This is a genomic window from Maridesulfovibrio pacificus (SeqCode), assembly GCF_048612815.1.
Taxonomy (GTDB): Bacteria; Desulfobacterota; Desulfovibrionia; order Desulfovibrionales; family Desulfovibrionaceae; genus Maridesulfovibrio; species Maridesulfovibrio pacificus.
Genome location: NZ_JBLZNE010000001.1, coordinates 1,697,396 through 1,755,066 on the forward strand (window position 1 = coordinate 1,697,396; position 57,671 = coordinate 1,755,066).

At 46.4% G+C, this 57,671-nt stretch carries 53 protein-coding genes and 5 tRNA genes (2 of these 58 running past the window's edge); 21 read left to right on the forward strand and 37 right to left on the reverse strand.

Going from position 1 to position 57,671, the window contains the following annotated elements:
- On the reverse strand, positions 1-123 hold the 5' portion of the coding sequence (gpmI, locus tag ACNI23_RS07960) for a 2,3-bisphosphoglycerate-independent phosphoglycerate mutase (protein WP_420247761.1). Its footprint begins 1,410 nt before the window's first position; only the first 123 of its 1,533 coding nucleotides appear in the window; the start codon lies at positions 121-123; its stop codon lies beyond the left edge, outside the window.
- A 20-nt stretch (positions 124-143) separates the two neighbouring features.
- Positions 144-530: a ribosome silencing factor gene (gene rsfS, locus ACNI23_RS07965; protein ID WP_420247764.1), complete on the reverse strand. Its 387-nt coding sequence runs from the start codon at positions 528-530 to the stop codon at positions 144-146.
- A gap of 929 nt (positions 531-1,459) precedes the next feature.
- Between rsfS and ACNI23_RS07970 the strand changes: the two genes are divergently transcribed.
- The 5 genes from ACNI23_RS07970 (at position 1,460) to ACNI23_RS07990 (ending at position 7,245) form a co-directional block, all read left to right on the forward strand.
- Positions 1,460-3,196, forward strand: a complete 1,737-nt coding sequence (locus ACNI23_RS07970) for a beta-alanine-activating enzyme beta-propeller domain-containing protein (RefSeq protein ID WP_420247766.1) — start codon at positions 1,460-1,462, stop codon at positions 3,194-3,196.
- 300 nt (positions 3,197-3,496) lie between these two features.
- Positions 3,497-4,807, forward strand: coding sequence for a phenylacetate--CoA ligase family protein (locus ACNI23_RS07975; RefSeq protein ID WP_015852365.1), 1,311 nt, complete (start codon positions 3,497-3,499; stop codon positions 4,805-4,807).
- Positions 4,808-4,834: 27 nt separating this feature from the next.
- Positions 4,835-5,266: an ACT domain-containing protein gene (locus ACNI23_RS07980; RefSeq protein WP_420247768.1), complete on the forward strand. Its 432-nt coding sequence runs from the start codon at positions 4,835-4,837 to the stop codon at positions 5,264-5,266.
- Positions 5,267-5,431: 165 nt separating this feature from the next.
- On the forward strand, positions 5,432-6,859 hold the full coding sequence (locus tag ACNI23_RS07985) for an RtcB family protein (RefSeq protein WP_420247770.1): 1,428 nt from the start codon (positions 5,432-5,434) through the stop codon (positions 6,857-6,859).
- Positions 6,860-6,900: 41 nt separating this feature from the next.
- Positions 6,901-7,245 carry an Hpt domain-containing protein gene (locus ACNI23_RS07990; RefSeq protein WP_420247771.1) on the forward strand — a complete coding sequence of 115 codons (345 nt, stop codon included), beginning with the start codon at positions 6,901-6,903 and terminating at the stop codon, positions 7,243-7,245.
- A 59-nt stretch (positions 7,246-7,304) separates the two neighbouring features.
- On the opposite strand, the gene ACNI23_RS07995 is transcribed toward ACNI23_RS07990, so the two are convergent.
- From ACNI23_RS07995 to ACNI23_RS08025, 7 genes are all read right to left on the reverse strand, one after another.
- The gene (locus ACNI23_RS07995; RefSeq protein ID WP_420247773.1) at positions 7,305-9,170 is read right to left on the reverse strand and encodes a potassium transporter Kup; all 1,866 of its coding nucleotides are present in this window, start codon (positions 9,168-9,170) and stop codon (positions 7,305-7,307) included.
- A gap of 87 nt (positions 9,171-9,257) precedes the next feature.
- Complete coding sequence (locus tag ACNI23_RS08000; protein ID WP_420247776.1) at positions 9,258-9,719, reverse strand: nuclear transport factor 2 family protein; 462 nt, start codon at positions 9,717-9,719, stop codon at positions 9,258-9,260.
- A 66-nt stretch (positions 9,720-9,785) separates the two neighbouring features.
- A complete protein-coding gene (locus tag ACNI23_RS08005; RefSeq protein WP_420247777.1) occupies positions 9,786-10,394 on the reverse strand; it encodes an adenylyl-sulfate kinase in 609 nt (202 codons plus the stop codon).
- Positions 10,366-11,448 carry a phosphotransferase family protein gene (locus ACNI23_RS08010; RefSeq protein ID WP_420247780.1) on the reverse strand — a complete coding sequence of 361 codons (1,083 nt, stop codon included), beginning with the start codon at positions 11,446-11,448 and terminating at the stop codon, positions 10,366-10,368. The genes ACNI23_RS08005 and ACNI23_RS08010 overlap by 29 nt, the downstream gene beginning before the upstream one ends.
- 157 nt (positions 11,449-11,605) lie before the next feature.
- Positions 11,606-12,538, reverse strand: coding sequence for a carbohydrate kinase family protein (locus tag ACNI23_RS08015; protein WP_420247781.1), 933 nt, complete (start codon positions 12,536-12,538; stop codon positions 11,606-11,608).
- Positions 12,539-12,646: 108 nt separating this feature from the next.
- Positions 12,647-12,961 carry a divalent-cation tolerance protein CutA gene (gene cutA, locus ACNI23_RS08020; protein WP_420247783.1) on the reverse strand — a complete coding sequence of 105 codons (315 nt, stop codon included), beginning with the start codon at positions 12,959-12,961 and terminating at the stop codon, positions 12,647-12,649.
- Positions 12,962-12,970: 9 nt separating this feature from the next.
- A complete protein-coding gene (locus ACNI23_RS08025) occupies positions 12,971-13,258 on the reverse strand; it encodes a hypothetical protein (protein ID WP_420247785.1) in 288 nt (95 codons plus the stop codon).
- A gap of 133 nt (positions 13,259-13,391) precedes the next feature.
- Between ACNI23_RS08025 and nth the strand changes: the two genes are divergently transcribed.
- Genes nth through ACNI23_RS08040 form a run of 3 tightly spaced genes read left to right on the forward strand, consistent with a single transcriptional unit; the run spans position 13,392 to position 15,834 of the window.
- Positions 13,392-14,054, forward strand: a complete 663-nt coding sequence (nth, locus tag ACNI23_RS08030) for an endonuclease III (RefSeq protein ID WP_420247787.1) — start codon at positions 13,392-13,394, stop codon at positions 14,052-14,054.
- Positions 14,054-15,190: a tRNA guanosine(34) transglycosylase Tgt gene (tgt, locus tag ACNI23_RS08035; RefSeq protein WP_420247788.1), complete on the forward strand. Its 1,137-nt coding sequence runs from the start codon at positions 14,054-14,056 to the stop codon at positions 15,188-15,190. Before nth ends, tgt begins: the two co-directional genes overlap by 1 nt.
- The gene (locus tag ACNI23_RS08040; RefSeq protein ID WP_420247790.1) at positions 15,190-15,834 is read left to right on the forward strand and encodes a YdcF family protein; all 645 of its coding nucleotides are present in this window, start codon (positions 15,190-15,192) and stop codon (positions 15,832-15,834) included. The genes tgt and ACNI23_RS08040 overlap by 1 nt, the downstream gene beginning before the upstream one ends.
- Before the next feature lie 39 nt (positions 15,835-15,873).
- On the opposite strand, the gene ACNI23_RS08045 is transcribed toward ACNI23_RS08040, so the two are convergent.
- From ACNI23_RS08045 to ACNI23_RS08070, 6 genes are all read right to left on the reverse strand, one after another.
- Positions 15,874-16,662 carry an ATP-binding protein gene (locus ACNI23_RS08045; RefSeq protein ID WP_420247791.1) on the reverse strand — a complete coding sequence of 263 codons (789 nt, stop codon included), beginning with the start codon at positions 16,660-16,662 and terminating at the stop codon, positions 15,874-15,876.
- A gap of 11 nt (positions 16,663-16,673) precedes the next feature.
- Positions 16,674-18,551: an anaerobic carbon-monoxide dehydrogenase catalytic subunit gene (gene cooS, locus ACNI23_RS08050; protein ID WP_420247793.1), complete on the reverse strand. Its 1,878-nt coding sequence runs from the start codon at positions 18,549-18,551 to the stop codon at positions 16,674-16,676.
- A gap of 199 nt (positions 18,552-18,750) precedes the next feature.
- Positions 18,751-19,401, reverse strand: coding sequence for a Crp/Fnr family transcriptional regulator (locus ACNI23_RS08055; RefSeq protein WP_420247794.1), 651 nt, complete (start codon positions 19,399-19,401; stop codon positions 18,751-18,753).
- 2 nt (positions 19,402-19,403) lie between these two features.
- Positions 19,404-20,774 (reverse strand): YihY/virulence factor BrkB family protein, encoded by a 1,371-nt coding sequence (locus tag ACNI23_RS08060; protein ID WP_420247796.1) that lies wholly within the window; start codon positions 20,772-20,774, stop codon positions 19,404-19,406.
- A gap of 73 nt (positions 20,775-20,847) precedes the next feature.
- The gene (locus ACNI23_RS08065) at positions 20,848-24,084 is read right to left on the reverse strand and encodes an AsmA family protein (RefSeq protein ID WP_420247798.1); all 3,237 of its coding nucleotides are present in this window, start codon (positions 24,082-24,084) and stop codon (positions 20,848-20,850) included.
- A gap of 102 nt (positions 24,085-24,186) precedes the next feature.
- A complete protein-coding gene (locus ACNI23_RS08070) occupies positions 24,187-25,038 on the reverse strand; it encodes a damage-control phosphatase ARMT1 family protein (RefSeq protein ID WP_420247800.1) in 852 nt (283 codons plus the stop codon).
- Between the two features lie 197 nt (positions 25,039-25,235).
- Here ACNI23_RS08070 and ACNI23_RS08075 point away from each other — a divergent pair, with 197 nt between their 5' ends.
- The 5 genes from ACNI23_RS08075 to ACNI23_RS08095 are packed head-to-tail and all read left to right on the forward strand — an operon-like array spanning position 25,236 to position 27,948.
- Positions 25,236-25,541, forward strand: coding sequence for a DUF5320 family protein (locus tag ACNI23_RS08075; protein WP_420247801.1), 306 nt, complete (start codon positions 25,236-25,238; stop codon positions 25,539-25,541).
- A gap of 48 nt (positions 25,542-25,589) precedes the next feature.
- Positions 25,590-26,450, forward strand: a complete 861-nt coding sequence (locus ACNI23_RS08080) for a P-loop NTPase (protein ID WP_420247803.1) — start codon at positions 25,590-25,592, stop codon at positions 26,448-26,450.
- Position 26,451: 1 nt separating this feature from the next.
- On the forward strand, positions 26,452-27,309 hold the full coding sequence (locus ACNI23_RS08085; protein ID WP_420247805.1) for an ATP-binding protein: 858 nt from the start codon (positions 26,452-26,454) through the stop codon (positions 27,307-27,309).
- 12 nt (positions 27,310-27,321) lie between these two features.
- Positions 27,322-27,693 (forward strand): CGGC domain-containing protein, encoded by a 372-nt coding sequence (locus ACNI23_RS08090; RefSeq protein WP_420247807.1) that lies wholly within the window; start codon positions 27,322-27,324, stop codon positions 27,691-27,693.
- Between the two features lie 9 nt (positions 27,694-27,702).
- A complete protein-coding gene (locus ACNI23_RS08095) occupies positions 27,703-27,948 on the forward strand; it encodes an FmdB family zinc ribbon protein (protein WP_420247809.1) in 246 nt (81 codons plus the stop codon).
- Between the two features lie 40 nt (positions 27,949-27,988).
- Here ACNI23_RS08095 and ACNI23_RS08100 read toward each other — a convergent pair whose 3' ends face one another.
- The 10 genes from ACNI23_RS08100 to lysS all read right to left on the reverse strand — a co-directional run bounded on the left by ACNI23_RS08100 (position 27,989) and on the right by lysS (position 38,833).
- Positions 27,989-28,861 carry a transporter substrate-binding domain-containing protein gene (locus tag ACNI23_RS08100; protein ID WP_420247810.1) on the reverse strand — a complete coding sequence of 291 codons (873 nt, stop codon included), beginning with the start codon at positions 28,859-28,861 and terminating at the stop codon, positions 27,989-27,991.
- Between the two features lie 73 nt (positions 28,862-28,934).
- Positions 28,935-29,774: an LpxI family protein gene (locus tag ACNI23_RS08105; protein ID WP_420247811.1), complete on the reverse strand. Its 840-nt coding sequence runs from the start codon at positions 29,772-29,774 to the stop codon at positions 28,935-28,937.
- A 1-nt stretch (position 29,775) separates the two neighbouring features.
- On the reverse strand, positions 29,776-30,579 hold the full coding sequence (lpxA, locus tag ACNI23_RS08110) for an acyl-ACP--UDP-N-acetylglucosamine O-acyltransferase (RefSeq protein ID WP_420247813.1): 804 nt from the start codon (positions 30,577-30,579) through the stop codon (positions 29,776-29,778).
- The gene (gene fabZ / locus ACNI23_RS08115) at positions 30,579-31,043 is read right to left on the reverse strand and encodes a 3-hydroxyacyl-ACP dehydratase FabZ (protein WP_420247815.1); all 465 of its coding nucleotides are present in this window, start codon (positions 31,041-31,043) and stop codon (positions 30,579-30,581) included. Before fabZ ends, lpxA begins: the two co-directional genes overlap by 1 nt.
- Before the next feature lies 1 nt (position 31,044).
- Positions 31,045-32,073, reverse strand: a complete 1,029-nt coding sequence (gene lpxD / locus ACNI23_RS08120; protein ID WP_420247816.1) for a UDP-3-O-(3-hydroxymyristoyl)glucosamine N-acyltransferase — start codon at positions 32,071-32,073, stop codon at positions 31,045-31,047.
- 6 nt (positions 32,074-32,079) lie between these two features.
- Entirely contained in the window at positions 32,080-32,607 is a 528-nt protein-coding gene (locus tag ACNI23_RS08125; protein WP_420247817.1) for an OmpH/Skp family outer membrane protein, read from the reverse strand.
- A gap of 96 nt (positions 32,608-32,703) precedes the next feature.
- Complete coding sequence (gene bamA, locus ACNI23_RS08130; RefSeq protein ID WP_420247819.1) at positions 32,704-35,418, reverse strand: outer membrane protein assembly factor BamA; 2,715 nt, start codon at positions 35,416-35,418, stop codon at positions 32,704-32,706.
- Entirely contained in the window at positions 35,405-36,088 is a 684-nt protein-coding gene (locus ACNI23_RS08135) for an ABC transporter ATP-binding protein (RefSeq protein WP_420247821.1), read from the reverse strand. Before ACNI23_RS08135 ends, bamA begins: the two co-directional genes overlap by 14 nt.
- A complete protein-coding gene (locus ACNI23_RS08140) occupies positions 36,081-37,310 on the reverse strand; it encodes a lipoprotein-releasing ABC transporter permease subunit (RefSeq protein WP_420247822.1) in 1,230 nt (409 codons plus the stop codon). The genes ACNI23_RS08135 and ACNI23_RS08140 overlap by 8 nt, the downstream gene beginning before the upstream one ends.
- Positions 37,307-38,833 carry a lysine--tRNA ligase gene (lysS, locus tag ACNI23_RS08145; protein WP_420250562.1) on the reverse strand — a complete coding sequence of 509 codons (1,527 nt, stop codon included), beginning with the start codon at positions 38,831-38,833 and terminating at the stop codon, positions 37,307-37,309. The genes ACNI23_RS08140 and lysS overlap by 4 nt, the downstream gene beginning before the upstream one ends.
- 279 nt (positions 38,834-39,112) lie before the next feature.
- Here lysS and ACNI23_RS08150 point away from each other — a divergent pair.
- Positions 39,113-39,188 (forward strand) — tRNA-Asn (locus tag ACNI23_RS08150).
- A 331-nt stretch (positions 39,189-39,519) separates the two neighbouring features.
- Positions 39,520-39,595 (forward strand) — tRNA-Asn (locus ACNI23_RS08155).
- A 47-nt stretch (positions 39,596-39,642) separates the two neighbouring features.
- Here the strand turns inward: ACNI23_RS08155 and ACNI23_RS08160 are convergent.
- Complete coding sequence (locus ACNI23_RS08160; protein WP_420247823.1) at positions 39,643-40,464, reverse strand: substrate-binding periplasmic protein; 822 nt, start codon at positions 40,462-40,464, stop codon at positions 39,643-39,645.
- A 205-nt stretch (positions 40,465-40,669) separates the two neighbouring features.
- Here ACNI23_RS08160 and ACNI23_RS08165 point away from each other — a divergent pair.
- Positions 40,670-40,745 (forward strand) — tRNA-Asn (locus ACNI23_RS08165).
- A gap of 94 nt (positions 40,746-40,839) precedes the next feature.
- A complete protein-coding gene (locus ACNI23_RS08170) occupies positions 40,840-41,250 on the forward strand; it encodes a cereblon family protein (RefSeq protein ID WP_420247825.1) in 411 nt (136 codons plus the stop codon).
- A gap of 61 nt (positions 41,251-41,311) precedes the next feature.
- Here the strand turns inward: ACNI23_RS08170 and pyk are convergent, their stop codons facing one another.
- Positions 41,312-42,739 (reverse strand): pyruvate kinase, encoded by a 1,428-nt coding sequence (pyk, locus tag ACNI23_RS08175; protein WP_420247827.1) that lies wholly within the window; start codon positions 42,737-42,739, stop codon positions 41,312-41,314.
- Between the two features lie 247 nt (positions 42,740-42,986).
- Between pyk and ACNI23_RS08180 the strand changes: the two genes are divergently transcribed.
- The 3 genes from ACNI23_RS08180 to ACNI23_RS08190 all read left to right on the forward strand — a co-directional run bounded on the left by ACNI23_RS08180 (position 42,987) and on the right by ACNI23_RS08190 (position 46,471).
- On the forward strand, positions 42,987-43,463 hold the full coding sequence (locus ACNI23_RS08180) for an OmpH/Skp family outer membrane protein (RefSeq protein WP_420247829.1): 477 nt from the start codon (positions 42,987-42,989) through the stop codon (positions 43,461-43,463).
- Between the two features lie 184 nt (positions 43,464-43,647).
- On the forward strand, positions 43,648-45,306 hold the full coding sequence (locus tag ACNI23_RS08185; protein WP_420247831.1) for a Na/Pi cotransporter family protein: 1,659 nt from the start codon (positions 43,648-43,650) through the stop codon (positions 45,304-45,306).
- Between the two features lie 16 nt (positions 45,307-45,322).
- Positions 45,323-46,471, forward strand: a complete 1,149-nt coding sequence (locus ACNI23_RS08190; protein WP_420247833.1) for a hypothetical protein — start codon at positions 45,323-45,325, stop codon at positions 46,469-46,471.
- A gap of 6 nt (positions 46,472-46,477) precedes the next feature.
- Here ACNI23_RS08190 and ACNI23_RS08195 read toward each other — a convergent pair whose 3' ends face one another.
- The 6 genes from ACNI23_RS08195 to ACNI23_RS08220 form a co-directional block, all read right to left on the reverse strand.
- Positions 46,478-48,124, reverse strand: a complete 1,647-nt coding sequence (locus ACNI23_RS08195) for a PAS domain-containing sensor histidine kinase (RefSeq protein ID WP_420247835.1) — start codon at positions 48,122-48,124, stop codon at positions 46,478-46,480.
- Positions 48,108-49,268 (reverse strand): alcohol dehydrogenase-like regulatory protein ErcA, encoded by a 1,161-nt coding sequence (gene ercA, locus ACNI23_RS08200; protein ID WP_420247837.1) that lies wholly within the window; start codon positions 49,266-49,268, stop codon positions 48,108-48,110. The genes ACNI23_RS08195 and ercA overlap by 17 nt, the downstream gene beginning before the upstream one ends.
- Positions 49,269-49,517: 249 nt before the next feature.
- Positions 49,518-51,053, reverse strand: coding sequence for a DUF4301 family protein (locus ACNI23_RS08205; protein WP_420247839.1), 1,536 nt, complete (start codon positions 51,051-51,053; stop codon positions 49,518-49,520).
- A 427-nt stretch (positions 51,054-51,480) separates the two neighbouring features.
- Positions 51,481-51,557, reverse strand: a tRNA-Met gene (locus tag ACNI23_RS08210).
- A 188-nt stretch (positions 51,558-51,745) separates the two neighbouring features.
- Positions 51,746-51,822, reverse strand: a tRNA-Met gene (locus ACNI23_RS08215).
- 100 nt (positions 51,823-51,922) lie between these two features.
- Positions 51,923-52,807, reverse strand: a complete 885-nt coding sequence (locus ACNI23_RS08220; protein WP_420247841.1) for a LysR family transcriptional regulator ArgP — start codon at positions 52,805-52,807, stop codon at positions 51,923-51,925.
- A 98-nt stretch (positions 52,808-52,905) separates the two neighbouring features.
- Here ACNI23_RS08220 and ACNI23_RS08225 point away from each other — a divergent pair, with 98 nt between their 5' ends.
- Complete coding sequence (locus tag ACNI23_RS08225; protein ID WP_420247843.1) at positions 52,906-53,526, forward strand: LysE/ArgO family amino acid transporter; 621 nt, start codon at positions 52,906-52,908, stop codon at positions 53,524-53,526.
- A 24-nt stretch (positions 53,527-53,550) separates the two neighbouring features.
- Here ACNI23_RS08225 and ACNI23_RS08230 read toward each other — a convergent pair whose 3' ends face one another.
- From ACNI23_RS08230 to ptsP, 4 genes are all read right to left on the reverse strand, one after another.
- Complete coding sequence (locus tag ACNI23_RS08230) at positions 53,551-55,680, reverse strand: methyl-accepting chemotaxis protein (protein WP_420247844.1); 2,130 nt, start codon at positions 55,678-55,680, stop codon at positions 53,551-53,553.
- Between the two features lie 113 nt (positions 55,681-55,793).
- Positions 55,794-56,108, reverse strand: a complete 315-nt coding sequence (locus ACNI23_RS08235) for an AzlD family protein (protein WP_420247846.1) — start codon at positions 56,106-56,108, stop codon at positions 55,794-55,796.
- Complete coding sequence (locus tag ACNI23_RS08240) at positions 56,108-56,806, reverse strand: AzlC family ABC transporter permease (RefSeq protein ID WP_420247848.1); 699 nt, start codon at positions 56,804-56,806, stop codon at positions 56,108-56,110. The genes ACNI23_RS08235 and ACNI23_RS08240 overlap by 1 nt, the downstream gene beginning before the upstream one ends.
- A gap of 173 nt (positions 56,807-56,979) precedes the next feature.
- A protein-coding gene (gene ptsP, locus ACNI23_RS08245; RefSeq protein ID WP_420247850.1) for a phosphoenolpyruvate--protein phosphotransferase crosses the window boundary here: on the reverse strand, positions 56,980-57,671 show its end. Its footprint extends 1,798 nt past the window's final position; only the last 692 of its 2,490 coding nucleotides appear in the window; its start codon lies off the right edge, out of view — the gene reads right to left on this strand; its stop codon occupies positions 56,980-56,982.

Below are 57,671 nucleotides of genomic sequence, written 5' to 3' on the forward strand. Positions count from 1 at the left end.
TTCCATCAGCCCGTCCAGAACGGGAGTGCTGGCAAGTTTGACTGCGTTGCCTTTACCTTCAGGGGCAATTCCCCAACCGTCCAGAATAAGCAGAACGGAAGGAGCACCGGTTTGTTGTGACATGTTTCTATCCTTGCGCAGAATTAATCCTGCGGCTTGAGATTTAAATCCATTCTGGTGCCTTCGGACCAGAGACCTTCCACGTTGTAAAAACCGCGGTTATCTTCCTGAAAAATGTGTACGATAATATCGTTCAGATCGAGAAGGATCCAGTCTCCGGTTTTGTAGCCTTCCATACCGAGATATTCGATCTTTTCCTTGGAAAGCTGCTCCAGAACGAAATCAGCCAGAGCCTGTGCATGGCGCACACCTTTTGCTCCTGCAACCATTACCACTTCGGCAATGGGGCAGATTCCCTGTACGTCTACAGCGGAAACATCACTGGCCTGTTTTTCATCCAACCATTCAGCAACAAGCTGAACTTTATCCTTAGTATCGATCTGTTTAAATTTCTTTTCTTTAGTTTTCATTCTTTTGGTTTAATTAACCGGCGTCTTCCCCTTTCGGAAAACGCGCTTGAATTCGGAGCACAAACAGCGGGAATAAAGGGCTTAACACCCCTGCGTGCCGGAGGTCCGTTACTCCCGGCCAGACGCAGTTCTCACATTTCGTCCAAAGTACAATATGATTATATAGAGAATTTACGTCCGCTACGCAATGCATCTATAGCGGACTTTTAAATCATTTTCAATTGTGAAAATTATTTTCGAACCTGAAAACAAACACATATGCAAAACCTCAACTCCAAGCATATCAAAAAAGACCTTTAAAGCATAACCCCTTTTGTACCTTTTCATCTTACAGGTCGGCTATAATCATGGGACTTCCCGCCATCTTACCATGCTCAGATTAAAGCTTCTGAATACGCTGACACAATGCTCTGTGTTCAATAGCTCTTTAATCCTTCGTTTTTCATCAGTCAAAATTCCATTTTCCTGTCCGGTAAATGCATTTCCACCGTTACGGGAAATATTCAAGGCGCCAAAGAATATTAGGGTAGATCACAAGACCACCAGCAACTTCGTATGAGTATCGTTTAAATTCTGAATCGTAATTCCGTCGTTTGGATTTGGGCTTTAGCTTCTACTGTGAAAATCAGGATAGCTACTTAAACTCGTGTCCACAGATCAATATTATTGCAGGATCATGGAGGATTGTACGTCTTTTGGCGGACAGACATAAACGCAACTGAGGTATATAAGCTTCGCATAGCATATAAATTTATTTCTGATGATAGCTATATAAAACTAGACAGATTTAAATTGGTACAAAACGGCTATTCTTCTTTGGTTTTAGTTTATTATAACATTAAAATGGCCCGAGCTTGTTTAGGAAAATTAATTTCTTATGCGGTTTCATCACGGAAACAATCTCCGGCTAAGAGCACAACACCAATAATATGATCTTACCCTCACGATTTTATATTTCACGAATAAATAGGTTCTCGTATGTTTTAGCGGTTATCCTGACCGCAATATTGTTGCACTCTACTGCATTTGCTGCTCCGGGTGATAAGAAGTGGGAGTACAGTACCGGTGATGAAATAGAATCTACCCCTGCAATTGACAGTGCCGGCACCCTTTACTTCGGGTCAACGGATAACAAACTGTATGCTATAAATCCGGATGGTACAAAAAAATGGGAATTTGCCACTGGCGATTCTATTCGATGCTCTCCAGCTATTGCGGATGATGGCACAATCTATATCGGGTCAAGTGATAAGAAGTTGTATGCGTTAAATACGGACGGTACAAAGAAATGGGAATTCAGCACGGGAAGTTATGTCGTCTCTTCTCCCGCGATAGCCGCAGACGGAACCATTTACGTCGGATCATATGACGGCAGTATGTATGCGTTAAACCAGGATGGCACAGAGAAGTGGGCGTTTGCCTCCGAAGGAATAATAAGGACTTCTCCGGCGATTGCCGGAGACGGGACGATTTACTTCGGGTCAACGGATAAAAAACTGTATGCCATAAATCCGGACGGTACAAAAAAATGGGAATTTACCACTGGCGGTAGCGTATACTCTCCCCCATCCATTGCCAGTGACGGGACTGTTTATTTTGGATCGCATGATACGAATTTGTATGCATTAAATCCTGATGGCACAAAAAAGTGGGAGTTTGATACAGGAGCTGGGTCTTTAGGCTCTTCTCCTGTAATAATGGAAGACGGCACAATTCTCATTGGATCAGCCGATACTAATCTTTATGCAATAAACCCTGACGGCACAAAAAAATGGGAATTTTCCACGACCAACCATGTAAACTCTTCATCCGCCATTGCTGGTGATGGAACCATTTATGTCGGATCCACAGATACAAAACTGTATGCAGTAAACCCGGATGGCACAAAAAAATGGGAATTTGTTACCGGAGGCGGCATAGAGGGGTCTCCGACCATTGCCAGTGACGGAACTGTTTACATAGGATCGTATGACGGCAAATTATATGCAATAGAAAGCGATTCTGGAGAATTGGCATCCACCCCATGGCCAAAATTCAGAAAAGATATTAAAAATACGGGGCGTAAAGAGCCCAGCGATGTACAGGCAAGCCAGACTCAAGCTGATGGCGTAGTTGTTGGGATACAGAACAGCTGCTCTAAAGAGCTGGATGCCACCGATCTTGATTCCAAATATCGGTCAGGAGGAGTCATTCCCAAGACGGAAGTGATTTCTTTCAATGCCACAGTGAATTCCAACGGTGCTGCGGCAACATTCAGAATCAGTTCCACAACTATTCCGACAGGTAAGGTTTCAGATTTAACTATGCTGAAGTTATATGACACCAATGGTACCTCCCGTGCTTTCAACAGCTATGCCCTTTCAGGACCCGAATACAATCTTGATGGACATTGGTGGCTGGCTGATTCAGATGATAACCACATGGCTCTGACAGACGACACAACCTTGGGCACCCAATATTATGTTTATTTTGTAATCAAAGACAACGGTGATTACGATGAAGACAGAGATCTTGGGGAAATATCCGATCCGGCTGTCGTGGGTGTAAACTCTTCCAGTGCTGGAACCGGGTGTACACTCAATCCCCGTTCGGGATTTGGGTTTGAATGGTTTTTGTTAGGGATCAGTGTTTTTCTGATGTTCCTTCGAGGGCGTTTGACACGATAAAATGGCAGTCACTTTTTTTTGGCTTTCATGATTAGCTGATAATTCACTTATGTTTATATGTTTTTGTAAACCATCCCGCTTGACGGCGGGCAAACACTTATGCATTATACACGACATGCTTAACCACGACCTTTTTTCCTTTTTCTTTTTTTTCTTTTTTAGGACTGAAATATAGTCATCCCGTGGTTATGGAAAAATACACTTTCTGAGAGTTTACCGGGCCACGGGCGCAAACCCCGTGGCCTTTTTTATTTTGTAACTTAAACCCTGTACGGGATCAGCCATATCAGGAGGCAAGCGATGATCTTCGACGTAGACAAGGAAACAATGCCGAGGGAAGAGCTGGAAGAATTACAGCTCAGACGTCTTAAACAGCTTTGCGAGCGAGTTTATGCCAACGTTCCTTTTTACACCAACAAATTCAAGGAACTGGGTATTGAACCCAAGGACATCAACTCCCTTTCCGACCTGACCAAACTCCCGTTTACTGAAAAGCAGGACCTGCGCAACCACTACCCCTTCGGCCTTTTTGCTGTCTCCCGCGAGAACATCGTCCGTATCCACTCATCTTCCGGCACCACCGGTAAAGCAACCGTTGTCGGCTACACCAAGCGCGACATCAAGAACTGGGCGGACCTCATGGCCCGTTCATTCGCCATTGCCGGCGCGACTCCTGAAGACAGCATTCATAACGCATACGGTTACGGACTGTTCACCGGTGGCCTCGGCGCGCACTACGGTGCGGAAGCACTGGGCGCAACCATCATCCCGGTATCCGGCGGCGGCACCAGACGCCAGATCATGCTGCTCAAAGATTTCGGTGCAGATGTAATCTGTTGTACCCCCTCCTACGCCCTGTTCCTGCACGAAACAGGCAAGGAAATGGGCATCGACTTCAAAAAACTGCCCCTGCGCATCGGTATTTTCGGTGCTGAACCGTGGACCGAGTCCATGCGCCGTGACATCGAACAGAAACTGAATATCAAGGCCCTCGACATCTACGGTCTTTCCGAAATCATGGGTCCCGGTGTTGCTATGGAATGTGCCGAAGAGCAGAACGGCCTGCACATCATGGAAGACCACTTCCTGCCTGAGATCATCAACCCCGAAACAGGCGAGCACGTTAAACCGGGCGAAGCCGGAGAGCTGGTAATCACCACCCTGACCAAGGAAGGTATCCCGCTCATCCGCTACCGCACCCGCGACCTGACCCGCCTGAACTACACTGCCTGCCGCTGCGGCCGCACTTTCGCCCGCATGCAGCGCATTATGGGACGCAGTGACGATATGCTCATCATCCGCGGCGTGAACGTATTCCCGTCCCAGATCGAGTCCATCCTCATCGAAACCGAAGGTCTCTCCCCGCACTACCAGCTGGTAGTTGAGCGTGACGGCAACCTCGACATCCTGACTGTGAAAGTCGAAATTTCCGGTGCAGCTTTCTCCGATGAAATTAAAAATTTACAGCGTCTCGAAAGAAAGATACAAAAAACTATTAAGGAATTCCTTGGCGTAACCGCCCGGGTTAAACTTGTGGAACCCAAATCAATTGAACGTTCCGTAGGAAAAGCCCAGAGAATTCTCGACCTGCGTAATCAGGACCAGCAATAGAACCTAATTCAAATGCGAGGAAACACCATGAAATGTGACCAGCTATCCATATTCCTTGAGAACCGTGCCGGAAGACTCGCCGAGGTAACCCGTCTGCTTACCGAGAACAAAGTCAATATCCGCGCCCTCTCCCTTGCCGACACTTCCGATTTCGGTATCCTGCGACTCATCGTGTCCGACTTTGAAACTGCACAGAAGGTGCTCAAAGAGGCAGGCTTCACAGTGGGTAAAACTTCTGTCGTAGCTGTCGTTGTAGACGACCAGCCCGGCGGTCTGCACAATCTGCTCGAAATGCTGCGCGGCTCCGGTATTAATGTAGAATACATGTACGCTTTCGTACACCAGTCCGGCTCCAACGCCGTAATCATCTTCCGCTTCGACCGTACCGATCAGGCCATCGAACTGCTTGGATCCAAGAACATCAAGATGATCCCCAGCGAAGAGCTGTGTAAATTATAAGCCCCCGGCGGCTGGGGAAGGGACACTTTTTGTAAAAAGTATCCCTCCCCCAGACCCCATCCCTTCCAAAACTTTTATTAAGCTTCGCATATAACGCATATAGACGGCGTAAAATTGATCGCAATATCTTGGTTGGTATTGCGTTTTTTTGTTATAAAGGGATTTATGAATATAAAATTACTTAAGCAAGAATCACCCTGCCGCTGGCGCATGGAAAAATACGGTCCCATGCAGGTAGATGCCCTATTCTTTGGAAACAAGGACATCATCCTTGAATTGGATGACACCACGGTTTCGCAGGTCCGCGATGTAGCATCGCTTCCAGGCGTGGTCGGCCCGGTCTGTGCTATGCCGGATGCCCATTCCGGTTATGGATTCCCAATCGGCGGTGTTGGAGCTTTTGATGAGAAAAGTGGAATTATTTCGGCAGGTGGAGTTGGATTTGATATTTCCTGTGGCGTACGCACCCTGACTACCGGATTGAAGAAGCAGGATTTGATCACTTGTGATACGAAGCTTGCGGATTTGCTTTTCAAGATAATTCCGTCCGGAGCAGGCGTTGGAGGTGACATTATCCTTGAAGGCGATCAGCTTGATGAAATGCTCCTTAACGGTGCTTCATGGGCTGTCGGGCAAGGACTCGGAAAACCGGAGGACCTCGGCAGGATTGAGGGCAATGGAAGAAATAGCTTTGCTGATCCGGGCAAAGTCCCTCTCAAAGCCAAACAACGTATGCGCAACCAGATGGGATCACTTGGGTCGGGCAACCACTATCTGGAAGTGCAGTATGTGGAAGAAATTTACGATAAAGCCAAAGCTGCGGCCTTCGGCATCGGAATTGACGATGTGGTGATCAGCATCCATTGCGGCTCACGCGGACTGGGGCATCAGATAGCCAAGGAATACCTGCCCATGATGGCTAAGGCCGCTCCCGGATTCGGCATCAAGCTTCCTCACAAGGATATTGCCTGCGCACCCATAAATTCCGAACTAGGACAAGATTACCTCGGAGCCATGGGAGCAGGCATTAACTGCGCCCTTGCCAACCGTCAGGCCATCACACACCTTGTGCGGCAATGTTTTTCGGAGATATTGCCGCAGGCTGATTTGCGACTGCTTTACGATGTCAGCCACAACACTTGTCAGCGTGAAGAATTCAAAATTAATGGAAAAAAGAAAAATTTATGGGTGCACCGTAAAGGCGCAACCCGTGCGCTTGGGCCGGGACACTCTGAGCTGCCAAGAGAATTCAAAAAATACGGTCAGCCGGTAATAATCGGCGGAAGCATGGGGACAGCATCTTACATCCTTTCCGGGACAAAAGAATCAGCTGAAATATCTTTTTCATCCTGCTGTCACGGTGCAGGAAGGGTTATGAGCCGAGCCAAAGCGCGCAAGAGCTTCAAGGGCAATAAAATCCAGAAAGAACTTGGCAGGCGCGGAATTATCATCCGTACCGGATCTTTCAAAGGCATTGCCGAAGAAGCTCCCCTTGCCTACAAGGACGTAGACATGATCATCGAATCAACTCAAACTGCCGGAATAGCAGAAAAGGTTGCCCGACTACGACCCATTTTATGTATAAAAGGCTAAAAATTGTGGAAATAGATTTTGATTTGGACTAAGTTAATCGAATGGAAAATAATGAAGTAATTAACAAGGATTGGCTGGCTTCCATGGCCTCCACCAAAAAGGAATTCCTGACCAAGCTTTTTGCCGTATTCCTGCGAGATGAGCCCGCCCGGGTGATCAAAATAAGGGAAGCTTTTGAAGCCGGACAGATGGATGAACTTAAATACCTTGCCCACTCCCTTAAAGGCGCGGCAGCCACTATGGGAGCAGACAGGGTTCGTGAAGCCTGCCTGAGACTGGAATACAGTGCTCGTGACGGTGACAAGGAACTCTCAGAAAAAAACCTGCATGTTCTGGAAGATGAGATGAAACATGTTTACGATTTCATGAGCGATTTCATCCAATAACTCAAAAATTTGCGCTGAATATTTCATAAAAAGACCGGGGAGACATTTCCCCGGTCTTTTTATATTTTGATAGCAGTTCCGATGGTAATAACTTTGTCTGCGGGAATCCGTAAATAGTCTAGGGGATCCTCTGAAACGGAACTGAGCATGATAAAAATTTTCCGTCTCAGCAGATGTTCTTTGTTATCCTTATTAAAGCGCAACAGCATGCGCCCGATATAAAAATAACTGTCCGTACTGCTAAGCCCCAACTGATTCCATGACTGCACCAGAATCAGCGACAAATTCGGTTTTTCCATGAAACCGTAATTCACAGTCATCCAGTATATATTCTTTTCAACATTTTTCAGGGAAATGCGTTTGTGCGAGTCAAGATAAGGCTCACTGGATGTATTCACACGCAGAAAGACCAGCTTCTCATGAACTACCCGATTATTACGCAGGTGTTGTAAAAAAGCATGCGGTATGAATTCGGAAGCGGAAAGAAACACAGCCTCCCCCGGAACCTTTGCCAGCATGTACTTTTCAATTTCTGGTTCCAGTTCGGAAACCTCAAGTCCGCGCGCCTGCAACTGCTCCTTAAGCCTAGCTCTGCCCCATATCCAGACGAACATGCCATAAGCAATCAAACCGGCCAGCAGTATGGGAAACCAACCGCCCCCCGCAATCTTGGTAAAATTTACGATGAAAAAACCAAGATCGAACAGAGCAAAGAACCCGGTCAGTATTACTGCAAATATCCACGGACAATTGCGTATTCTACGCAGATAGAACCAGAATAGATAAGTGGTGATAACCATAGTTCCTGTTATGGCTATCCCGTAAGCTCCGGCCAAATGCTCCGAGCCTTCAAAAAACAGCACCAGAAGAATACACAAGCCAGCCATAACCCAGTTTACTGAAGGCACAAAGACCTGACCCGGATTTTCTTCCGAAGTCTGTAAAATTCGAATACGTGGAATAAAACCGAGGTGGACAGCCTGAGCTGTCAGCGAAAAGGCACCGGAAATAATGGCCTGAGAAGCAATAATTGCCGCGAAAGTTGCCAGAGCGACCATGGGCAACGTTAGAAATTTTGGAAAAAGGCTGAAAAACGGGTTGATGATCGATTCGGGATTCTCGATCAGTATAGCCCCCTGTCCCAGATAATTGAGCAGCAGACTGGGCAGGGCCACAAAGTACCACGCAAGGGTAATCGGTCTGCGTCCAAAATGCCCCATATCGGCGAAAAGAGCCTCGCCCCCGGTAACACAAAGGACAACCGCCCCAAGGACCATGGTTCCGGCCAAACCGTTTTCAGCAAAAAAGTTCAATGCAAAATATGGACTGAATGCCTGAAGTACGACTGGATTGCCAACTGCTGAGAACAAACCGAAAACGCCGATTACCGTAAACCAGATCAACATGACCGGACCAAACAAACTGCCTATTTTTTCAGTGCCGCTGCTCTGGAAAGCAAACAGTGCCAGCAGAATTGTGCAGGCGATATGCGGAGTATATTGATGTGCAGCCGTTGTAGCTATATCAAGTCCTTCAATGGCGGAAAGCACGGAAATTGCCGGAGTGATAACCCCGTCACCATAAAGCAACGCCCCGCCGACCATAGCAGCGAAAAGCATAAATGAAGCAGACCTGCGCTGCCCTTCATGACTGACCAATTCGTAAAGCGCGAAAATACCGCCTTCGCCCTCGTTATCTGCAGCCATGACAAAAGTTACGTACTTGAGGCAGATCACAATCAAAAGAGACCAGATAATCAGGGAAAGCACTCCCAGCACGTTAGCCGGGTTGAGTGCAATGGCATGATGCCCGCTGAAACAGGCCTTCATGGCATAAAGAGGACTGGTTCCGATATCACCGAAAACCACTCCCAGGGCACCCAAGGCCAACGCAGCCTGACGGCTTTTACCTTTCTGTTTTATCATAATCTACCCGTGAGGGGTTTTGCCCAAAAAAAAAGGGGAAAACTATCCAGCAAAATAGTTTTCCCCTCCCTATGAAACATAATAAATTTACTCGCCCTTACGACCGTATGTTTCCTTCTCAATCAGCCACTTACCATCTTTGAGCAAAAACTCGAAAGAAGGATTAAACTTACCGCGCCCATCGTTGCTCCGGTAATCCCACTGCACCCTTATATTGCATTTATTACCTTCAACCGTGAATGAGGTAATCTTGAACAAACGCAATTTAAAAGAACTGTCCAGCCAATAAGAAGAGCAACGGGCCAGACTTTCACTGAAATCTGAAAACAAAAGTTCTTCCGTTGATTTGCAAGGAAAAGACATTACAACCGCATTATCTGCATACAGGGCACGAATAGCAGCAAAATCCCTGAGATTGTAAGCATCCTTATAATCGAAAAGGACATCCTTGATTTGATTGCGGACCCCATCTTCAGCAGAAGCTCCGACGGAGACAGCAGCACAAGCAACAACCAGCAAAATCATCATTGAGAATAAAACTTTCTTCACAACAAACACCTTATGATACGTTTATTTTTGCAACTTCATTTCCTTTAAAACAAATTTAAATAAAAATCAGCAAATCCCGTTCATCCTACGCCACTTTTGCAGACAGGTCTGCACCTCCTCAAAAGTTTCGTCAGGCGTTTTTCCGGCTGTATCCACAATGCACTCGGCATTATTATCTTCCTGAAATTTAACATCCACCCCGATAACTTCACCAAGATCCTTGAATTCCTTTCCGGTACGCTGCCGCTCAAGAGCCTTTTCATACAACCCGGCCATGACCAGCCCCTGTTGCCGCCCGGATTCCCGTTTCATGGCCATATTCACAGGACAGCGCAGATATACTTCAGCAAAAAAGTCTATTTTCTCACGCGCATCATTGCGCCAGCAAAGCTCATGAGCGGAACCGTCCATAATCACACATCGACCGGACTGCATGATTGAAAGAGCATCTTCCACAAAAAGATTATAGGCCCGCTGCCGTTCGTCACAGGTATATTCAGGATTGGGAATATACATTTTACGCCGCTCATCCATACAAAGAAGGACAACCTTAACTCCCTCTGCCCGCAATTTATCATATAATTTCCCGGCGATGGTGCTCTTGCCACATCCGGGCAAACCGGTAATCCAGATAGCCCAGTTTTTGTTAACGCATATACCTTTCGAATTGGACATAATCGAAAACCTCATCCTCAAGGACATTTTCAATAAAACGCATCAACGCATCCCGCACTTCCTGCGGATGATCTGGATACCATACAGGCGAGGCAATGACCAACCCCCTGAATACGAAAAATGGAGCCATAACCTGTAGAACCTCCATATCACCGGTCTCTTCCAAGTAGGTTTCCATATAAGTCATGTATAGATTGCGCATCTTGCTGGAAAATTTTCCGTCAGAATAAAGGCCGAAAAGAATATAATTGGTTGCCATACAGCAAAGATCCCCGGCAGGTTCGCCCCACTCACCCCGGCTGCGGTCAAGCACGCTGAAATCTTCCGGTCCGCCCATAAGTACATTCCATGGATGAAAATCCCCATGAACAGCACATAGGCGGTGGGTGTAATGAAAGAGCTTCCAGCGCCAATCAATCAGCTTCTTCTCAAGATTAACAAAGCGGCTTTGAGAAAAAAAATCGCAAGGGTGTTTGAAAGCCTCATCAATCAATCCCATAATGCATTCACTGGAACCGATCAGATCACGGATTCGGCGCATATACAGATGAGGATCATCTTTCTTTACTGAATGGATTTCCGCCAGCCACCCGGCAAGATCGGCAGCGCTCTGCACGTCCTGATCCGAGAAGTCTCCGTTACGGATGCGGTCAAGATCGTTAAAGTAGTCATAACCCTGTAACTTTTCATTGAGGATAAAAAATTCCTGCGGTTCATTGAGGGGAAGCATCTCGCCACTACGGTTGATATAGCCGATACCCATGGGCTTAACATGGCGTGGAAGCCGTGCCGAAGTTTCATACTGAAACATTAGCACCGCTGCCCTGTCCCAATAAAACTGGTGTCCGTAATTATCCCCTTTCATGATTGAAATAACGGTTTCGCACTCCTCGCCATTCACAGTGAAAAGCACCAGCAGCGGTTTACCGTAGCCGAACTTCTTCATTCCCTGCTTATCAAGCGAACCGATATCCCCGTAATCCACAAGGGCCGTGCCGGGGCCAAAAGCTTCTCTCAAGTAACCTTCAAGCATGGCAGCGGTTATTTCAATCATGGTGCATCCTCCGGGATTTTAATTCCTAGGATACAGGAACAGACAACTCACTTACAACTATTTTCGGCAAAAAAGAGGTCAAAGCACTTTGAATAAAAAAACCGGAACCCTGCGAGCAGGATTCCGGCGTAAGATCAGATTGCGTAAACTGGTAATTTTAAAGTTTACCGAAGTTTGCTTCGTAACGTGCCCAGAACTCTTCTTCAGTATATGAATGTTCCTGAGTACCGAGTTTCTCAACGCAGTAAACAGCACTGACAGCACCCACATGGGCAGATTCAACGAGGGTTTTGCCCATGGCAAGGCCCTTGATCAGTCCGGCACGGAAAGCATCCCCTGCTCCGGTGGGGTCTTCCACAACTTCAGCCTTGGCAGCGGGAACTTTGGTTTCGCCGTCTTTTTCAACAACAATACAACCCTGCTCGCCAAGAGTTACGATGATGGAATCACAAATTTCCATGAGTTCATCACGGGTCTTACCTGTGGACTTCATGATCATTTCCAGTTCGTAATCATTGGAAACAAGGATCTTGCAACCGCTAATCATTTCCAGCAACTGTTCACCGCTGAATGCAGGAATATTCTGGCCCGGATCGTAAATGAAAGAAACACCCTTTTCACGGTAAACCTTGGGGAAATTCTGCATATCATCAAGGTTACCGGGAGAAACGATTGCCAGTGCATCTGCAGGATTCACTGCGGAAAAATCATAATCGCAACCGTATTTCATGGCACCGGGGTTGAATCCGGTAATCTGGTTATCGGACTTATCGGTAGTGATGTATGCACCGGCAGTAAATTCGCTATCTATGCGCTTAATGCCTTCACGAGTAATTTTGTTATCGTCCAGCCATTTTTCATAGCCGTCAAAATCTTTACCGCCTGTACCGAGAATTACGGGTTTCTCATCGAGCATGGAAAGAGCGTAAGCAATGTTTCCGGCTGTACCGCCGAAACGTTCATCAAGGCCGTCCACAAGAAAACACACGTTAAGCATATGAATTTTATCGGGCAGGATATGATCAGCAAAGCTACCGGGAAAACTCATAATTCTGTCATAGGCCAAAGAACCGGAAACCAATATCTGCATTTGTTTGAACTCCTTAAATATGATTCGAGCAAGAAATAAAAAGCATACTCCCACCCGGTTTGCGCGGCTGAGAGTATGCTTTCTTTAATGGTAAAGTCAATAAACAGGCTAGCCGGTATGGCTTTTTACCCATTCAAAGAATTCTTCATTACCCTGCTTTGACTCAATGGCAACAATTGCAGGACAATCATAGCTATGAAGATTTTTTACCGTCTGCACCAACTTATCAACCAGTTCCGGTGTTGTCTTGGCGATAAGCACAGTTTCCTCGGAACGCTCAAGCTTTCCTTCCCACCAATACATGGATTCCATCTTCTCAAAGATATTCACACATGCGGCGAGATGGCGCATGACCAGCTCTCCACCGATCTCCCGCGCCTCTTCAACGTCCCCAGTGGTAATATAAACCATCATTATGGACATAAAGCCCTCCTACTTGCAGACAGGACTCTCACCGGGTTTGGCATTTGCAAGGTAGTTACTGATTGCATCCAGTTCATCAGCAGTAATAGTCATGCCCATATCTGCCATGCGCTGGTTGGTTTTTTGCCATGCAGCCAGATCTTTTTTACCCAATCCGCGGCAGACACGTTTAAGACTGTGGCAAGGCGTACACTTGGCAAGAACAAGGCTGGAACCGTCTGCAGCCCCGGAAGTAGAAAGTCCTAAACCGGAGATGGTAAACAGAGCCGCAACTATCAAACTTAATGCTAATTTCATATTCAATTCCTCCACTTTGGATTTGTATTAGATGATACATGAATTGACATGAACGGCAACATTTATCACCATCAGGGACATATATTCGATGATTGTAAGTTACACAAAGAAATGATAGCCCACAGCAGACATTATGAAAATGAAAAGCCCAGACAAAAAGACCCTGCAAAGAGCAACCATAATCTATGACCGTCTGATTAAAAGGTATCCGAACCCGGAGCCGGAATTGGATTGGAACAATGCATGGGAACTGATGGTTGCCACAGCTTTGGCCGCTCAGTGTACGGACGTGAGGGTTAACAAAGTTACCCCGGAACTTTTCAAACGCTGGCCCGGTCCTGCCGAAATGATCAAGGCGGATATTGCGGACATCGAAGAAGTAATCCGCTCCACCGGACTTTTCCGCAATAAGGCCAAAAACCTGAAAGGTGCGGCGGAAGTTGTCATGAATGAATTCGGCGGTGAAATGCCCCGAACCATGAAAGATATGATCAAACTTCCCGGAGTGGCTCGCAAGACCGCCAATATCGTGCTGTCTAATGCCATGAACGTTCACGAAGGGGTGGCTGTGGATACCCATGTAAAAAGGCTTTCATTCAGGATGGGCTTAACCGAAAGCACCAACCCAAATGTAATTGAAAAAGACCTGATGCCGCTTTTCAAGCGCGAGAACTGGGGCGATGCCAACCATGTTCTAGTCCTTTATGGCCGTGAAATATGCTCGGCCAGAAGCCCGAAATGCGACATTTGCGAACTTAACGATATATGTCCGAAAAACGGAATTGAGAAAAAATAATGAGCGAAGAGAAAAAGAAACCCGGTACCTTCACCGTACATGCAACCGACGGCCACGCGCGCCGCGGAACCCTTGTCACCGCACACGGTGAAATCCAGACCCCGGTCTACATGCCAGTTGGCACACAGGGTGCTGTTAAGGGTGTTTCCCCACGTGATCTGAAAGAAATCAACTCCCAGATCATCCTCGGCAACACCTACCACCTCTACCTGCGTCCCGGTGACGAGCTCGTTGCCCGCCGTGGCGGTCTGCACAAATTCGCCAACTGGGATAAACCCATCCTCACCGACAGCGGAGGATTTCAGGTATTCAGCCTTGAGTCCATCCGTAAGATCACCGAACAGGGCGTAGAATTCCGTTCCTATCTTGACGGATCAAAACACTTCTTTTCCCCGGAAAAAGTCATTTCCATCCAGAACAATATCGGCTCCGATATCATGATGGTGCTGGATGAATGTGTAGGTTACGGACATGACCGCGACTACACAGCCAAATCCCTTGAAATGACCACCCGCTGGGCCAAACGCTGCCGTGATGCCTACCCCGTAGGTTCCGGCGACCAGCTTATGTTCGGTATTGTTCAGGGCGGATTCCACAAAGACCTGCGTGAAGTTTCCCTTGAGCAGCTCCGCGAAATTCCTTTCGAAGGCTTCGCCATCGGCGGCCTGAGCGTAGGGGAACCCATCCCGGACATGTACGACATTCTGCAGCACATCGGCCCCAAGCTGCCTGAAGAAAAACCCCGCTACCTCATGGGCGTGGGAACTCCGCTAGATATCCTTGAAGGTATCGCCAACGGTGTGGACATGTTCGACTGCGTGCTGCCCACAAGGAACGCACGTAACGGAACCCTGTACACCAGCCTCGGCAAGGTCAACATCAAACGCGCCGAGTATCGCGAAGATGATTCTCCGCTGGACCCGAACTGCGACTGCTACACCTGCCGCACATTCAGCAAGGCTTACCTGCGCCACTTGTACACAGCCAAAGAACTGCTTTCCTACCAGCTGAACTCAATCCACAACCTGCGCTTCTTCCTCAAACTGACCGAAGAAGCACGGGATGCTATTGAGAAAGGCACTTTCGCAGACCTGCGCAAAAAATACGAAGCGGTTTACGAATCGCCAGTTAAATAATGAAAATTATCAGGCCATTATTAACGCTGATTGGAGCACTGACCGTTGCCGGAATGCTGGCGGCGGCAGTGCTTTTTTTCTTTGCCCCGGTTCTGCTTCAGCAGGAGGATGAACTTGAAAAGGCAGACGCCATCGTAGTTTTAGGGGGACATTACTACCGTCCCCTCTACGCTGCCGATCTCTATAATAAAGGCTACGCACCGCGTATTTTAGCCAGCAAACCGGTAATTACACCGGAAATTGAAGCTGTGCGCGATCTGGGCATACATTTCCCTTACCAATGGGAAGTTTTCCGGGATGTACTACTGAAAAAAGATGTACCGGCGGAGAATATCGATTTTTTCGGCAAAGCTAACATCAGTACCCTTGATGAAGCGGAAAAACTGAGAGACAAACTCACTCCGCAAACCAAGTCGATAATCCTTGTAACCTCGCCCATGCACACTCGCCGTGCCGGAATCATCTTCAGGGAGATTCTACCACCGAACGTCAAAATCATTGTTGTCGGCACTCCGTACGAAGTCACTCCAGATAAATGGTGGACGAATTTCCGGGCTGCACCATTTGTGGTTCTGGAAGTAGCCAAAACACTCTATTACGAATTTGGCGGAGCTTTCAGGAGCTCGGAATCAGCTATCAATTAAAAAGAAAAAGACCTTCCGGATACCGGAAGGTCTTTTGTTTTATGCTTTAGTCATTTTCTGCAATGCGCTGACTATCTTTTCCATTATCGCATCAATCTCCTCAGACTCAGGCAGATTGAGAACATTACCGTCTGACATCTGGCGTTCAACCAAACCGGACAGCTGCGGCATGGTGAACCGATTCTCCGGCAGATAATCCAGATTGGGAGGCTCCCCCCCAAAATAACGGTTAATAACCAGCACCTGTGTATCCAGTCCCAGCTCCGAGGCCATACGGCCCACTTCAGAAGCTGTCTGGAAGCTGCGCATGGAGGGTTCACTGACAACCACTAATCCGTCAACGTGCATGGCTGTCCCCCTGCCGAGATGCTCTACCCCGGCTTCAAGATCAACCAGAACGCAATCATCACTGTCCATCACGATATGAGCCAGCAGTGCTTTGAGCAGGGCATTGGCATCACAGGCGCAACCACCTCCGGCATTGGAAAGCCCGCCCATTACCAGCAGCCTTTTCTTACCCGGTTCAACACCGGGGAAAGGCTCTCCATAAAGCGGCAGTTCCACCGCAAGCTCTTCCGGCAGATCACCTACTTCCGGGTTAAGGTTGAGAAAACCTTCCTCATGTATCCGCTCCCTGACCAGATCAGTTCTTGAAGAAACAGGAACCGGAAGCGAACCAGCATCCAGACCGGAAGCCTGCCCCAGCGACAAAGCCGTGTCTGCATCAATCATCCAGACGTTCTGTCCGCTTCGGGCCATCCAGTCTGCCATCCACGAAGTAATGGAAGTTTTGCCTACGCCGCCCTTGCCTGCAAATGCCAGCTTCATACTCAACTCCCCTACTCGCTTAGACCAAGACCTTTACGTTTAGCCTTGATCCTTTCATCGAAGAGCTCGGCAGTCTTGACCGGATCAGGTTCAATGACAAACGAAGCACCGACCAGATCTTCAAGTCCGGAAACAGCTATGTTGGTCACAGTTTCGGAACCAAGAATATTCGGCGGATGTCCGAGGTGGGTGTAAATCCCACTGGCTACGGCATAAAGGCCGATTGCTGCGGCTTTTTCCGAATACCACTCAGGAGAGGATGCTCCGACCGGCAAGTCACTGATGTCCACATTCAAGGCATCAGCCAACGCTGCGCAAAGCTGCAGAATACGGGCATTATCCACGCAGGAGCCGTAATGCAGAACCGGCGGGATTCCCAAAGCACCGCAGATCTTCTTGAGTCCCGGTCCGGCCATTTCAATGGCATCGGGAACCAGCAGTCCGGCCTTGCCAGCAGCAGTGGTTACGCATCCGGTAACCAGCACAAGAATGTCCTTCTTGATCAATTCCTTGGCAAGGCCCACATTCATGGAATCCTGCTGGAACTTGGGGTTATTACAACCGACAATTCCAACAGCACCACGAATATCCCCGGCAGCGATGGCCTGTACCAGCGGATCAAGGGAACCGCCCAGTGCGGAGATAACGGCCTCGTTGGAGAATCCGGTCATAATTTCCACAGGCTCGCATGGGATGTCCACACGGGAAGCATCACGTTCAGAGTATGCTTTAACAGCCAGACGCACGATTTCAGTGGCCTGCTCATAAGCGTTATGCGGATGAATATCAAAATGAATGGCCCCGGTGAAACGGGCCTTGGCTGCGGTGTCGATAAATCTGGTGTGGTAGCAGCCGGAAATCTGCACAAGACTGGGCATGATACATTGATAATCCACAACCACGGCCTCAACCGCTCCGGTCAGGATTGCCAGCTCGGTCATAAGGTGGTTCCCGGCCATTGGTATGCCTTTACGCATGAGCAATTCGTTGCCGGTACAGCAAAGACCTGCGATGTTGATGCCTGCTGCTCCGGCGGCCTTTGCTTCGGCAACAATTTCAGGATCGCGGGAAGCTGCCAGAATCATCTCGGAAACAACGGGATTGTGTCCGTGCACAAGAATATTAACTTTGTCTTCTTTGATAACGCCAAGATTGGCCTGCGACATGGAAGGGGTCGGGGTTCCGAAAATAACATCTGAAAGCTCGGTACCGATCATGGAACCGCCCCAGCCATCAGCAAGTGAAGTCCGGGCTGCATGGAGAAGAGTGTTAGGCGCGTCATTATCACAGCCCATATGGGTACGATGCATCATTTCAGCAATTTCACGGTCAACACCACGCGGGACCATACCCAGCTTTTCCCAGATATCTTTGCGTTTCTGAGGAACACGGGAAAGAAAAGAGACCTGCTTTTTGCGGCTGCCGAAGTCTCCGAAGAAACATTCCATGGCATCCCGGGCAATGTCCTTGATATCCCGCCCTTCAGTTTCAATCCCTATTTCAGTGGAAATACGGCGCAGCTTATCCTCATCGGTAATTTTATAATCCTTGGTTTCACCCTCAACAATAGCCTCAAGCACCTCGATCAAATCCCGGCCATGATCAGAATGTCCTGCAGCTCCGCCAGCCACGAAACGACCGAAATTCCTTGCTACTACAACATCCGCATCAGCGCCGCATACACCGCGCGGAGACTTGGGGGTAATTTTACACGGCCCCATGGTACAGATACGGCAGCTGGTACCAAGTTCACAAAATTTGCAATGCGGAGTCTGCTTTTGCAGCCTCTCATGCACAGTTTCAATACCTTCTGCGCGCGCTTTGTTAATCATCGCACGGGCATCATCCCAAATTGTCAGTTCTTCAGCCGGACGGGGGTCTTTCGCCATTAACCTATCCTCCCTGTTTTACCGGAAGCATAAAAATCACTTCCGGTTCATTCCTATTAATCTAACGTAACAAGTCGGACTCAATATGTTTGTCGGATACCCGACAAAAGAAGTATATTTTTAATATTCGATATGCTCAGCAACCGTTATTCATCAAATATACTACTCTTAAAATAACATATTTCTCTTCCGAAACTGATTAATTTTCAGCGAGAGACTTCAATTGCTCAAGATCAATAACAAGCCAATGGGAACGGTCAATACGAACGAGTATCCCTTCACGGGTAAGGTTGTTCAGCAAGGTGGATACAGTCTGGCGGGTAGCTCCAAGGAGGGTGGAAAGCTGTTCGGTGGTTAAGTTGAGGTTGATCTCTATTCCTCCGTCAACGGTCTTTCCGTATTGGGAAGTTTCCTTGTACAAATAATTGCAAAGACGGGAATTGATGTCCTTGAAAACCAATCCATCAATTACGGAAAAAGAATTCTGCAGAATCTTTCCCAATACGCGAACCATGGTACGGTTAAAGATAGGAATATCAGCCATGCAACGCTTGACTGACTGGACATCGGTGGTCAGCAACATGCCATCTTCATAAGCCTGAACAAAGCATCCGGCATGGGTGGAATAAAGATCTCCAGGACCAAGTATCCCTAAAGTAAATTCCTTGGATTCGTAAGCGAGATAAATTCGGACACGTCCTTTCGCAACAATAAAGACCAGATCATCCTCGGTCTCAGGATCAAAAATAACCGCACCTTTTTTAAATCTGCGTTCACTGAAAACATTACGGATATCTTCGAAATCAGCCCGTTCAAGCTCATCCAGAAGATTGATACCGGAAAATTTCATACTTAACCGTCCTCAGGCGCGGCTGGAAGTTTTTCCAAAAATTTATCCATATTTTTTGCACAATCAGACAGAGACATATCACATCCGCTTTCTCGAATAACAACTTTAATATCATCGAACATCTTGGCGACAAAAAGCATTCCCGGATTTTCAACCACAGTGCTGGCTCCCTTACCTGAACCGGAAAGAATACCCATCACCTGCAACATGGTCAGGTTCTGGGGGGAAACTGCAAAAGAATATAACTCATTCCCTTCTTCTGCACCCTTAATCAGAACTCCGCTTTCCACAAATCTATCCAACAGAGGAGCGATAAACCGGACCGGAACGCCAATTTCCCCGGCAAGTTCTTCCAAATCATAAGGATGCTCGGAATTCTCAAAGCGCATAGTCATAAGACTCAGTGCCAGCAAGGAAAATTTCTGCATATCTTCCACTCCGGCATCGGGCATAAACTTCTGCTGTCTGTAAAGCCTCACATTCTGGACAGCGTAGCTAATCTCCGAGCCGAGCAGAACTATCACCCAGCTGGCGTAAAGCCAAACCAAAAAAAGCGGCAATTGAGCAAAACTGCCGTAAATTGCATTGTACTTGGTAACCCCGATCTGCCAGTTTATGTAGGCCCACTGAGCCATCTGCCAGACAGTCCCGGCCACAATCCCCCCAGCCAGAGCACTGGTTATCCGCACTTTAGTATTAGGCATAAAAGCATATATAAAAGTGAAAGATAGCCAGATAAGAACCAGCGGAGCCAGATTAATTAAAAAACCCTCTAGCTCCGTGATTCCATAGATACTTCCAAACTGTTGCAAAACAGCCTGCTTCTTAATGGAAACACTGACACTTGTGGCAACAATAACCGCCACCGGACAAATGAAAATTACCGAGAAAAAATCCGTGAATTTGCGCCAGAAAGTACGTCCGTGGCTGACTTTCCAAATTATATTGAAAGCTTTTTCAACAGTCCCCACAGTAGAAAGGACAGTAAAAAGCAAGGTTGCAACCCCTATCCAGCCGAGAGTCTGAACATTGGTATTGTCCACATACTCAAGAATTTTCCCGACCACCTCTTCTCTTCCGGCGGAAACTTTAAGCAGCATCTCTTGGATATAACTTGAATCCTGAAAGCCCATTCCTTTCATCAAAGAAAAGGCCACCGCAAGAAATGGGACAATAGAAAGCATTGTAGTAAATGTAAGAGCGGAAGCGCGGATAATACATTGATCTCTAAGGAACCCTATTGTGACAAGATAGCCCACCCGGGCCATGGTATGCAGGATCTTTATGGGACTACTGACATGGGAAGCGCTCCAATCCCAAATATCATTCAGGAAAAACTCGGAAATCCGTTTTCCAACTTTTCCACCGGTCATCGCGTCCCCCTGCTGGATTATGAGTATGTAACTGAAAGCATAGCCATACAAATATCAATTTTGTTGAACCATATCAGAATATAAGCTTCCTGAAAAACATAAAAGACTGCTCCGGAAGACCGAGCACATCATTAAGCACATCACTCCAACGTTCAAGCCCCTTCACCTCAACCTTGGGATCACTGAGCTTTCCAGTAACAGCCACATTAACCCCGGTCATAGCGTCAAGAAAGGCATTTACCAGCTTCAGGTAAAGGTTTGGCAGCTTAATAATATCCGCATTTACCTGCACGTTGATGGAGTTCTCTGGAAAACTGAATCCACCCTTGGCTGTTGCTGTCAGGTAGTCAGTTTTCAAAAGATAATTTCCAACCTTGAATCGACCGTCCTTTCCGTTAACAACACCGGACATTATGGAAAAACGGGTCGGGTTAGGGGATTTCTCTTTCTTCGTATCTTTTTCAGCTGCAGCAACAAAAAGATAAGAACCGTCTACAATTTTAAAGGCTAAGCCTCCGGTCATGGTATTTACGAAGTCAATATTGGCGGTGGAATGTCCGCTCAACTTAAGGGAGGCATCAGTCGCACCCTTTACGCAATCACGCCCCACGTAATCTGCAAAAAACAACCCGGCCTGAAATTTACGGACTTCAATATCCGTATCCAATGAAACCGTTCCGTTTTTAAGACCAAGGTCGAGCTTTCCTGCCAGATTACCTTCATGAAACTTACCCTGCATATTATTAATGCCGATAACCTGATCTTTCATATCCACGTCCGCACTGAGACTGCTGCCCGCAAAATCAAAAATACGAAAGTAATTACACTCTACTTTTCCGCTGGCATTAATAGCCCCGAGCAGTTGATCAGGGAATTGCCATTCCGGGAATTTAAAATTCTGGACTTCCTTGAACCCGTTTTCCTTACCTTTATCTTCAGTACTAGATGCAAAAACATCAGGCGGTAGAAAACGGTCTACATCCACCCTGTCGCCTTTGATAACGAAATTCAAAAACGGTTTTTTAAAATCAGTGACCTGAAAAGTAGCCTCTGCTTCAGCTTCATCAAGGCTGGCCTTATTTACCCGGAATGTTAGGTTCTCACCGTTAAGCTGAAAGGATGAATCCAGAGAAACAGACTCAAATGCATCGGGGTCCTGAGTTTCAGGTTTTCCAACTCCGAAAAGGTCAAAAAATTCAGCGCAAGCTACCTTAGGTAACTTAAGCACTCCATTTGCTGAGGCGGTTTCGCTGCCAAGCCTGCGGGCATCCACAGAGCCGGATAAATTAATTTTACCACTCTTCAAGGAAAAATTATCCAACTTCAGATTACCGGACTTAACTGCTCCGCTACCGGAAACAATAAGCGAAACATCTTTCTTAAGGACCGGAACTCCTTTGCCGCCAACAGAAAACTCCAGCTTGCCATCTCGTATATCAACATTTGCCGGATCAAATCTGCTGGTCAACACACCGCCGTTGAACCTGCCCTTAAAAGCACCCTCCGGTTCCAGTAAAGAGCCGGACAGTTTCAGATCAACCTTGCGACCGACCAGTCCCTGAGGAGTCTTCCCGGTCAAGGGTTCGAAATTCAGTGAGAATCCAGCTCGTTTAACCCGCAACTTTTTCAACTCGTCAGGGACGTTCTTGAAGCCCAAATCAGCTACAACGTCATTGCCCTCAAAAGTGGAATCAAGCTTTAGATTACGAACCAGTTCTCCGGGAGTGCGACCATTGGATCGCAGAGAGTTCAACTTAAATGCAGCTCTGCCTGCATGAAATTTAAAACCGTCCACCTTAAGGGGGATGCGCACTAATGAGAACGGAGAGACTGCACCCTGCCCTCTCAGGTAAAGCATATCCTTCTCACGGCGTTTATCAAAAGCCAAATCAACGGACAGACCGAAATCGCCGTCCAAATAAGAGCCTTTACCGACGCTAAAACTGGCGACTTTGGGGCCCGGCGAGACAGCAAGATTAACATTTTCCAGATTGATACCGTCATAAACAAATCGGTCCAGCTGCAACTTACCATTACAGGGAATCTTCTTCACCAGATCAGCAATGACCATATCGCGAAACGGATTATTCATCGCCTGCGGCTCTGCATTGCCCACAGTGCTGTTACCGTTCATATTTTTCTCTAGATCAAGAAGTTTTGCATAGGGATCAAAAAGAACGGAATCTGCATGCACATCGAACTCAAGCCAAGGGCTGCGGTAATCCTTGAGCGAAAAATCACCTTTGACGACTGTCTTATCCACCGCCAGAACCATGTGCGAAAGCTCGGTTTTTTCCAAGGTAGAATGGAAATCCATTTCAAAGGAAGCAACATTTAAAATATCTTTAAACTCCGCCGGGATGGGAATGGGCGTAAATCTGGAAAAAACTTTCTTGGGATCAAAACGGGTAGACTTGAGAGAACCTTTAAAATCAGGCGCATGATAAATATTCGTGCAGTTTGCCGAACCGCTCAAACGCACCCCTGCCCCTTGCAGCACCAGCCCCTTAACATCGATCATGCCTTCGACAAGATTGAAATCAAGAGAAGCTATGCCTTCCACAACCTCATTTTTGCCAAGCAGCTCATCGCTCTCAACCTTCACAGAGAGAGAAGTCTCGGAAAGGGATACCTGTTTCTCCTGCACGGAAAAATCCAGCAGTCCCTTAAGGTTTGCCTGAGCTTTAAGGTTGAACAGGGCAGCATCAAGCATTGCACTGAGATCAAATGCCAAGGGGGTCCCCTTTCGCAGCAGACCGGTACGAACATTAACGCCGGAAACCGTGAAAGAATGACCGCTCCCCTTATCACTGTACGAGCAGGTCGCGTTCAAAACGCTGAGCCCCCGGATACTGATGCTATCAAAATATTTTATTCCGACATCATCATTTTCCGCATCGTCATCAGCTCCAAGGAGGGGGAGATTTAAAGAACCGTCTTTGAGGCGATCCACATGAAGTGAAGGCGAATCCACAATGATTGTATCAACCTCTAATTCCCCGCTGAGCAACGGAATTAAACGAACCTTAAAGTCGATACTTTTAACGGTAAGCTGATGAGGATAGGCTGAATCTACTGGAGCGGCAACAGTCAAGGGCCCGGTCTCCACCCCCAGCCAAGGATAAAAAATCAGATCTAAATTTTCGTTGAAACGAACTTCACGTTCAAGCTTTTCGCTAAGAATATTTTCCAAAGTAATGCGTGGTTCATCCGACTCAAGATAAAACACACCACCAACCACCGCAGCCAAAATACAGAGGTCAAAAAGGATAAACAAAATCCAAAAAAGTTTTTTTACCCGCAAAAGCACTGCCAGCACCCATATATAAAGATTTACCCCGCCCCCAAACTATTACGTTATTAACCGGGAAAAGGTAAGGGAATTCCAAAGCAGCAGATTACCCTGCTGAAATTACTTTTCCTGACAGAACAATGATGTCTTCATAGGATGACCGGTAACATCAGCCACAACCGGACACTTTACTTTAAAGGCGTAATAGACATCCGGCCTGACACCCCACAGGGATTCGAAATTGCCCTGCCCTTTACTAAGTATCACAGGAGACTCTTCAAGACGGGTAAGGAATTCCGGACTGCAACGGTTAAGCACTGTTCCGGGGGTATCCACACCGGAAGTAACCACTTCGCATAAATCGGTCATACCGACTATTTTTGCATCTACCACTGTGGCATCATTAAGAATATTCTTACCACGCACAGCATAGGTCACATCAATACCCTCATCACGCAACAATCCGGTCAAGATAGTATCCAGTCCGATTTCACCGGCATTATCACCAAGCACCAGCAAAGACTTATGCTCGCGCACTTCATGGAGAAACTTGCTGAAAGCTTCATGATCAAGGCCATGCTCAAGGTTTTCGAGCTCAGCCTCCCAGTCATATTCACCCATAACGGCGCAATCCATATAGTTGCCGATAATGGACACTCCCATAGCCGCCAGCAACGGGGCTTCACTGGCCTGAACCTTGTTCTTTACGTCCGGCAAAAGCTCTAGAACACGCTTATTGGCTTCTTCCTTCTGGGTCTTAAAAATATCAATCTCGCCAACATACTCTGCAACTTCTCTAAAAAGACGCCCAGCCAGAGAAGGAGGAGATTCACTCAGATCGGCAGACGCAAAACCGGACGCCCAATGCTTTACAACTTTTTCATGAATATCTTCCTGACCGGGACAGGTTTGCCTGATCCCCGCCAGTGCCATTTTCAAAAAACATGGCAGGCAATCCAAATGAGTTCTCATAACTGTACCTTTCCCAACCTTAAAAAGATGGGCTAATTTTGCTTCCACCAGCAAGAAAAAAGGGCCTATTTTTAGCCCGAACATCAACATGAAAACATTTCTACCGCGCAATAAGACACTGAATTTATATTATTTACTACCGAGGCACGGCTGTTGCTAACATCAAAATGACAATAATTTAAACAGAGGAGCAAACAATGCCATTTACCAAAAGAAATAACAATAGCTCCCAAAGGGCTGGTCGGGGACAGGGTCCTTGCGGAGCCGGAATGTCCAGAGGAAGAGGCGCAGGTTTCAGGCAGAATTCCAACATAGACCCCGGAATGGGACGTGGAATGGGTGCCGGACAGGGACGAGGGCTGGGCTTAAAACGCCGGGATGGTTCCTGCCAGCGTATGCAGAATCAAGACTTCGATACCGACCGGTACGCAAACGATCTTGAAAGACGCATTGCCGACCTTGAGGCTGAAAACCAAAGACTTAAAGCCGAAATGAATAAATAATTAAATGGTTCCGGGACTTGATCTCGGGACCATTTTTAAGGACCTGATATGAAGATAGCAATTGCCAGCGGCAAGGGCGGTACCGGAAAAACCACCGTTGCCGTTAACTTCGCCGCCTACCTTGATTCCTTGGGCAAAAGTGTAAGTTTTACCGACTGCGATGTGGAAGAACCCAATGCCCACTTTTTCCTGAACCCTGATCTCGCTGACGAAAAAGACGAATTCCTGCCGGTCCCGGCTATTGATGAAGAAAAATGCATCGGTGAATCGTGCAGAAAATGCATTGAACTCTGCCGTTTTAAATCACTCATCTGGATGGTTGATTCCGTACTCAGCTTTTCTGAACTATGCCACGGTTGCGGACTCTGCGAACTCGCCTGCCCTGCCGATGCCATCAGCGAAGGCAAGCGTCTTATTGGGACAACTTCCTCAGGCAAAGCGGGTAATATTGATTTTACTCGGGGATTGCTGCGAATAGGTGAAGCGATGTCTCCACCCCTGATCAAGGCTGTTAAAAATATTTCCCCCCGGGCAGAGGTAAACATTCTGGATTGTCCCCCCGGAACATCCTGTCCGGTGGTGGAATCCATTGATGACACGGATTTTGTAGTTCTGGTAACCGAACCTACACCATTCGGACTGCACGACCTTAATTTAGCAGTACAGCTGATGCAGACCCTGAACATGCCGTGCGGTGTGGTAATCAACCGTGCCGGTATGGGTGATGACAGGGTGGAAAAATATCTTGAAGGAAAAAATGTCCCCCTGCTCGGCTCCCTACCGCACAGCCGTGAAGCCGCTTCCCGTTATTCAAAAGGCGATCTGCTCTACGAAAAAATCCCCGGATTCAAAGAGGAATTCGCAAAGATCTGGTCTTCCATCCAAGAAAACGTGAGCGGAGCACAATAGAATGAAACAATTAGTAGTTATCAGCGGAAAAGGCGGTACCGGAAAAACCAGCGTGGTATCCGGACTTGCCTCAATCGGTCCCAAGAAAGTCCTCGCGGACTGTGATGTTGATGCAGCAGACCTGCATTTGATCCTGCATCCTGAAATCAGGGATACACACGACTTTTTCAGCGGCGAACGGCCGGAGATAAATCCCGAACTCTGCACTCAATGCGGTCTTTGTGCCGAACATTGTAAATTCGATGCCATATCCAAAGACTTCACCGTAATGCCTGAAAAATGCGAAGGCTGCGGAGTCTGTTCATATGTCTGTCCGGTGGAAGCGGTCTCCACCGCTCCCAGACTCTGCGGTCAGTGGTTTCGCTCTGAAACACGCTTCGGACAGATGGTCCACGCAGAACTAGGTATAGGTGAGGAAAATTCCGGCAAACTGGTTACCACAGTCCGCAATGCTTCAGCAGAGATAGGAGAAGAGCTCGGTGCCGAACTGGTGCTGGTTGACGGTTCTCCCGGCGTTGGTTGTCCGGTAATCGCTTCCCTGACCAATGCAGATTTAGCTGTATTTGTGGCAGAGCCGACCATTTCCGCAGTGCATGACCTTAAAAGGGTTCATAAGCTGACTGAGCATTTCAAAATCCCATCTATGGGCATCATCAATAAATGCGGGATCAACTCAGAGCAGGAAAATGAAATCAAATCGTTCTGCGCTGAAAAAGAGATTCTTCTAGCTGGCGAGCTGCCTTACGACACTATTTTTTCAAAGGCCCAGTTGGCTGGGCAATCTGCAGTTGAATATGATCCGGACGGTATGGGGAAGAAGATCGAAGCCATCTGGAATAAAATGGAAGCAAATCTTTAAAGGAGAGTAAGCATGGGTAAGGAAAAAATTCTCATTCTTGGATGCAGTCAGGCAATGGATGATGTTTGCACTGGATGCTCGCGCTGCATGGTCGGCTTTAACCGTCGTGACGGTGAATTTGCAAATTGTGGAGATGATGCCGAACTTACCGCAATTGTCGGGTGTGGAGGCTGTCCGGGTGCCGGAATTGTAACAAGAATGGCTAACATAAAACTATGGAATGCTCCCATGGGAGAAGTCCCGAATAAGGTTTTTGTTGCCCCTTGCATAACCATGCACTGTCCTCACAAAGACGTATTGCTCAAAAAGATTAATGCAAAGGCCGGATGTGAAGTCATTGAAGGAACACATCCCTACATTCCCGAAAACATTTTCGCCGAATAAATTCAGAATATGCCTATTTACGAATACAAATGCCGTGAATGCAGTGCCGTGTATGAAGAGATTGTCAGCGCCGGAAGCGCTCCCGGACCCTGCCCTTCATGTGGAAAGGATGCCGGAGAAAAACTTATGTCATCAACATCATCCCTGACCGGTAAAGAAACTCCAACCCTCCCTGATTCTGCGGGGACCGGATGTTGCGGAGCCAACCCATCCTCTAAAGGATGCGTCCCCGGCTCCTGCTGCGGCAAAGCTTAAAAATAAGAAAAGCACCGTCTGCGATAAGACGGTGCTTTTTTTAATCTCTAGTCAGGACATCTTCAAACCCGGCCTTATAGTCCCGATCAAAAAATGCATTGAACTGCTTCGGGGTCCATCGCTGTAATATTTTTCTGTGCTCTCCGGATCGGATAACACTCTCTAAAACAGAATCTATTTTAGCTATGACCTTACGCCCCCACTCTGTCTTGGGAACGGCGTAGTAACCATAAATAGGTTTAACCGGTATCTCCAGACAAGGAACAATGTCTATCTGTTCTGAGAGATTGGAATCCCTCAAAATGAAATCAGCAATCAGCGGCCCGGCAAAAAAGAAATCGATTCTCTCTAAGGCCAGCAATTCCGCCAGCTTATCAAAATCATTCGAAGAGAAAGCCCGACCCTTGCTGTGGATGTGGTCGAAAACAAGCGGCTCCAAATCTCCGTAGTCAATCCCTTTCACATAACCGAATCGGTATCCGGAACCACTTAACGCAGCTTTTGCTCTAAATTGACCGTTTGCGTTAAGATACGAACTGTCACCTTTTCGGATAACAGCCAAGATAGTCCACGTCATGCGGCATGGTAAATTAGAGTAATAAAGATTTTCTTCGCGGGAAGGAGTCTTAAGAACTCCGCTGAGAATCCACTTACGACCTTCCCGAACAGATTGAAAGATTTTAAGTGGTGAAGCGGCAATTGTCTGGTGTATGTATTCTGGCATCTGCGATTGTAACAAGACACCAAGCTCTGGACCTATTCCGGTAAAATGGCCATCTTCATGGGATATGCTAAGGGGAGGGATATTAAAGTAAGGCCAGTAGACATCACTTTTAGCCTGAACTTTTGCGGCAAGGCCGAATACATATAAAAACAATGAAATAACGATTGATAAACGCTTATCAGACAACATAACCAAAAACTCCTCCAGAAATCCACCTTATCCATTCGGATAATAATAGATAAAAAGAGGAGTTCAATGATTCTTAGGATAACTCTTTATCAATCAATTCCTGATTCAAACCAACGATAGTAATTCCGTGCTTATCAGCAAATTGAATGGATTTATCAAGATCGAAAAACAGGCTTTTACCGGCCTCAACTCCCAGACAGGTAGCTCCAAGATCTTTCATCCCCTGAATGGTTTTAAGGCCGATTGAGGGCATATCCACCCTTTTTTCCTGACCAGGCTTGAAAACTTTCACGATACAGCAGCCTTTGCCGCCAAGTTCACATCCGCGCTTAACAGCGGCATCAGTTCCTTCAATGGCTTCAACGGCAGCTACAATCCCTTCACGCACGACCACACACTGACCGATATCAAGTCTACCGAGTTCACGGGCTATCTTCCATCCAAAGGCAAGATCACCACTCTCCACATCATTAGGCTTGCGCTTAGTCAAAAAGCCCGCCGGGGTAAGCAAATCAGGCGCATATTCATGTGGACCGACCACTTCCATACCTTCAGTTTCAAACTCACCGGCAATGGCCCTGAGCAGAACATCGTCACCTTTGGTAGCAAGCTTGAAAAGCAGCTTGGCTGCCCGGAAGTCCGGTCGGATATCAAGGGCCTTTGGCTTGTTAATAGTCCCGGCCATCACTACCTTGCTGACTCCGTTTTTCTTGAAAAAAGAAATCAGCTTGTTAAGCTGACCAAGCTTAAGCTCAATGGAAGCATCAGTATATTCACAGACATCAAAATTTGAATGACCTTTAAAAAAAACAGCCACAACACGATTTCCCTGTGCTGCGGCTCCTTTTGCAACCAGGAGGGGGAATTGTCCCCCCCCGGCAATAAGACCAATTGTCTCAGTATTATTAATCATACTATTTAGAACCGTGTCCGGCAGAGGTTACCCCCCTTTTGCTGGAACGGATAAATTCAACGAGGTTCAATACTTCTGGAATTTCTGCAAACTGCTGCTCAGCGGCATCCAAAGCTTCCTTACGGGGAATTTCTGAACGGAAAATAAGCTTGTATGCCTTTTTGAGGGCATTGCAGGTTGCGGCTTTAAAACCGTTTCTTCTCAGCCCAATGGAATTCGGACCCTGCAAAGCACCGCGAACACCGGTTGCAATCATGTATGGCGGAACATCCTGCCCAAAACCGGACATGGCACCCACGAAAGCATAATCACCGATACGCACAAATTGATGAATCCCGGACATACCGCCGATGGTAACATAGTTACCAACATCAATGTGTCCGGCAAGGTTTGCCGAATTGGCCATGATGACATGGTCACCCAGCACGCAGTCGTGAGCAACGTGAGCGTATGCCATAAGCATGCAGTTACTGCCGATGACAGTACTCTCGCGGCCAATATTAACACCGGTTGCGCGATGGACTGTTGCATACTCACGGAATATATTGTTATCTCCGATTTCTACCCAAGTCTCCTCGCCGGTGAAGCCGAGGTGCTGGGGCAGGCCACCGAAAACAACACCGCTATCAATGGTATTTCCACTCCCCATACGGGTGAATGACTTGATCTGAACATTCGCGTCAAGACTGCAGTTATCACCGATAATGGTGTTCCCTTCAATAATGCAGAAAGGACCGATCTTAACATTTTCTCCCAGTTGCGCACCTGAATCGACGATAGCTGTGGGATGAATTTCAGTAGCCACTACATGGACTCCTTGTCTACAATTGCTGCGGCAACTTCGCCCTGAGCGGCGATTTCACCATCAACAGTTGCAACACATTTCATTTTCCAAATATTCATCTTACGTTTTACATCGTTGATTTCGAGCACAAGTTTATCCCCGGGCACAACAGGCCTGCGGAATTTGAGCTTATTGATTCCGGTGAACAGAAAGACCTTGTCTTCGGTATCAACTTCATCTGTGCTGAGAACGATGATTCCGCCAGCCTGAGCCAGAGCTTCCACAATGAGCACTCCGGGCATAACCGGGAGACCGGGAAAATGACCCTGAAAAAAAGGCTCGTTCATGGTTACGTTCTTATATGCCCTGATGGACTCGCCGGGGGTAATTTCTTCCACGCGGTCAACGAGCAAAAAAGGATAGCGGTGGGGAAGCATCCCCATAATCTTTTTAATATCGATAATATTAGGAGTTGACTTACTCACTTTAATCTTCCTTGCTTAATTCTGCTTCCAATGCCTTGATACGCTTTTCCAAAGCAGACATTTTTTTAGCCATATCAGGCAGTTTACGATGGTAAATAGAAGATCTCAAAAAATTGCCTTTCTCAAGCAGCGGAGATCCGGCACCCATGAATCCGGCCGGGACATCATTGGTAACTCCAGCCTGAGCTCCGATGACGGCACCGTCACCAATCTTGATATTATCCACAAGGCCAGCCTGCGCAGCAAGAACAACGCCTTTACCAAGCTTGGTGCTGCCGGCAACACCGGACTGCGAAATAACGAGGCAATCTTCACCGGTTGTTACGTTATGTGCGATCTGGACAAGGTTATCGATCTTGGAACCGGCACCTATTCTGGTGACATCAAGAGCAGCCCTGTCAACACAGGCATTAGCTCCGATTTCAACCTGATCCTGCAGCTCTACAGTTCCAATCTGAGGAATCTTCATATGCTTGCCGGAAACCTGAGCATAACCGAAACCATCGCCACCAATGACCGCACCGGGCTGAACAATACACCCGGTGCCGATAACAGTACCGGCCATGATAGAGCAATTGGGATAAATTATACATCCCGGCCCCAGTACAACATCTTCACCGATGTAAGCACCGGCAAAAATTTTGCAATTGGGACCTATTTTGGCACCCTTGCCTATGAAGGCAAACGGATAAACAGTTGCGCTGTCATCAACTTCCGTTTCAGGATGAATAAAGGCCAACTCATGGATTCCTTCCAGGCACCCCTGAGGACGTGCAAAGACGTGCATAGCCTTAGCCAAATCCATATAAGGATTCTCGCTGATAAGCGCGGACTCAACCTGATCGGCGTACTTTTCCTCAAGTACAATTGCACCGGCCTCTGTAGTAGCAAGTGCAGATTCATACTTTGCATTAGCCAGAAAAGACAGCTCAGTAGGACCGGCCAATTCCAAGGTGTTCAGACCTGAAATTTCCTTATCCTTTCCAGCCATCTTAAGGCCGATTAAACCAGCAAGTTCTGAAAGTAGCATAAGGTCCTACTTTTTGCCTGCTCTGTAAGCACGGTTCAATTCAAGCATAAGCTGATTGGTAATATCGATGGTTTCATCAACATAGAGAAAACCGGAAGATTTCTTATCATAGATGGCAGTGTAACCATTCTTCTTACCGTATTCATTTACTACTTTCTGGAGAAGTTCGAGAACAGGAGTTCCGACTTTTTTCTGCTCAATCTGCATCTTACGCTGAGTAGCCTGAGTCATATCCTGGAAATCCCTTACCTTACGCTTGAACTCAAGTTCTTTATCCTGTTTGGCTTCAAGGGAGAGAACAAGACTCTGCTTCTGGAGGGCCTGCTTCAGGCTTTCCAGCTCCTTCTGCTTGGTTTCAAGCTGTTTCTTTGCAGACTCGAATTTCTTTTCCATTTTTTTCTGAGCATCCTGGCCAATTTCGGAATCTTTGATCAGTTTAGCCATGGAAGTAACTGCTATCTTCTGAGGAGCGGCAAACGCCGGGGTCTGAAAAGCAAAAACCAGAACCAATACTGCAAAAAGAATTCTACGCATTTAAAATTACTCCTTATAATTCCTATCTAATAATCAGGCGAAAAGGCATGCCGAAAACCGGCATGCCCTTCGTTTACATTAATATGTTAAATTCTGCTAGAAGAACTGTCCCATAGAGAACTCAATCTTATGTCTTGAACTGTCTTCGAGCTTATCAAGTCCGTAACCGTACTCTACCCTGATCGGTCCCATGGGGGAGAACCAGCGAATTCCGGCACCGATACTCTTATACATACCGAGGAAGAGTTCTTTTCCATCTTCCTGCTTGGTGTCATGGAAGAAACTCTGTCCATCATCCCAAGAGTTACCGATATCGAAGAACCCAACACCGACGAGACCAAGCTCTTCATTGATGGGGAACAGAAGTTCAAAGTTCATGTAGAACATCTTGTTACCACCGATTCGGTCATTGGAGTCTTTGTCACGGGGTGAAATTTCACGACTATCGTAACCACGTACGTTGTTAATACCACCGAGGTAAAAACGTTCAAACACAGGTATTTCGCCGCCGCCGAAGTTATCATGAATAAAACCGGCACTACCTTTCCAGTGGAAGACCAGATCCCAGAATACCGGGGTGAAGTAGTTGGAGTCGAAGGTGTATTTAACGAAGGAGTCATCTCCCAAGAGGACACCCCCACCCATTTCCACAACTAAGTTGTTCACAGTACCAGTGGAAGGGTTGAAAGCCTTATTAGTAGTATCGCGTTTAACACCTGCGGTAATTACACTTGACCAGTTGTCACCTTCAATGTCTTTGATTGAATCTGCCGCAGTATCTGCAACTTCTGAAATTGTATAGAAGTCCAAGCGGTAGTTGGTATAGAAATTGGTGTATTCACCGAGCGGATAACCGGCAGAGACAACACCACCGATGGTCTGTTTGTCATAATCGGTAAAGTCATCGTTACGCCAATAGGTATTAAAACCGCCGCCCCAGAGAGTATCATTGATGCGAGGGTCGTAGAAACTCAAGCCATAACTGATTGTCTTGGAGCTCCAACCACCGTTAAGAGAGAATTCCATACCGCGACCGAAGAGGTTGCGCTCGGTAATCTTTGCAGAGACAAAGACACTGTCGGAGGTGGAGTAACCGATACCACCACTGACCATACCGGTGTTTTTATCCTTAACCTTAACCTTCAGATCCATCTCACCGGGGTCGCCGGTAGGAATAGGTTCAATATCAACTTCACTGAAGTAGTCCAGCTTATTCAAACGGATGATAGAACGTTGCAGTTTGGAACCACTGAACTGGTCGCCGTCAGCAAGGCGCATTTCGCGCAGGATAACGTTGTTTCGGGTCTTGGCGTTACCTTCGATGATAACTCTGCGGATATGGACCTTCTGGCGCTTGGAGATGATGAAAGTGATATCAACAGCCTTCTCATCTGTATGCTGATCGAACTTGATATTGGCATCAGCATATGCATATCCGTAGTTGGAATAAAAATCAGAAACAGCTTTCATGTCCTCACGAAGGAGGGAACGGTCCAGATACTCACCGCCATCAGACATATCGTCAGCAGTGATAAGCTCACGCAGGCGGGATTTTTTGACAATCAAGTCCCCCTGAAAGCTGACTTTACCAACTTTATAACGGTCACCTTCTTTAACTTTGAAAGTAACGAAAATACCGTCTTCCTGAATATCCAGTTCAGGCTCACCGACCTTGGCATCAATGAAGCCGCGGTTACCATAATAGGCAAGTATCGCAGCGGCATCACGTTCTAAAAGCTCTTCTTTAAGCACACCGGTTTTGGTGAACCAGGAAAGCCAGCCTCTCTCAGTCAAAGCCAACTGGTCTTTAACATCGTCAGGATCAAGCTGTTTAGCACCCTCGATCTTAATACCTTCAATATAAAGTTTCTTGCCTTCATTGATATCAAGATTCAAGCGGGCCTGTGCACCCTCACCTTCTATGCTATAATCGATTTTGGCATTGTAATACCCTTCCTTGCGGTACATTTCACGCAGGGTGTTTAAGTCATCGGAAAGAACCTTCGGGTTCATGACCGCGCCTTTTTTGGTATTAACTGCCGCCAAAATGTCTTCGGCATCAATAGCGTCTTCACCCTTCACAGAAATGGCCTGAATGCGCGGCCTTTCCTTAACGTCAAAGATGATCTGCTTACCACCGGGCACATCGGCAACCTTGACCTTAACATCGTCAAAGTAGCCGAGAGCATAAATATTCTTAAGGTCTGCGTTGATTTTGGAGGGAGTGTAGATATCACCGGTCTTGATATTAGTTCGCATCAGAAGAACGTCTTTATCAAGAACACGGCAGCCACGGACTACAATATCTGCAATCTTATCCTGACTGAGCAATTCCAGTTTCATCTTAGAAACAAGCTCATCAACAGCAGGAAGAAGGTTGATCAACCCTTTTTTAGAAACAAAAAGAGGAACCGCCGGCTTCATACCGAACGCTTCAACGAGACGAACATCAAGACTCAAGTCTTCGCCGATCTGACTGAAACTGCCGTATACGGAATACCCCGCACCGGACAGAAGTGCCATATCCTTAGCAGCCTGAATGTTTAAAAATTCGTATCCCTGGTCATTGACAAGGCCCATAACCTTTTTCTGATCAACCACGCGGAATCCTGCTTCGCGCAATCTGTCTGAAAGAAGAGTAGGTAAACTGTCTTTGAGATATTGTGTATCAGCGTCAGCATTAACTTCAAAAGGAAGTACGGCAATAATAATACCTGAAGCATCTTCAGCCTGTGCCTTGCTTGCTCCGAAATTAATCAGAAAAGCAAAAGTTGCCGCAATCAGTAAAAGCAGAATTCTAGTTCTGGGCATACAGTTCTCCGGAACGCAACTCAAGCCGGCGTTTCATAACCCCGGCCAAATCCATATTGTGTGTCACAACGATGAGCGTCATTCCAAGCTCTTCATTAAGGGAAGCCAGCATTTCTCCGACCATCTTCCCTGTCTTCTCATCCAAGTTACCGGTAGGCTCATCTGCAAGCAGGACCTTAGGTTTAAGGAGGATAGCACGCGCTATGGCAGCACGCTGCCTCTCGCCTCCGGACAGAGTCGTCACCCTGTGATCAATCCTACTTTGCAATCCTACCAGTCCAAGGGCTTCACGGGCCATATCAGAGGCTTCCCCCTGACCTATGCCTGCCATCATGGCAGGAAGAGCAACATTTTCCAGAGTAGTAAACTCCGGAAGAAGGTGATGAAACTGAAAAACAAAACCGATGCCCCTGTTCCTCACTTCGGCCCGCTTTTCAGGTGTCATATCATTAATATCCATTCCCGCAAAATGGATATTTCCGCCGGAAGCGGTATCCAAGGTGCCGAGAATATGAAGCAACGTAGTCTTGCCGGACCCGGATGCTCCGAGAATGGCAAGGGACTCGCCGGAATCAACCGTCAGGTTGATATGATCCAGAATCCGCACAGTCTCGGTCGGTCCTTCGTATTCTTTTACGACATCGGTAAGTTCGTAAAGCAAATTACTCATACCTTAAAGCCTGTGCCGGTTCCAGAGCAGCTGCCTGTTTTGCAGGATACAAAGTAGCCAGAAAACAGAGCGAAAACGCTGCAACACCGATAATTGTCAAATCCATCCAATCCATCCTGATGGGCAGATAGTCCACCGGATAAACATTACTGGGCAGCTTGATGAACTGATACTTTTTAAGCAGAAGCGCCACCGGTATACCGATAAGGTAACCGATGGTTGTTCCGATCAATCCGATCAAAGTACCCTGCAACATAAAAATTCTTCTAATGCTCCCGGAAGTCGCTCCCATGGACATCAACACAGCAATATCCTTGGTTTTCTGCATGACCAGCATAACCAAGGTAGTGATAATGCTGAATGAACCGACCATGACAATCATTGCCAGAATGATGAACATGGCTGTCTTTTCAAGCTTGAGCGCGGCAAACAGGTTGGAATTCATCTCCTGCCAGTTCCTGATTTGCACCGGATAACCGGCAAGCTCTTTATCCAGAAGTTTACCTATCTTATCAACTGCATATACGTCAGCGAGACGAATTTCAAGTCCGGAAACAAAATCCCGCTTAAATCCAAGCAATTTCTGGGCTGCAGTATTGCTGATGTAAGCCAGTGAGGAATCATACTCATACATTCCTGTACGGAATATTCCACCAACCTTGAATACCCTGATTTTCGGGGTAAACCCGGCGGCAGTGCGTGTACCTGATGGGGATAACAAGTTAACAGTATCGCCGAGAACAAGCCCAAGACGACGTGCTAACTGATTTCCTATAACAATCTCCGGAAGCTTACTATCTTTTGAAAGACTATCCACACTTCCGGAAAGCATATCACCGGGAAGGCTCAGTACACCTTTAGCGGTATCGGCATCGACACCTCTAAGGACCACACCCTTCACTCCGCCACTGCTGGAAAGCATAACCTCAGAATAGATAAAGGGCGTTACACCTGTAACGCCCGGAATCTTTTCAATTCTATCGGTCATGTGATGGTAGTTTTCAAGCGTGCCGTCATATGCGGTCACGATGACGTGGGCATTAACTCCGAGAATTTTGTCGCGGAGGTCGGTTGAGAAACCGTTCATAACCCCTATCACCACAATCAGGGCTGCTACGCCCAAAGCAACGCCGCACACGGCAAAAAGAGATATGACTGAGATGAAGTTATTCTTTCTCAGTGTAAAGAGGTATCTCAGTGCGACGAAGAGTTCAAACTTCATGAGCCACCATTGCCGGAAGTACCTTCGGTTCTAAGCAGCGGGAACAGGATAACTTCCCTGATGGAAGCGCTGTCGGTCAAAAGCATGACCAGACGGTCAATCCCGATACCCTGGCCTGCAGCCGGAGGCATACCGTATTCAAGAGCGCGGACATAGTCCTCGTCCATGTTGTGGGCTTCATCATCACCGGCATCCTTCTCCGCAACCTGCTCCATAAAACGGCAGCGCTGATCAACGGGATCGTTGAGTTCGGAAAAGGCGTTCGCCAGTTCACGACCATAAATGAACAGTTCAAAACGGTCGGTAATATCCGGATTCTCCTCGTTCCTTCTGGAAAGAGGGGAAATATCTGTAGGATAATGATAAATGAAGTGAGGCTGAATCAGCTTAGGCTCAACCAGCGCATCAAAGAGCTTGGCCTGCAATTTACCGAGCTTTTCGCCTTCAACTGCTTTTTCACCGAGCTTTTTAACAAGTTCCTTACATTTATCGTAGTCATTGTATACCTCAGGAGAAACACCACCGACCTTCTCAAGAGATTCGTGGAAAGCCATACGGTGCCACGCTCCGGGAGTCAGATCGATCCTTTCTTCCTGATAATCAATGACTGTATCGCCATTCACTTCCTTACAAACAGAAGAAATCATTTCTTCGGTCAGATCCATAAGGTTTTCGAAGTTGGCATATGCCCAGTAGAATTCAAGCATGGTGAATTCTGGGTTATGCCTTACAGAAATACCTTCGTTACGGAAGTTCCGGTTGATTTCGTAAACCTTCTCAAATCCACCGACCAGCAGACGCTTAAGATAAAGCTCGGGCGCAATACGCATGTAGAGCTGCATATCAAGTGCATTGTGGTGGGTGGTGAAAGGACGGGCAGCCGCACCACCTGCGATGGGGTGCATCATGGGAGTTTCCACTTCCATGAAGCCCTTGGAATCCAGATAATTACGAATAGCCCGAACAATAAGGGTACGCTTCTGGAAAATTTCGCGTGCGCGAGGGGTTACGATGAGATCGACGTAACGCTGGCGGTATCTGGTCTCCACATCCTTGAGTCCGTGGTACTTTTCAGGAAGCGGGCGCATGGATTTGGTAATCAGATCTACCTTGTCTGCCTTGACGGTCAACTCATCAGTTTTGGTTCTGAAGAGTGTTCCTTCAACGCCGACAATATCGCCGATATCGAATTTCTTAAAAATTTTGTACAGGTCTGCGCCGAGATCATCTCTAGCTGCGTATACCTGAATCCTGCCGGTAGGATCCTGAAGATGAAAGAATGCGACCTTACCGAAAGATCTATGAGTGATAACCCTGCCGGCAAGTTTAAACTTCTTGCCCAGAGCCTCCAGCTCTTCTCCTCCGAGATTGTCATAATTGCCCCAGATATCTGAGACTTCTGTATCTTTACTGAAGTCGTTGGGATAAAGCGGAACACCTTCGTCGAGAAGGCCACAGGCTTTTTCCACACGATTCTTCAGAACCTGATTGAGTTCGTTCTGAGCTTGCAGAGCCTCAAGCATGGGCATAAATGATTGCACATGCTCTGATTTGGTTGCCAGCTTGATTTGCTTTTTCTTCTTGCCGCTCAAGTTATTAATTCTCCGTAACCGAATAAATTCTAGATAAATACAAGATCCGTTGATTGCCTAAGCTAATTACCCTTTGTCGTCAAGAAAGTACATCTTTAAATAGTTCACTTTCGCACACTAATTTTTTTTTAAAAAAGTGTTTGACAAGTGCGCGGCAAATCCGTAGAACCCATCTTCGTTGCAGCGGTGAACGCCGCAACAACCAAATATTCCTCGGTGGCTCAATCGGCAGAGCGGGTGACTGTTAATCACTAGGTTGGGGGTTCAAGTCCCTCCCGGGGAGCCAGATAGCTCAAAGGCTGCTTTCACAAGAAGGCAGCCTTTTTCTTTTTACTTCAAACAGCTGCCAAATTTCACAACTATTTCTTCCCAGAAAAACGTTTCCCCTACCTTTAAATATATATACCCGTAAATCGACTCTACCGGGATTTCTAGAGCCCCCCTCTGGAAGACTGTCTTGTCAACACAGCCAAATCCGTCTTTCTGCACCCAAAATCAATCCCTGAAAGAAAGTCTAAAGAAAATTTAAATTAAATTAAAGATAATATTTGACATGCCCGCAACAAATCCGTAGAAACCATCTTCGTTGAAGGGGAAAATTCCTCAACAACGAATATTCCTCGGTGGCTCAATCGGCAGAGCGGGTGACTGTTAATCACTAGGTTGGGGGTTCAAGTCCCTCCCGGGGAGCCAGATAGCTCAAAGGCTGCTTTCAAATGAAAGCAGCCTTTTTTATTGCCCTATTTTTTAACAATAGCCCTAAGGTTCTGAGGTATAACATCTTCAGGGACAACACCGTTCACATGATATCTTTTCAGGATTGAATAATAGGTTCCATCACGGGCAATTTTCTCAAACCCTTTCATAAAAGCTCTTTTCAACTGCCTGTTTCGCTTTTGAAAAATAACTGAAAGATTCATCTGCTCAATAGACTTACTGGTAAAACTGAACTCTAAAGCTTTTTCCGGAAACAACTCCCAGATTAAGTATTCCCCGGTAACACGGAAAGCTACGGCAAAATCAAACCGCCCTGCGTTCAATTTCAAAAAATTTATCCTGATATCTGAGGCTAGATCGGTCTCTAGACCGGCATTATCCAACACTCTCTGACTACTGCTGCCACGAACATTACCAAATGAATATTTGTCCAGATCCGCAAGCCTGTTAAACGCAACCCCTTCAGGAAATCTTTTAACCTGATAAAAACCAACAAAATTTAGTTGTATAATGTCTACAGCTTCAACCTTATCCTCAAGTCCGCTCTGCCTGAACCATTCCATGGAGCCCAAACAGCAGTCTTGTACCCTTTTAACAATCGACCAGACATTTCTGGACATGGGCAGGAGATCATACTGAGCAGAAAGGCCTTCAGCGGCAAAAGCCTCAGTGACGATATCCCTGAGCATTCCTTTGCCGAATTTTGGTTCTGCATCCTCAAAAACTAAAGGAGGATACAATACAGTTGCCACATTGACAGTTTCGTTGGCAGAAGCAGGCAAAAGCACACAGAACAGCAAGCCCAGACTTACGGCCAAACTGACAATCATTTTATTAATTTCCATACAACACCCTCACCAACAAAATTCAATCAACCTGAGACCATACTACCCTACCAGAGATTTCAACTGCTGTTCAACCTGCAAAAACACGGGATTCCTGCTTAAATAAAAAAAATTGAATTAATTTAAAGATAATGTTTGACAACTTTAAGACAAATCCTTAGAAACTATCTTCGTTGCAGGGGGAAACTCCTCAACAACAAAATATTCCTCGGTGGCTCAATCGGCAGAGCGGGTGACTGTTAATCACTAGGTTGGGGGTTCAAGTCCCTCCCGGGGAGCCAGATAGCTCAAAGGCTGCTTTCAAATGAAAGCAGCCTTTTTCTTTTATATATTCTTTTCTTTGCTCTTACCTGACCGACAGGCTATAATTAGATTATGCAAATAATCGCTCCCCCTACCCCCTGCTCTTTTCTGAAATCAACTCCTACCGACATAGATTCGGGCATCGAGATTGAGGATAAAGACGAACTGCATGAATCTGAGAAGAAAGCCATCACCTGTCGTGAATGTGGAGCAAGAATCACAGACAATTCATTTTCAACCAAGATCAACGACAACCATGAACACTCCTTTTTCAATCCTCATGGCTATGTATTTCAAATAAGATGCTTTTCTGCTGCAACAGGTTGCGTTAGATCCGGCCCCCCATCCAATGAGTTCACTTGGTTCGCAGGTTATACGTGGCAGATAAGCGCGTGCTCCAAATGCAGGGTGCACCTTGGCTGGCGTTTCCAATCGAACACAAACTCTTTTTACGGTCTGATCAAGGACAAAATCAAAGAATAAGAAAAAAGCTCCCGACACCTTCCGGTATCAGGAGCTTTTAAATTGGTACAATCAGTTAATTTTACTTGTAGTAAAGCTTAACTTCATTGGTCTTGGGCGTAGTCTGTCCCGGAGTAGGCTGACCGGAAACAAGAATGTATCCCTCGCCTTTTTCAAACTTATCGTTGGCTTCAAGAAACTCCACAAGACGGTCCCTATGGTTGGTAAGTTTAGACTCAGTAACAATAGGAGAAATACCCCAGAAAAAGTTGAGGTATGCAGGAACGCTTTTGTCAGGAGTCAAACAATAGACTGGCTGAGCAGGTCTACGGCTGCAAACAATCCTTGCGGAAGAACCACTTGAGGAATGGCAAATGATAGCAGGGCTGTCGATATCCTGAGCCAGCAGACAAGCTGAATAGCTCAAATATTTAACCGGATTGGAAACAAGCTCATCAGCAGGCTTATAGGGGCCCTTGATGCGCTCAAGGTAATACGGCTCGGTACCTTCTGCGATTTCTTTTATGTATCCGACAGCTTCAGCAGGATATGCGCCGATTGCAGTCTCTTCGGAAAGCATACAGCAGTCAGCACCGTCCATAATTGCGTTGGCTACATCGTTTGCTTCCGCACGGGTGGGGATCGGGTTCTTAACCATGGAAAGCATCATCTGGGTTGCAACGATAACAGGCTTCTGAGCATGACGTGCTGCGCGGATAAGCTTTTTCTGGATAACAGGAACAGTGGAGAGTTTGCACTCAAGACCGAGGTCACCGCGGGCAACCATGATGCCGCTGGCAAGCTCGAGAATGGATTCAATGTTTTCAACAGCATTCTGACGTTCGATCTTAGCAATAATCGGAAGCACCACACCATGCTTGTTCATTTCATCCAGAACGTCTTGAACGTCCTGCGCTGTCTGAACAAAAGACATGGCAATTGAATCAACACCAATTTCGATACAACCGGCCAAGTCAACTTTATCTTTTTCAGTAAAAGCGGGAAGGGCAATATGCTTACCGGGGAAGGTGATTCCCTTTTTGGATGCAAGCAAACCGGCATTCTGAGCCTGAAGTTTGTACAGCTTATCTTTCTCAAGAGTTTCGGTTACGAAAAACTGAAGCATTCCGTCACTGAGAGAAACTTCCATTCCGTCCTCGAGTCCCTGGAGCAATTCGGGCTGATCGAGAGGAATAAAAGGCATGTCTTTTGCCTTATCCGAAACATCCGGAAGGCCCAGATAGACATAAGCACGGGAGTCGATATCAAGGGGAGCATCCTCAATAACACCTACCCTGATCTTGGGTCCGCAAAGATCCCCCATAATAGTAAGAGGAATGGAAAGCTCCTTTTCAACCTGACGAATCATAGCAATGACGGGCTTAAAGCTCTCTGCGTCAGAGTGGGAAAAGTTCAAACGGAGGATTCTGACACCGTTCTGGACCATTTTGGTAATGGTTTCCACATTACTTGATCCCGGGCCGAGAGTGGCAACAACTTTGGTTCTCATGATCTTGTCCTCGATATTTTATTTGGGTGAAATTTTACTATCCCCAATTGATTGGAAAAATTCGGATCCACCTCTGTCCGATGTTCACTTCCGAAAATATTACTAGCATAATTTTCGGAAATGTACAAAATTTTAATTTCAATCCTTTCTAATTTGCTTCAAATGATTTTTTTATTTTACATGACACCCTTCCGAGTTTATACCGAATAACTCTAAATGAAAATATTTTTAACTAACGGAGTATTGAATGTTTAAAAACATGCTGAAATTAGCTTTGATCATTGCCATGGCAGCATTTATTGCAGGATGTCAGCAACAGGCATCTTCCGGCGGCAAAGTCGGATTTGTCGACACCAACAAAGTTTTCAAAGAATGTAAAGCCGGTATTGAAGGCATGGAATACCTCAAAAAATCAAGCGAAGAGTTTCAGGCAAAATTTACTGAAATGCAGAAAACTCTCGCCGGAAACCAGACCGAAGAAAACACCCGCAAGTTCCAGGAAGCTCTTGGCGAATACCAGAACAAAATGGGTGCAGAGCAGAATCGCATTGTAGAAGCACTGCAGAACGGATTCACCAAAGCAGTTGACGACTACCGTCAGGCTAACGGCTATTCCGTGATCATCTCTACCGAATCAGCTATCAGCTACGACAAGTCCGCTGACATCAGCGACAAGGTCATCGAATCAATGAACAAAATGGACATTAAAATCAAGCCCGAATAATTCCGGCTGATTCCATTAGATCTTAAAAATCCTTCTGAAACTTAGGTTTCAGGAGGATTTTTTGTTACAAAACAGCTGCTTTCGTAGAACATCCCCAACCTTTCCCTTGATTTTTCCCACCACACAGGAGAGTATCAAATTTTATTTTATCTCTTAATTTCAACAAGCTAGAGAATTATCTGATATGAGTTTAGCATTATTTGGAAATCTGTTCGGCGGACTTGGCTTATTTTTAATCGGAATGCGGTTGATGACCACAGGATTAAAACAGGCTGCTGGTAAATCGTTACGAAAAATTCTTGGACAATGGACCAAGAGTCCGGGACGGGGATTATTTTCGGGATTCCTGATTACCGCACTGGTACAATCTTCAAGCGCCGTTACCGTTGCAGTTATCGGCTTTGTGAATGCTGGACTCATTACCCTTTCGCAATCAATCGGGGTCATTTACGGTAGTAATATTGGAACAACAGTCACCGGCTGGATTGTTGCTGCCGTAGGATTCAGCGTCAACCTGAAAGCCTTTGCCCTGCCGGTTATCGCCCTCGGTGCAATTCTGCGTTTAACAGGTCCTACATCACGGCGCGCCTTTTTTGGTGACGCTTTTGCGGGATTCGGCCTGTTCCTCATGGGGATTTCCACCCTGCAAATGGCCTTCAAAGGCATTGAATCGTCCATCGATCTTACAGTATTTGCCTCCATGGGAGCCCTCTCCATCCCGATTTTTATCGGTATAGGCTTAATGCTTACATTGCTTATGCAGAGTTCCAGCGCGGCAATGGCCCTTGTGCTCACAGCCACTGTAAGCGGACTGATGGATCTCAATCAGGGCGCTGCTGCTGTCATAGGTACCAATATAGGTACGACCTCCACAGCCGCCCTCTCCGTTATCGGAGCCACTATCAATGCGAAAAAAGTAGCCACAGGGCATATCATCTTTAATATAATTACCGCCCTTGCAGCTCTTATCATGCTCCCGGTGCTCATAAAGTCCATCCTTTTCTGCATGGATATTATGCACATCTCGCACGAACCGGCTGTTGTTCTGGCCTTGTTCCATACTGCGTTTAACTTTATGGGAGTCCTGATTCTCTGGCCTTTCACGGATAAGCTTGTTTCATTTATTGAAAAAAGATTCGCTTCTCTGGAAGATGACCGGGGACGCCCCAAGTATCTGGACAACAACGTTATCGGAACCCCTACCCTGGCCCTTGATGCCCTAACCCTTGAAATGGAAAGGATAGCCCAGCTTACCCGAAGAATTGTACGCAAGGGGCTTAATTCCGATTTTGGATACGGTGCGCTTCCGATGGATAAAGCTGCACAGGACAGTCTTATAGAGGCTGCCCGCTCTTTCTGCGCCAAACTGCAATCCCGTCCCCTTACTGAACAACAGGGCCAGCAAGTGGCAACAGTCCTGCGCGTACTGCAATACTTCCGGACAGCCGGAGCTCTCTGCGCCTCTTTGGAAAAGAAAAGACTCAAACCTGCCCTTGAATTACTCGGACCGGATGCTGACATGGTCACGGTCTTCCGCAACTCCTGCATCGGCGTCTTAAATGTTGCAGAAAATCCATGTTCTGAAGAGTTTTGTAAAATCGACAACATGATACATGACATGTTATCAGCATACCACGACCTGAAAGCGAAACTGCTTTCTGCCGGTGGAACAGGCAATATCCCCGTCCCAGAAATGGTTGAACAACTTGAACTTTTCTCAAAAATACGACGAATTGCAAGACAAGCAGCCAAAGGCGCAGTATACCTTGCAGCCATGAGACCGGACTCCGGCGTATGCTGTCCGACCAATACCGTTAAATTTGCATGGAACCGCCATTGGTAAACTAACTGGAGCTGCAATGAATAAATTCAAAATCCCCGCAATAATATTTGCTATTGTTTTCGCTGCTTCCGCAACAGCACTTTATCTCTATGTGCAGAAAGATCTGGGTGAAAAAACCGGAGTTAAAGTTGACGCTCCCGAATGGGTAAACAAGGATGGTTCCAGCGGCAAACTGCCTGTGTCCGGCAAAGTGGCCAAATCCGGAACTTCAATAAAGACCGGGATGGAAAATACAACCGAACCTGCCCCCAAAAAAGACGATATAAAAATTACGGAGAAAGCGCCCATTGCTTCCACTGCTAATAAAACCGAGCAATCTCCAGTCGAAAAAGTGGTGGATAAAATAAAAGAGACAATCATCACCGAGGTCTTCCTTGATAACCTCGCACAATATATTGCAGACAACTATCACCCAGCAGGTTCTCTGCCTTATAAAGCCCAAAAAGGATTCAGCTCAGCTTCGTTCAAAGGTATCAATATGCATTTCGGACTGAATCTGCGAGGGCTTATGCCTGAAGCTGAAAACCTTATAACTGCCCGAGAATCCATCTGGTCTTACCTGCTTACTCCAGGCAAACTTGCTGCTCTTTCAAAATCCGAAACCGGGCAGCTACTTGACCTCATTGAGGAAAAAGGAATTCTGGCGGAAAGAAAATTTGCGGAAGGCGACAGTTTCTCTCTTCGTGAACTGACCAGAGAACAGCGGGCTGAGATGTTCCGTTCAAACAGCCAACCGCTGCGTCATGTTGCGGCTGTACTCAAAGCAGTAGCAGATAACCCCGACCTTCTGCAGGCTTTGGACAGCTATATCAAAGCTGAAAAACGAGTGGATTCGGCAAATGGTATTTTCCAGCTTGATCTGGACAACTACCGCAGGATTAAGTCTGAATCATCAAAAAGCAAAGCTGCCCATTCCGGTAAAATCCTTAAGGATGCCATTACCATCAGGGAAAAGATCAAGACCGGTATTACCCAAAAAATCAAGTCATATTGTGCTGGAAAATGCGACAAACCGGATGACTCTTTCTACATAGCCCAATGGATTTTCCGAAGAGTTCATACTGATGAACAAAAGCTCAAAGCCATTACTGCTGGAAGTGAAGCCTTGAGCTATATTGCAGACAAAATGATTGGAAGAGCTGAAGCAATAGAAAAATCAATGTAGTTAAATTCAACACTCAGCAGGAATTCTGATTATGATCTTCATGCCTTCACCCGGGCTGGTTTCAATTTCAAAAGTCCCGCTATGTTTCTGTGTAATGATGAAATAGGAAACAAAAAGCCCCAAGCCGGTCCCTTCACCGACCGGTTTGGTGGTGAAAAAAGGTTCCAAAGCCTTCTTGCGTGTTTCAACTCCCATTCCGGGACCATTATCTTCAATTTCGAGGCGAATAAAGCCGACTTCTTTTCTTAACCGTATAGTGATACGGGCGATATCATCTGCACCCCTGCTCTGATCAGCAAGAATAGCCTGCACGGAATTCTTGAGCAGATTAATAAGGACCTGCTCTATCTCAGACGGAGAACATAAAAGATGGGGCAGGGAATCATCGAATTCCTTAACTATTTCCAACCCTCCCCCACCGGATTTGCTGTAAAAATCATAACCGCTGAAAGAAAGTTCTATTGCTGTTTCAACGATCTGCTCTATATCTGAACAAACTCTTTCTCCACCGGACTGACGGCTGAATTGGAGCATATTGGAAACAATGCGGGCCGAGCGTTCGCCCATCTCCCTGACTGATTCAAGCTTGGAAAGGATCCCTCTTTTCTCGCAATAATCGTGTATGGAGTTAAAAGGAATCCCCAATTCATCAGCAGCAGCATGGTTTTTGGACAGATGTCCTGAAATCCTGCGCTGAATATTCTGAATACCCTGAAGGATCCCACCAAGCGGATTGTTAATTTCATGAGCCATGCCGGCAGCAAGGCCGCCCACAGTCATCATCTTCTCGGTTTGCACCATAACCTCTTCCATGCGGGTCCGGGCAGTAATATCATCAACACGAATAACGGCGCCAGCTTCATCTCCTTTAAACGGGAAGACAACAATTTCATGAAAAACATTGCATCCTTCCCGATCCATATGGAAAATTTCAGTACCACCGTCAATTTCACCGCGTATGGTTGCCGAAATCAAATGTTCAAACCGTCTTAATTCCGGCATCATTTCATAAACAAAATTCCCTTCTGCGTCCTCAGCAGCACGACCGGTTTCCTTGTGCGCATGGTCATTCCAGAGCACTACATTTGAATTTTCATCCACGCCAACCAGTATGGAATGCATAGAGTCGATAACATTACCAAGATAATTGCGGGTCCGCTGCAACTCCCTTTGATCAGCCAGTCTGCGCCGCACGTCACGGGCAACCATGACTATATAGAGTCTGCCACCCACAAAATGCACCCGAAGCGTCATTTCGACCGGAATTTGCGACCCTCCTCTGCCAAGCAGATCAGTCATGGAGACATCTTCCTTATCCCATGAAGAATAGATGTCATCATCAATCAAAACTTCATGCAGCAGAAAGCAGGTATCCTCGGGGAAGACTAATTCCGGCGGGCTGTCCAACAATTCATCCCTATCGTAGCCGGTTTTCTTTAAAGCGGTTTTGTTGACGTCAGCAAAACTCCACGAAAATGCATCAAGCACGAACAGGGCATCATTGGCATTTTCCACCAAAGCCCTGAAACGCTCCAACTCATTAATCCTTTCCCGAAGTTCCGGATAATAGCTTTTGCGCATAGAAGTCTCGCCAAGCCCGATAAGCTTGTTGCGGACATTTTCGTTGGAGTTCGGTTTAGAGCGCCGCTTCATAAATTTTCTCTACATCTTCCTGACTGAGTTCAATCGGATTAGTAACCATACAAGCATCTTTCAACGCCATTTCAGCCAATTTAGGAATCTCTTCACGGGTAAGCCCTAAATCACCAAGAGACATATCTATGCCCGCAGCCCTGCTCAAAGCGACAATTGCCTGTTCAAGCTCATTACAAATTTGCTCATCTGTTTTGCCTGAAACGGATACGCCCATTTTTTCAGCAATACGGGAGTATCTTTCAACAGCATAGGGGAAATTCACCCTGATCACATAAGGAAGTAAGATAGCGTTACACTCACCGTGCGGCAGATCTAAATGCCCGCCCAGACTATGAGCCATAGCGTGCACTGCGCCAAGAATCGCATTGGAAAAAGCAAGTCCTGCTTCCATGCTGCCGAGCATGACTTTTCCCCGCAATTCAAGATTGTCAGGTTCTTTGATAACGGCTGCAAGGTTCTCGGCAACATGCCCAATAGCATCAAGAGCCAGCAGATCGGTTAAAGCTGAATTGGCATTCGAGACATAAGCTTCTATGGCGTGTGTCAATGCATCCATGCCGGTAGCCGCAGTCAACTGAGCATCCATAGTTGATGTAAGCTCGGGATCAATCAGAGCAGCATCCGGGACCATGGCCTTACTGACTATGCTGATTTTAACATCACGCTCAGTATCAGTAATAATAGCAAATTGTGAAACATCGGCAGAACTTCCGGCAGTAGAAGGAATGCAGATCAGCGGAGGGCCGGGAACATCAACCATGTCCACACCCTCAAAATTCAAAATATGGGAATTATTAGTGGTGACAATCCCAATTCCTTTGGCACAATCCATCGGACTTCCACCGCCTACGGCGATGATGCAGTCACATCTGTTTTCCAGATAAAATTCAGCTCCGCGCATGACTTCAACATCACGGGGATTTTCAGAAACATCACTAAAGATAAAAGTCTCAATTCCGGCATCGTTCAAACTTTTTTCAACAGTCCTAACCCAACTGCATTTAACAATCCCGTTATCCGTGACTATCAAAGCCCTGGAGACTCCGAAATTTTCGGCATATTGCCCGGCAAGCTTGGAAGATCCCACACCAAAAACAAGTTCAGGAGCAACAAATTTTCTCATCGCCAAGACTTCTTTCACGCTGCCCTCCACCACTTGAAAATAAAATTCATGCCCAAAGGAGCTCAAAGGTATCAACTTTCACATTCACTCGCATAAGTAACATATAAACTTACATTTCCGCAACAATAGAGCACGAAAACGCATGTTCAAAAAAGAACATACCCAATGATATATTTAATCTTATTGCAGTCGTATGGATAAAAAAAATCTGCCTCTGTGATATTATACAGAGGCAGAATAACTTTTAACGCACTTATACCTTATTGTTTAACTACGATGTTCTTCCTTCAAAAGGTCATTAACAGTCTTGACCGGAGAAAAGGTACTCAACGGAACTTCCACAAATACAGTAATCCAGTCTGCCATGGAACCGTTCCAAAGCCCCGGAAGCTCCATTGCTTTAAGCTTACGGCCATCCTTGGACTTGTGTGAGATAAATCCGGTTTCAGGATCAGAAAAATTCTTCAAGGCATACCATTCACCCCGATGACTTCTCATGCCGCAAACCAAATCAACAGGGTTGAAATGAGTCGCAGTCTGCACGATCGCCGCCTGTTCGGGGTCGTCCATATCCACCTGACTCTTCTCTACAATCTGCGGAGAGATAAAGCCGTCAGGACCATCTACCCAGAAAGGTCCGCCGCCCGGTTCACCTTCATTCTTAACCATTCCGCATACACGTACAGGCTTGGATAACCGGACCCGCAGCATGGTAATCTTATCTTCAAGGCTCATCTGCCCGAAGTTCTCCGGCAACTGCATGGAAAGATAAGAAACAGCAAATATGGCCACCGCTGCGACTTCAAATTCACTGCAGTTATGATTCTCAAGCATATTCAGACACTCAAAAATCTGATCCTGCAACTTCACCAGCAATCCGCCGATTATCTTCTTATACTCAAGAGTATCGCCCTTCATACTGTCGGGAACGACATTATCAATATTTTTCAGATAAACCAGATCGCCACGCACCTTGTGCAGGTTATCCAGCAAAGCACCATGCCCGGCAGGACGGAATAAAATCTTTCCATCATCAGTGCGGAACACCTCATTATCCATATCTACAGCAACAGTATCGCTCTTCCTGCATTGCTGTGAAAAATCAATATCAAAACGGCAATCAGGATAATTCTGGACAGCCTTGGCAACATGATCACGAATGGTCTGCTCATGGGCCGGAGAAACAGTAAAGTGCAACTTGGCCTTGCCACGACGATCTTTGATATGGGCAGCAGCCTCAGCAATATGTTCTTCGAAAGGCGTACGGCAACCGTCTTCGTAATTATGGAAAGGAATCAAACCCTTAGGCATAGCCGCATAGTTCAAGCCCTTTTCAGTAAGCAGATATTCAAGAATCTGAGCATAATCCTGATCTGCATATGCATCTTCAAGATTTACGTCATCTTCCATCATGACCTGCTGCAAATCAGAATAAAACGGAAGCACGGGAAGCAGGTCCATAAAATCCTGGACCATATCGGTCTCTTTGTCAGAAAGCTCTTCATCATTCAGCTTTGCCAACAAATGTTTGAACATTCTGGTTGCCGCTCCTGAAGCCGGAACGAACTTGGTAAACCGACCTTCATCGGCAGCTTCTTCAAAACAATCCAGCAATTCTTCTTTTTGTTCGGGCTTAATTCGATAAATTCCATCGTTTAAAGTACAGGCCCGTTCGAGTTTTGTCGGAGCAAACCCCTTCTTGAATCGTTCAATCTGCTCAGCCAGTGCGGATGCGGAAATTCCTTCACCAATAATATCAATTAAACCATTCTCAATTTCGCGGAGATCATTTTCAGTTACCATAACGTACCTTCCCGTGCTTTAAATTGAAAAACAGTGTAAAATCATAATCTTAAGTCGGCCTATACACCATTTCTATGCGCAATCGACACTGACAGATACTTACCCCTTAACACAGATTTTCAGCCGTGTTTAGTGGCAAAATAAAGATATTTGAAACTTTTTTGCTTTTTCCTGATAACTCAAAAACTTAATACAACGTATTGAAATAAATCATTATTTAATCTAGACATTTTTTAAGCAATCAAAATAATGATAATTGTGTCCCAAAATTGAAACACTGAAGGCGAATCGATGACGAAAAGATTTCCCAGTCGAATAGAAATGCAAAAGTGAGGCCTAAAAAAGTCCCCAACATCGCTGTTCTTGCGATGATGAGGACAAAAAAAAAGACCCAACCTGATGGTTGAGTCTTTTTGATGAAGCATGGTGGTTGCGGGGGCCGGATTTGAACCAACGACCTTCGGGTTATGAGCCCGACGAGCTACCAAGCTGCTCCACCCCGCGTCACTGTGAGAGCATGTCTACATGCTCTGTAATTTGCTGTCAACAACTAGTTGAACATTTTGCAAATTATTTTTCAAATATTTTCAGGAGTTAAGAATACTTTGAGTATCAATCCCGAACTCAGTCAAATGAGGAAAAGCTATTCCGCTATTTGCCACAAACATTTCCGCCATGACCGGAAATATCGGTGGTTGCGGGGGCAGGATTTGAACCTACGACCTTCGGGTTATGAGCCCGACGAGCTACCAAGCTGCTCCACCCCGCGTCACTGAGAAGAGAAGAACTACAGTTACCCCCTACAGAAGTCAACTTAAAAATTAAAATAAAATGATTAAACTACAAGATAATCACAATAACCCATAATTTTAGACCTTTTTATTGAAATATCCAACCAGTTCACGGCGCAAGCCTTCAAGCAACTTAGTTTCAACATTCCAGGAATGCCAGTAGAGCGAAACAGGCACCCTGCCATGCGGCACAACCTCAATCAATTGCCCGGATTCCAATTCATCTTCCACTTGAAACTCAGGAACCATACCGTATGCAAGCTCACGGCAGATAATATCAACAAAGGATTCTGTGGACGGGATGTAAAATATTGGATGTGCCACCGAATCGCCCGGAAAGATTTTTTCCAGCATCTGCGATTGCGTTTCATCTTTACGGTTAAAGACTGCTGCCGGAGCCTTTGCAACCGACTCACGATTAAATCCGTCTTTAAACCAACGTTTGTAAAAATCCGGTGTGCTCAGACACAGGTAATCGAAAGTTGCCAGATAATCGCTGCGGCATCCTTTAACAGGTTTGGAAACAGTTCCGATACAACCCACAACTTCTCCCCGAGCAAGCATCTCATGGGTCCGGTTTTCATCATCTACATATAAATCCAGCAACACATTGTGCTCTTTTAAGAAACCATCAAGAGCATCCAGAAACCACGTTGCAAGACTGTCCGCATTAACCCCCACAGGCAAAGTCACGAATTCACCACTGGGATTAAGGCCCATGGAATCATTCAAATCATGCTCCATAATCCGGATGGTGTGCAGATGCTTAATCAGCTTGCGGCCATCCTCTGTGGGCTCAGGAGGTGTGGACCGGACCACTAATACCCGGCCCAATTGTTCTTCAAAATTTCTTATGCGCTGCGAAACTGCTGATTGGGAAATATTCAGCTTCAGTGCAGCCTTATCAAACCCACCTTCTTCAATTACCGCAGCCAGTGCTTCCAGAAAAATGTTATCAAGCATGCTTTCATTATAAGTTAAACTTATTAGAAATGAAAATATTTAATTTTACTAATTTTTACCTTCACCCTATATTCCTGAAAAAACAAACGGAGCAAACAATGTCATCACTTATTCCATATATGCAGGGTTTCGGGACAGGGGCAGGATTAATCATCGCCATCGGTGCGCAAAATGCTTTTGTGCTTACCCAGAGCATCAGAAAAAACCATCACATGACAGTATGCCTTGTCTGCGCTATCTGTGACGCGCTGCTGATTACGCTGGGGATATTGGGAACAGGTGAGTTAATCGCTTCAAACCCGATGCTTCTAAAACCAGCTGCATGGGGCGGTGCCGCGTTTCTGGCATGGTACGGATTCGGATCTTTACGTTCTGCCATCAAAGGAGCCCAGCTGGAAACCGGGGAAGTTGCCAAGACAGGATTGAAATCAATAATCCTGCTGACCCTCTCCATCACCCTGCTTAACCCGCATGTCTATCTGGATACGGTAGTCATGCTCGGCTCAATCAGCGGACAATATGACGGTCTGGATCGTTACATGTTCGGATTCGGTGCCATGACTGCATCTTTTGTATGGTTCTATACCCTTGGATTCGGCGGACGTGCCCTCGCACCGCTTTTCAAGAAGCCTGTAACATGGCGGGTGCTGGACAGTGCTGTATGCCTGACCATGTGGTTTATCGCATGGAATCTGGCTGAAAAGGCCATGAGTGTTTAAAAAAATCACTCATGGCCCTTTCAATTATTTAGATTTAAGTTCACTGATAACCCTGTTCAAACTCTCTGTCATTTCCGAGAGAGAGCGCATGGCTTCAGATGCCTGATCCATGAAGGTAACATTTTCAACTGCAATTTCATCTACTTCAGCAACACTACGGTTGATCTGCTCAGAAGCGGCAGACTGCTCTTCAGATGCGGTAGCAATGGCTTGAACCATTTCGTTAGTAGAATTGATCATTTCAACAATACCATCAATGGCCTCACCTGCCTGTCCAGCCAATTCTGTGCTGCTTTCCACGACTTTCGATGTTTCTTCCATTCTGCTGATGGAACTGGCTGTGCCATTCTGAATAGCATTAATAGCTTCACCAACTTCATTGGTGGCAGAAACTGTTTTCTCTGCAAGCTTACGAACTTCATCGGCAACAACGGCAAAGCCACGCCCTGCCTCACCTGCTCTTGCAGCTTCAATTGCGGCATTAAGGGCCAATAAATTAGTCTGGTCGGCAATATCGGTAATTACACTCATAATGTGTCCGATAGAATCTGCCTGCTGACCAAGATTATCGAGTTCCTCCCGGAGCATGATGGTTTCTTGGTTCAACTTCTTAGTGGAATTGACCACCTCATTAACAACTCTACCGCTCTTCGCCCCTTCCTGATGAGCTTTTTCAGCCATTTCAGCAGCCAATCCAGCATTACTGGCCACTTCCAGAACCGAAGCGTTCATTTCTTCCATTGCTGTTGCTGTTTCCGAAGAACGGACTCTTTGAGTTTCTGCACCGCTTTTTGAATTATCAATTTGAGCGGCAAGCTGAGTTGAAGACGAGGCAACCTGTCCAACTATCCCTTCAAGCTCGCTTGCGGCATGGCTCATTCCCTCTTGCTTTGCTCGTTCAGCCTGACGCATGGCCTCTTCTGCTCTTGCTGTAGCCTTCTCAGCCTGAGCAGCCTTTTCTTCCGCATCTTTTGTTTTAGCCGTAATTTCAGTTATATTATCGCGTAAAGTTGAAGCCATTGAATTAAGAGCTTTTTGCAGCAACGTAACTTCATCATTACCCTTTGCCTGCAAAGCAATATCAAAATTACCTTCGGTTATCTTGGTTGCTGCTTCAGCACTCTCCTGAACGGCAGTAGCTATCCGTGTAGAAAGAACACGTGCAAGCGCTAAGGCCGCGATAATGGATATTAAAGAAACAACAATATAGATAGCAATGGAGGAAGAGATTATGTCTTCCATTTTTGCAATATATGCCTTAACTTGCTTAGCTTCACCCTCACCAAGTTTATCAATGCTATCGCGCATTGCCCCGAAGTCCTTGCTGCTCTTTACCAAGAGTTCATTCTTTTTAATATTATCAGCAAAAGCCTCAGTTGTAAGAGCTATGTAAAGTTCTCCCTGAGTGTTCCAAAGCTTATAAAGCTTAATAAACTTTTGTTTTAATTCATCTGCCTCATACCCCAATAAATCCGCACCCTTAACAACACGATCAAAAGTCTGTGCCGCATTTTCTTTATAGCTTTCAACCTGCGCTTTAAGCTCGCCTACATTTTGCGCCCGATCAATGATCAGCACGGCCACATAGGCCTGATAAGCGTCTCTATCCGCATTTAGAATACTGGAAAGAGCCTGCGGACCAATTTGCAAAGCCCGGTCATTAGCCATCTCTCCAAGCTTATCAATTACATCGCGCATGCCGCCAAATGAATTCATAGCACTTTTTTTAGCTTCTGCCCTTTTGCTATTAATCTCCAATGTATTGGCGGTTATTTTCAAAGCCGCACTGTTGCCGTCCTTCCAAAGAGCATATCTCTTTTTAAAATCAGCAAAATCATTTGCCATGTCAGGGGCAAAATTTTCTGAAGGACCATTTATTCTATCCCAAGTCTGTTGTTGATTCTCTTCATTTGATTTTTCGGCCTGACTCAGAGCTGCCGCGTCTTTCGCTCGCTCTGCATCAATCATTGCCAATTGAGCCTGATAGGCATCACGGTCAGCATCAATCATTGTAGCGCGGTCCAGATGTAGAGTATTTACAAGACCGACATTTGTTTTAATTACTTCAAGACTAAAAAGACCTAGCGCCGAAAGAAGGAGTAAGGCCGCAACAGGAACCCCAACCATAATCAACATTTTAAATTTAATTTTCATAACAATTTGCCCCTCGATTTTGCCACAGGGTATGCGTCTCACCCCAGTGTGCTTACAATTATCACTCCACTAATGATAACACGGGTAAATTGATTACGTCTAACAAAAGCTGACTATGGGAGAATAAACTGCCTGCCCAGTGCCACCACCAGCATTCCTGCGAGCATGGCTAGAAAAACATTTTTGGTTTTGAAAGTGATCGCCACGGTGATCAGGCCGCCCGCAAGCCCTATTAAACCTTCATTAAAAAAACCGGGGGCGGCTAGGGAGATAAGAATGGTACCGGGTAGAGCTTTCAATGCTCTGCCGAAACGTCCGCCAGTGGGGAGATATCCAGCCAGCAACAGACCGCCTACGCGCATAAAGTAAGTTGCGAGCGCAGCAAGGGCGATAACCAGAACCGCATTTTCAGGACTGTAAAGATTCATTATGACGCATCCTCCACTTCTGCTTCCGCTTCAACTTCGGGAACAAACGCCGCACAAATTGCGCCAAGAATTCCGCCTACTAAAATATACCACTTGCCAGGGATGAAATACTCGGTAAGCACCGATGCACTGATGGCTACCAGCCATGGCAACACGTCCTGTCTGCCCTGCCAAAGGGAGACTGCCAGCGCGGTAAAAACTGCGGTAAAGGCAAAATCAAGGGCCAGTATTTTAGGATCAGGTATCAATCCACCGAAGTACATTCCCCCCATAGTCCCGGCACTCCAAAAGAGCATGAGCAGCAAGCCGCCGCCAAGCAGATGGAAGACATCACCTTCACCTTTGCGGGCCGCAACCATGGTCATGGCCCAGTTCTCATCAGCCACAAAATGCATTATCCCCAAACGTTTCAGCACCCCCTGTCCGGCAAACAGATCTTTAAGAGAAGCACCGATAAGAACATAACGCAGGTTCACAATAACCACCGCAAGTGCCATCTCAAGCACCGGAAGCGGAGCATTCCACATATCCACCAACACAAATTGCGCTGATCCCGCAAACATGAACACGTTCAAAGCCATCATATCGATCCAGCTTATGGACTTTTGTGCAGCCAAAACACCCAACACCCCTGCATAGGCAACGACACTGGGCAAAAGCGGGACATTAGCTTTAACGCCGCGCATAAAACCGCTCATATACAAACCTCCAGCATGAGGAAAATTACTTGAAAATAAGAAACCAAGAATAGAACTGCTATTTAGCTGAAATATGTAAAGGTTAAAAGATACAGATTAATCAAAAATCTACAGAACAAAAAAAGACCCGTCCAAAAGAACGGGCCTTTAAAATTATCGAATGCAATAAAACACTATTTCAACAAGCCACGAACCTCATCGCCGGATTTGGCAGCTAAAGCCTTTTCAGCCAAAGCACGGCAATCATCCATTGATACAGCGCGAATGGCTTCCTTCACTTCAGGTATGGAAGGCCCGCTCATGCTCAGCTCATCAAGACCGAGTCCAAGCAGCAATGCAGAGGCCTTAGGGTTCCCTGCCAGCTCACCGCACATGCCTACTTCAATTCCTTTGGCCTTAGCAGCATCGCAGGTCATTTTGACCATGCGCAGGACAGCTGGATTAAGGCTATCACAAATCTTTGCAACAGACTTGTTACCGCGATCCGCAGCCATGACGTACTGGGTAAGATCATTGGTTCCGATACTGAAGAAATCGCAGATTGCACCAAGCTTTTCAGCTTCTGCAACAGCGGACGGAACTTCAATCATGATTCCGGTCTTGATCTTATTAGCAATCCTTAAGCCTTCAGAAAGAAGCCCTTCGCGGACCTCGGCCTGAAATGCGAGAACACCTTCAAGCTCTTCCACCCCGGAAATCATGGGGAACATAATCCAGATATTTTCCTCGCTGGCAGCACGCAGTAAAGCGCGCAACTGGGTGCGGAAAAGCTCGGGACGGGCCATGCAGAAACGTACTCCGCGCTCACCGAGAAACGGGTTATCTTCAACCGGAGTCTCAAGATATTTAACAGGCTTATCTCCGC

Coding starts and splice junctions, on each gene's coding strand:
- ACNI23_RS08010 (WP_420247780.1), bottom strand. CDS start 11,448: ATGATTGAAATAACCGCTGCCATGCTTGAAGGTTACTTGAGAGAAGCT.
- ACNI23_RS08170 (WP_420247825.1), top strand. CDS start 40,840: ATGCAAATAATCGCTCCCCCTACCCCCTGCTCTTTTCTGAAATCAACT.
- ACNI23_RS07980 (WP_420247768.1), top strand. CDS start 4,835: ATGAAATGTGACCAGCTATCCATATTCCTTGAGAACCGTGCCGGAAGA.
- ACNI23_RS08045 (WP_420247791.1), bottom strand. CDS start 16,662: ATGAAGCTGGCATTTGCAGGCAAGGGCGGCGTAGGCAAAACTTCCATT.
- lpxD (WP_420247816.1), bottom strand. CDS start 32,073: ATGCTACTTTCAGAACTTGCTGGTTTAATCGGCCTTAAGATGGCTGGA.
- ACNI23_RS07970 (WP_420247766.1), top strand. CDS start 1,460: ATGATCTTACCCTCACGATTTTATATTTCACGAATAAATAGGTTCTCG.
- ACNI23_RS08125 (WP_420247817.1), bottom strand. CDS start 32,607: ATGCGTAGAATTCTTTTTGCAGTATTGGTTCTGGTTTTTGCTTTTCAG.
- ACNI23_RS08080 (WP_420247803.1), top strand. CDS start 25,590: ATGAAGATAGCAATTGCCAGCGGCAAGGGCGGTACCGGAAAAACCACC.
- ACNI23_RS08160 (WP_420247823.1), bottom strand. CDS start 40,464: ATGGAAATTAATAAAATGATTGTCAGTTTGGCCGTAAGTCTGGGCTTG.
- ACNI23_RS08225 (WP_420247843.1), top strand. CDS start 52,906: ATGTCATCACTTATTCCATATATGCAGGGTTTCGGGACAGGGGCAGGA.
- ACNI23_RS08195 (WP_420247835.1), bottom strand. CDS start 48,124: ATGAAGCGGCGCTCTAAACCGAACTCCAACGAAAATGTCCGCAACAAG.
- ACNI23_RS08070 (WP_420247800.1), bottom strand. CDS start 25,038: ATGAGAACTCATTTGGATTGCCTGCCATGTTTTTTGAAAATGGCACTG.
- ACNI23_RS08015 (WP_420247781.1), bottom strand. CDS start 12,538: ATGCAGATATTGGTTTCCGGTTCTTTGGCCTATGACAGAATTATGAGT.
- bamA (WP_420247819.1), bottom strand. CDS start 35,418: ATGCCCAGAACTAGAATTCTGCTTTTACTGATTGCGGCAACTTTTGCT.
- cooS (WP_420247793.1), bottom strand. CDS start 18,551: ATGGCGAAAGACCCCCGTCCGGCTGAAGAACTGACAATTTGGGATGAT.
- tgt (WP_420247788.1), top strand. CDS start 14,054: ATGAGCGAAGAGAAAAAGAAACCCGGTACCTTCACCGTACATGCAACC.
- ACNI23_RS08075 (WP_420247801.1), top strand. CDS start 25,236: ATGCCATTTACCAAAAGAAATAACAATAGCTCCCAAAGGGCTGGTCGG.
- ACNI23_RS08235 (WP_420247846.1), bottom strand. CDS start 56,108: ATGAATCTTTACAGTCCTGAAAATGCGGTTCTGGTTATCGCCCTTGCT.
- lysS (WP_420250562.1), bottom strand. CDS start 38,833: ATGCTTGAGGCTCTGCAAGCTCAGAACGAACTCAATCAGGTTCTGAAG.
- ACNI23_RS08135 (WP_420247821.1), bottom strand. CDS start 36,088: ATGAGTAATTTGCTTTACGAACTTACCGATGTCGTAAAAGAATACGAA.
- ACNI23_RS08005 (WP_420247777.1), bottom strand. CDS start 10,394: ATGTCCAATTCGAAAGGTATATGCGTTAACAAAAACTGGGCTATCTGG.
- ACNI23_RS08025 (WP_420247785.1), bottom strand. CDS start 13,258: ATGAAATTAGCATTAAGTTTGATAGTTGCGGCTCTGTTTACCATCTCC.
- ACNI23_RS07990 (WP_420247771.1), top strand. CDS start 6,901: ATGGAAAATAATGAAGTAATTAACAAGGATTGGCTGGCTTCCATGGCC.
- ACNI23_RS08180 (WP_420247829.1), top strand. CDS start 42,987: ATGTTTAAAAACATGCTGAAATTAGCTTTGATCATTGCCATGGCAGCA.
- cutA (WP_420247783.1), bottom strand. CDS start 12,961: ATGTCCATAATGATGGTTTATATTACCACTGGGGACGTTGAAGAGGCG.
- ACNI23_RS08085 (WP_420247805.1), top strand. CDS start 26,452: ATGAAACAATTAGTAGTTATCAGCGGAAAAGGCGGTACCGGAAAAACC.
- ACNI23_RS07995 (WP_420247773.1), bottom strand. CDS start 9,170: ATGATAAAACAGAAAGGTAAAAGCCGTCAGGCTGCGTTGGCCTTGGGT.
- ACNI23_RS08090 (WP_420247807.1), top strand. CDS start 27,322: ATGGGTAAGGAAAAAATTCTCATTCTTGGATGCAGTCAGGCAATGGAT.
- pyk (WP_420247827.1), bottom strand. CDS start 42,739: ATGAGAACCAAAGTTGTTGCCACTCTCGGCCCGGGATCAAGTAATGTG.
- ACNI23_RS08240 (WP_420247848.1), bottom strand. CDS start 56,806: ATGAGCGGTTTTATGCGCGGCGTTAAAGCTAATGTCCCGCTTTTGCCC.
- ACNI23_RS08040 (WP_420247790.1), top strand. CDS start 15,190: ATGAAAATTATCAGGCCATTATTAACGCTGATTGGAGCACTGACCGTT.
- ACNI23_RS08185 (WP_420247831.1), top strand. CDS start 43,648: ATGAGTTTAGCATTATTTGGAAATCTGTTCGGCGGACTTGGCTTATTT.
- ACNI23_RS08055 (WP_420247794.1), bottom strand. CDS start 19,401: ATGAAATTTTCCGGTATCAATCTTCTGGATGAGCTTGAACGGGCTGAT.
- ACNI23_RS08100 (WP_420247810.1), bottom strand. CDS start 28,861: ATGTTGTCTGATAAGCGTTTATCAATCGTTATTTCATTGTTTTTATAT.
- ACNI23_RS08060 (WP_420247796.1), bottom strand. CDS start 20,774: ATGACCGGTGGAAAAGTTGGAAAACGGATTTCCGAGTTTTTCCTGAAT.
- ACNI23_RS08205 (WP_420247839.1), bottom strand. CDS start 51,053: ATGGTAACTGAAAATGATCTCCGCGAAATTGAGAATGGTTTAATTGAT.
- ACNI23_RS08220 (WP_420247841.1), bottom strand. CDS start 52,807: ATGCTTGATAACATTTTTCTGGAAGCACTGGCTGCGGTAATTGAAGAA.
- ACNI23_RS08095 (WP_420247809.1), top strand. CDS start 27,703: ATGCCTATTTACGAATACAAATGCCGTGAATGCAGTGCCGTGTATGAA.
- ACNI23_RS08190 (WP_420247833.1), top strand. CDS start 45,323: ATGAATAAATTCAAAATCCCCGCAATAATATTTGCTATTGTTTTCGCT.
- rsfS (WP_420247764.1), bottom strand. CDS start 530: ATGAAAACTAAAGAAAAGAAATTTAAACAGATCGATACTAAGGATAAA.
- ACNI23_RS07985 (WP_420247770.1), top strand. CDS start 5,432: ATGAATATAAAATTACTTAAGCAAGAATCACCCTGCCGCTGGCGCATG.
- ACNI23_RS08140 (WP_420247822.1), bottom strand. CDS start 37,310: ATGAAGTTTGAACTCTTCGTCGCACTGAGATACCTCTTTACACTGAGA.
- ACNI23_RS07975 (WP_015852365.1), top strand. CDS start 3,497: ATGATCTTCGACGTAGACAAGGAAACAATGCCGAGGGAAGAGCTGGAA.
- ACNI23_RS08230 (WP_420247844.1), bottom strand. CDS start 55,680: ATGAAAATTAAATTTAAAATGTTGATTATGGTTGGGGTTCCTGTTGCG.
- nth (WP_420247787.1), top strand. CDS start 13,392: ATGAAAATGAAAAGCCCAGACAAAAAGACCCTGCAAAGAGCAACCATA.
- ACNI23_RS08105 (WP_420247811.1), bottom strand. CDS start 29,774: ATGATTAATAATACTGAGACAATTGGTCTTATTGCCGGGGGGGGACAA.